The following is a 55,401-nucleotide window of genomic DNA, read 5'->3' on the forward strand; positions in this document are numbered from 1 at the left end:
ACAACCGGCCACGCAAAGTCCTCGGCTGGCGAACCCCCGCAGAGGTCTTCGACGAGCAACTACGATCACTCGAACAAGCCGGTGTTGCAACGACTGGTTGAACCTGCCCAGTACGTCAGCCTGGCCTACACCGACACACTGGCCGAGCACGGCGTCGCGCCTTCGGTGGGGACAGTGGGCGATTCGTACGACAACGCCTTGGCTGAGACGGTCAACGGGTTGTACAAGGCCGAACTGATCTACTCACGCACGACATGGCCGTCGACGTCGGCGGTCGAGTTGGCGACATCGGAATGGGTGACCTGGTGGAACCACCAGCGCCTGCACGAAGCACTCGGCTACCGCACGCCGGTCCAGGTCGAAGCGTCCTACGATCAATCCCAGACGAGAACCCTCGTCACCACATAAGCGCGGAACGAAACCCAGGGCGCTTCAGTGCTGGGTCATGCTCGTTCTCGTTCCTGGTGGTGGTGTGCCGGGACGTGCCCCTCGGCGACGGAGTGCTCGGCCTGGAAGATCGCGTCGGTCACGAGCTGTGAGGCGTGCTCGTTCTCCAGTCGGTAGAAGACCCGCTGGCCCTCCTGCCGGGTGGACACGATCCGAGCCATGCGCAGCCTCGCCAGGTGCTGGGAGACCGCGGCGGGCGACTTGTCGACGATGTCGGCGAGATGGTTGACCGACAGCTCGTCGCTGGCGCGCAGGGCCAGGATGATCCGTACCCGGGTCGCGTCGGCGAGCAGACCGAACACCTCGACCGCAAGCTCCACGTACTGGCTGTCCGGGTCCAATCCGCATCTCTGCTTATCTGCGTCCATACGCAGATTATTGCAGGTGCCGGATCGCTCCGTCTACTTCGGAACGCCGCGACGGCTCGGGGGCGCGGAGGCGCGGTCGCCGCGCCCCCGAACGTTCGTCGGATCAGGACGTCTGGTAGGCGATCGCCGTCATCATCCCGGCCTCGCCGTGGTAGACGTTGTGGCAGTGCGTGAGCCACCGTCCGGGGTTGTCGGCGTCGAACTCGACGCGCAGCGTCGTGCCGGGCAGGACGATCGCGGTGTCCTTGCGCGGCCCGCCGTCGGGGAGCTGGTAGGTGTGCCCGTGCAGGTGCATCGGGTGCCACATCGTGGTCGAGTTCTTGAACTCGAGGGCGATCCGCTCGTCCTCCTTGATGCTGAGGGCGTCGCGCATCGGCTGGTCCATGTCCATGCGCTTGCCGTTGATAGCCCAGTCGTACTTCTCCATGCCCCCGGTCAGTTCCAGGGCGACCGTGCGATCGACGGCGCGCTGCGGCAGCCTGACCGTGTCGGCGGCTTTGAGGTCGGCTGCGGTGGCGGGGGTCTTCGTCTGCGGGAGCTTCGTCTTCTTCGTCGGGGTGGAGCCGGAACCGGTGCGCAGGACGGCGAGGGCCTGGTCCTGCTTGCCGAGGGCCTCGGCGATGACGGCGAACGCGCCGTCGCCGGCGGTGATGACCGTGTCGTAGCGCTCCCCCATGCCGAGCACGACGCTCTCGGCCTTGTGGGGCTGGACCGGGAAGCCGTCCGCGTGGGTGATGGTGAGCGGGTGCTCGGCGACGCCGAAGCGGAAGGCGGTGTCGCCACCGGCGTTGATCACTCGCAGCCTGATCTTCTCGCCGGGCTTGGCGGTGAAGGTCTGGGGATCGTTGGCGGGCTTGCCGTTGATCAGGTAGAGGCGGTAGTAGACGTCGCCGGCGTCGCCGCCGAGCAGCGGCGAGGTCGCTCCCATCAGGGTGTTGCCCATCCGCATCGGCCCCATGTCCATGCCGCCGTGGTCCATCATGCCCTTGCTCAGTTCCTTGAGGACCTCGTCGGGGGTCGCGGTGACGCCGTCGAGCCAGTCGTCCAGGACGATGACCCACTCCTTGTCGTAGTCGGCCTTCTCGTTGGGGTCGTCGATGATCAGCGGCGCGTAGAGGCCGCGGTCGAGCTGCGTGCCGACGTGCGGGTGGAACCAGAACGTGCCCGGCTCGGGGAGCGTGAACTCGTAGGCGAAGGAGCCGCCGGGCTGGACGGGCTCCTGGGTGAGGTTCGGGACGCCGTCCATGTCGTTGCGCAGCGCGAGGCCGTGCCAGTGCACTGTGGTCGGGTCCGGGAGGCTGTTGGTGAGGGCGACCTTCAGGGTGTCGCCGACGTCGCCGCGCAGCGGCTCGGTCGCCGATGCTCCGCGGTAGGCCCACGTCTTGGCCGTCTTGCCGCCGAGGTCGAGGGTGACCGGCTCGGCGGTCAGGGCGCGCTGCACGACGGCCCCGGTGCTGCGGCGCTTCGCCTCGACCGCCGTGACCGCGGCACCGTCGGGCCGGACGAACGAGGGCGTCTTCTTGATGGTGGAGCTGCAGCCGGCCAGGCCTGCTGCGGTGAGGGTCAGTGCGCCGAGTGACAGGAACTGGCGGCGGTTCAGGCTGGAGTGCATGGGTGATGTCCTTATGTGTCGATGGTGAGCGGTGCCACGGCATCGAGCCCGGCGCGCTCGGCGATCAACGGGTGATCGGGCGCGCAGGGCCGCTGGGCCCAGGCGGGGCCCAGGCGAGGCCCCGGCGTCATGGGACGCGATGCCGTGGCAGGTGCGGCGGGTTCAAGTACCAGCCGCGTTGGGCGGTGAACGCCGTGTCGGTGCTCCCGGCTACTCACGTTCGATGGATCGACAGCTCCAGGTGGGTCAGCGCGAGCCGGCGAGGCGTCTGGGTCGGCGGCGTCGGCTCGGGTGCGGGGACGAGTCCGGGCAGGCTCGCGGCGACCGGGGCCGGCAGGGCCGGGACGCTCTTGCCGGTCGGTACGGAGACGCAGGTGCATCCGCCGCCGCCGCTCATGGCGTCCGCGCAGCCGCCGGAGCCGTGCACCGTGCCGTGCGCTCCGGACGCGGTCAGCACGGGAGCGGCGGTCGGCGCGCCGATCATGCCGTGCGACGACAGGGACGCGTGACCCGACGACGTCATCGAGGCAGCCGCAGCTGTGGGCCCGCCGACCAGCGCGTGCATGCCGAGGAGGCCCGCGATCAGCAGCGCGGCGACGACGAAAAGCTGCAGCCGGGGGCGACTGAGGCGGGGTTCGTCGCTCGCGGTCTCCACAACCCAACCATACCCCGGTGGCGTATCCCTTCGACGCGGCGAGTCCGGTCGGCGACAAGCTCGGACGGTCTTGCGGGAATACCCAGTGGGGGTATATGGTTGCCCTCGTACAGTACCCACTGGGGGTACCCCACGAATGAGGAGATCCGATGGCTGCGAACGAGTATCAGGTAACGGGCATGACCTGCGGGCACTGCGAGATGTCGGTGCGCGAGGAGGTCGGCGAGGTCGCCGGCGTCGAAGAGGTCGAGGTCAGCGCGCAGACCGGGAAGCTCGTCGTCTCCAGCTCCGGCGAGATCGACGACGCGAAGGTCCTGGCCGCCGTCGAGGAGGCCGGCTACACGGCCGTCCGCGCCTGACGACACCACCAGCGTGGCTCAGGCTCCCCGTCCACCGCGTCGGCGACGGGGCTGAGCGCGCACCACCGATCGCATGGGCGACATGACCGCCCCTGCGCACGAGCCGGACGCCGCAGGGCCCGGAGGAGAGAAGGAACAGAGGATGACTGCACCAGCGCCGCTCAGCGCGGACGCCGGCATCGAGCTCGACATCGGCGGGATGACCTGTGCCTCGTGCGCGAACCGGATCGAGCGCAAGCTCAACAAGCTCGACGGCGTCGTCGCGTCGGTGAACTATGCCACCGAGAAGGCCAAGGTCACCGTGCCCGCCGGCTACGACTCTGCGCTGCTGGTCGCCGAGGTTGAGAAGACCGGCTACACCGCCGCGCTGCCGAAGCCCAAGGACACCGAGGCTGACGGGGCCGCATCCGAGGACGGCGATGCCGCCGATCCCGAGCTGACCTCGCTCAAGCAGCGGCTGATCGGGTCGATCGTGCTCACCGTCCCGGTGATCGCGATGGCGATGATCCCGGCCCTGCAGTTCACCTACTGGCAGTGGGCCTCGCTGACCCTGGCCGCGCCGGTGATCGTGTGGGCGGGCTGGCCGTTCCACAAGGCATCGTGGACTAACCTCAAGCACGGCACCGCAACGATGGACACGCTCGTCTCGATGGGCACCGCGGCGGCGTTCCTGTGGTCGCTGTACGCGCTGTTCTTCGGCCACGCCGGTATGCCGGGGATGAAGCACCCGTTCGAGTTCGCGCTGGCCCGCTCCGACGGCGCGGGCAACATCTACCTCGAGGCCGCCGCCGGGGTAACGATGTTCATCCTCGCCGGTCGCTACTTCGAGAAGCGGTCCAAGCGCCAGGCAGGCGCGGCCCTGCGCACCTTGCTCGATCTCGGAGCGAAGGAGGTCTCGGTCTTGCGCGGCGGGGCCGAGGTCAAGATCCCGACCGCAGAGCTGGCCGTTGGCGACGAGTTCGTCGTCCGCCCCGGAGAGAAGATCGCCACCGACGGCACTGTCGTCTCCGGCACCTCCGCCGTGGACGCATCCATGCTCACCGGCGAATCGGTGCCGGTGGAGGTCGCACCGGGCGACCCGGTCACCGGAGCGACCGTCAACGCCGGTGGACGCCTCGTCGTCCAGGCGACACGGGTCGGCTCCGACACCCAGCTGGCGCAGATGGCCAAGCTGGTCGAGGACGCCCAGTCCGGCAAGGCCGCCGTCCAGCGGCTGGCCGACCGGATCTCCGGGGTGTTCGTGCCGATCGTCATCGCGATCGCGATTGTCGCCCTGGTCGCGTGGCTGGTCTCCGGATTCGGCGTCTCGGCCGCATTTACCGCCACCGTGGCGGTCCTCGTGATCGCCTGCCCCTGCGCGCTCGGCCTCGCCACCCCGACCGCGCTGCTGGTCGGCACCGGCCGCGGCGCGCAGATGGGCGTGCTCATCAAGGGCCCCGAGGTGCTCGAGTCCACCCGCAAGGTCGACACCGTCGTGCTGGACAAGACCGGCACCGTCACCACCGGGAAGATGACGTTGGTCCAGGCGATCACCGAGCCCGGCACCGACCGCGCCGAGCTGCTCCGCCTGGCCGGCGCGCTGGAGGACGCCTCCGAGCACCCCATCGCCCAGGCCATCGCCAAGGGCGCGGTCCAGGAGGTCAGCACCCTGCCCACCCCCGAGGATTTCGCCAACATCGAAGGCAAGGGCGTGCAGGGCGTCGTCGACGGGCACGCAGTGCTCGTCGGCCGGGAGTCCCTGCTGGCCGACTGGTCCCAGCGCCTCTCCCCCGACGTCGCCGCCGCCAAGGCCGCGGCCGAGAGCGAGGGCAAGACCGTCGTCGCCGTCGGCTGGGACGGGCAGGCTCGCGGGGTCCTCATTGTCGCCGACACAGTGAAGCCCACCAGCGCCGAGGCCATCGCGGGCCTGAAGGGTCTGGGCCTGACCCCGGTGCTGCTCACCGGAGACAACGAGGCCGTCGCGAAGCGGATCGCTGCCGAGGTCGGCATCGACCAGGTCATCGCCGAGGTCCTGCCCAAGGACAAGGTCGACCTCGTAACCCGCCTGCAGAGCGAGGGGAAGGTCGTCGCCATGGTCGGCGACGGCGTCAACGACGCCCCCGCGCTCGCGCAGGCCGACCTCGGCCTGGCGATGGGCACCGGCACCGACGTCGCGATCGAGGCCTCCGACATCACCCTGGTCCGCGGGGACTTGCGGGCCGCGGTCGACGCGATCCGCCTGTCCCGCAAGACCCTCGGCACGATCAAGACCAACCTGTTCTGGGCCTTCGCCTACAACGTCGCCGCCATCCCGGTCGCGGCGCTGGGCATGCTCAACCCCATGCTCGCAGGCGCGGCGATGGCGTTCTCGTCCGTCTTCGTCGTCGGCAACAGCCTCCGCCTGCGCGGGTTCAAGAGCGTCGCCAAACAGTGATGTAGCAGAACCCACCCCAACCCATACGGATACATGAAAGGCATCCACGGAGTATGACCAACGAATCCCAGGCACCCACCGGCTGCTGCTGCAGCACCAGCGTGGCCGAGACCAACGCGGTTGCCGCCGACGGGCGCGAGGACCTCCTCGCCGGAGGCGACGACGACATGACCACCTGCCCTGTCATGGTCGGCAGCGCGGTCAGCAAGACGGCGGCCGAGGCCCAGGGCCTCTTCCGCGACTATGACGGGAAGCGGTACTGGTTCTGCTGCGCGGGCTGCGGGCCGACCTTCGACTCGGACCCGGCCACATACGCCGCCAACGTGGCGTAACCCCGGCGGGCGTGGGGCCGCGGCGCTGAGTCGCTGCGGCCCCGCCAACCGGACGGAGCGCCCCCCCCCCGACGACTGCGGCGACCAGCCGATTGCCATATACCCTATAGGGGTATATGGTTAGATCAGATCGAATGGATAGGAGACCATATGCGCAAGCGCCTCATGACGACCATCGCCGCAGGAGTGCTCGGTGGAGCACTGGTGCTGACAGGCTGCAGCACCGGCGGAGACCAGGGCCACCAGGGTCACAAGGGCGGCAGTTCGGCCAGTGCCCCGGCCAGCAGCGACGGCGGGATGGACCACTCGTCGATGGAGCACCCGATGGACGGGGGCCCCGCTCCCGCGGGCATCGAGGAGGCCACGTCGCCCAAGTACCCGGTGGGAACCAAGGTCACGCTGACCGCCGACCACATGGAGGGCATGGACGGGGCGAAGGCCACGATCGTCGGCGCTTTCGACACCTACACCTACGCAGTGAACTTCACCCCCACCACCGGCGGCGCGCCGGTCAAGGACCACAAGTGGGTCGTCCAGCAGGAGATCAAGGACGCCGGCACCAAGCGGCTGCCCGACGGCACCGAGGTCACCCTGGAGGCCGAGCACATGGAGGGCATGAAGGGCGCGAAGGCCACCATCGCGTTCTCCACTGACCAGACCGTCTACATGGTCGACTACGAGGCCGGCGGCATGAAGATGACCAACCACAAGTGGGTCGTTGAGAGCGAGATCAAGCCGGCCTCCTGAGCCTTCCGCCGTCGGCCCGCAAAGGGCCCGCGGCGAGACAGACACCCGACCGAGGGGAACAACGAGGGGAAGAGAAGAGCAATGACGGACCCGACCGCGCACCACCATCACCACGGCGACGTCGCCGACGAGGTCGCTCACGGCCCGCATGGCGCGCACGCCGCCGTCGCGGCGACCGAGGACGCTCACGCGGCGCACGAGGGCCACGGCATGGACCATGACATGCACGACGGCCACGACGGCCACGGCGGACATGCCGGCCACGGGGACCACGTCGGCCAGTTCCGCCGGCTGTTCTGGATCAACCTCGTCATCGCGGTCCCCGTCGTCGCGCTCTCGCCCATGTTCGCCATGCTGCTGGGCTACTCGGTGCCCGGCTGGGCCGGCTGGGTCGCCGCGGTGCTCGGAACCGTCATGTACGCCTGGGGCGGCACGCCGTTCCTCACCGGGGCCTGGAGTGAGCTGAAGAGCCGCCAGCCGGGGATGATGCTGCTGATCGCCCTCGGGATCACCGTCGCGTTCTTCGCCTCCTGGGCCGCCACGCTTGGGCTCGTCCACCACGAGCTCGAGTTCTGGTGGGAGCTGGCGCTGCTGATCGTGATCATGCTGCTGGGCCACTGGATCGAGATGCGTTCCCTGGCCCAGACGACCTCCGCGCTGGACTCCCTGGCCGCGCTGCTGCCCGATGAGGCCGAGCGCGTCGAGGGCGACGACGTCGTCACGGTCGATCCGGCCGAGCTCCGGGTCGGCGACGTGGTCATCGTCCGGCCCGGTGGCAGCGTCCCCGCCGATGGCACCGTCGTCGACGGCCGTGCAGACATGGACGAGTCGATGATCACCGGCGAGTCGCGGCCGGTCTCCCGCGGCGAGGGCGACCCGGTCACCGCCGGCACGGTGGCCACCGACTCCGGCCTGCGCGTCGAGATCACCGCCACCGGCGACGACACCGCCCTGGCGGGCATCAACCGGCTCGTCGCCGAGGCGCAGGGCTCTTCCTCACGCGCACAGCGCATCGCCGACCGCGCAGCCGCCCTGCTGTTCTGGTTCGCCCTCGGAGCCGCGCTGGTCACCGCCGTGGCCTGGACGCTGATCGGCAGCCCCGACGACGCGGTCGTCCGGGTCATCACCGTCCTGGTGATCGCCTGCCCGCACGCCCTGGGTCTGGCGATCCCGCTGGTGGTCTCCATCGCCACCGAGCGCGCCGCCCGCGGCGGCGTCCTGGTCAAGGACCGCCTCGCGCTGGAGTCCATGCGCCAGGTCGACGCGGTTCTCTTCGACAAGACCGGCACGCTGACCCGGGGCGAGCCCACCGTCACCGGCGTCGAGCCGGTCGGCGACCTGGACGCCGACCAGGTCCTCGCCCTGGCCGCCTCCGCCGAGGCCGACAGCGAGCACCCCCTCGCGAAGGCCATTGTCGCCGCCGCCAAGGACCGCAGCCTCGCATTCGAGCCCGGGAGCGGCTTCTCTTCCTCGCCCGCCGTCGGTGTCACCGCGACTGTGGCCGGCCGGGAGATCCGCGTCGGCGGACCCCGCCTGCTCGAGGAGACCGCGCAGTCCGAGGTCGACACCGCCGACGCCTGGCGCGCCGAGGGCGCGATCATCCTCCACGTCCTCCGGGACGGGACGGTGATCGGCGGCCTGAAGCTCGCCGACGAGGTCCGGTCCGAGTCCCGCGACGCCGTCGACGCCCTCCATGAGCTCGGCGTCGAGGTCGTCATGATCACCGGCGACGCCGAGGCCGTCGCGAACGAGGTCGGAAAGGAGCTCGGCATCGACCGCGTCTTCGCCGGCGTCCGCCCCGAGGACAAGTCCGCTAAGGTCGCCCAGCTGCAGCACGAGGGCAAGAAGGTCGCCATGGTCGGCGACGGCGTCAACGACGCTCCCGCCCTCGCGCAGGCCGACGTCGGCATCGCCATCGGGGCCGGCACGGACGTCGCCATCGCCTCCGCCGGCGTCATCCTCGCCAGCTCCGACCCGCGCAGCGTCCTGTCGGTCATCCAGCTCTCCCGGGCCGCCTATCGGAAGATGAAGCAGAACCTGTGGTGGGCAGCCGGCTACAACCTCCTCTCCGTGCCGCTCGCGGCAGGCCTCCTCGCACCCCTCGGGTTCGTCCTGCCCATGTCGGTCGGCGCGATCCTGATGTCCCTGTCCACCGTCGTCGTCGCACTCAACGCCCAGCTGCTGCGGCGCATCGACCTCACACCCCAAGCCAGCACCCGCTCCGTCCTGGATCGCCAGAAGTGAAGGACACGCTCATGACCACCGACACCGCCACCGATGACACCGCCATCGACGCCGAGCACCACCAGCACGGCTACATCAGCGACAAGGACCGCTACCTCCAGCGCATGAAGCGCATCGAGGGCCAGGCCCGCGGCATCGCCAAGATGATCGACGACGAGAAGTACTGCATCGACATCCTCACCCAGGTCTCGGCGCTCACCCGGGCCCTGCATGGCGTCGCGACCGGGCTGCTCGACGACCACCTCAAGCACTGCGTCCTCGACGCCGCCAAGCAGGGCGACGACGACGCGGCCCTCGCCAAGATCCAGGAAGCCAGCGACGCCATCAACCGTCTCGTGCGGTCCTGAACCAGCACCGCGACCACAGCAACCGTCCCAAAGGGGAGGAGGAACCCATGGCCCGCTTCGAACCACTGACTCCGGAAACCGCCGCCGGCACGTCCCGCGAGCTGCTCGGCGACCTCGTCGAGCGCCACGGCACCGTGGGCGACATGGTCGCCACCATGGCCCACTCCCCCGCCGTGCTCGGCGGCTACCTCGGCCTGAGCAAGGCCATGCGCCGCGCCAAGCTCGACCGCGCGACCAGCGAGCTGATCTCCATCGCGGTCCAGGAACAACAGGGGTGCGGCCTCTGCCTGGCCTCGCACATCGAGGCGGCCAAGTCGCTCGGCGTCGCCGACTACGAGATCGAGCTCGCGCAGCTGAGCACCGCGAGCCGTCCGGAGTTGGCCGCGATCATCGCTCTGGGCCTGCAGGTCTACCGCGCGCCGGCGTCCATCACCGACGAGCAGGTCGAGGAGCTGCGCGCCCTCGGCTACAGCGACCGGGCGATCGCCGACGTCGTCGGAGTCGTCTCCCTCAACATCATCACCGGAGCGTTCAACCTCGTCGCCGGGCTCACTCCGGGCGAGGAAGGCTGACACCCACGGTGCCTTGGCCGAGAGGATAGGCAGCGGCCTGCAAAGCCGTCCACACGGGTTCGAATCCCGTAGGCACCTCCATCCGACGCCCGTGGAATGCATTCTCCGTGTTCAGTCTTCCCGCAGTCCTCATCGAATACGAATCGTCGAGCAGGCCGGCCGAATCTGAGCACCGGTTTGGCTGGGCTTGCTTCGACGACGACATACGACAGGGGAAGCCGACAGGCCGCCGCTCGCCGGCGGCACGAGGATGGGAGGTCCGGACGAGTGCATAGAACACTGCCCGCCCGGACCCGGCTCGTCCATTGGGGTGCTCTGCTCGCCATCCTGGTCGGCATCGTCGGGATGAACCTCATGTCGCAGGGGGACGCGTCCCCCGCCCCCGACGCGGCCGTGGGCCAGGCCGTCGTGCTCGGACAGCCGGTAGCAGCCTCAGATGCCGACGGCTCCGCACACCACGAGCCGATGAGCTGCCCCGGCTGCGCCGCTGCCTCGACAGGCGGATCTTCGACCGGCGAAGCCCCGATGGACCCGATGGGCTGCCTCGCGGCGGCGGGCTGCGTGATGGTCTTCGTGCTGTTCGCGATCGCCGCGCTGGACAAGAGGCGGACCGTCGGACGTTGGTGGTATTGCCGATCCAGCCGCCCGGCGTCGACGCGACGCCGCCAGCGATGGCTGCTGAGGACGCCGCCGAGCCTGATCGAGCTGTCGATCCTGCGGACCTGAGGTCCACTCGCCGCTGACCGACGGCCGGTCGATCCGATGACGCCCCTGCTCTGCGCCTTCCCCCGCAGAGGTTCCGTCGGAGACCTCCCTTGCGTCTGCGGCCCTGCTGAAGCGCCCCGGCGGCGGTGTCGTCATCACCCGCCCCGCGGCGAGAACCCTATTCCAGCAAGAATCCTGAGGACCCTCCGAGAGCCCTTCGCGGGGCCGGTCCGCTGCCGTGGTCCCACGACCAGCGCAGCGATGGCCCGAGCTCCTCGAGCGACCTCGAGCCTCAGGCACGATCGAGGGAATCAGACGTGAACCAGAATCGAACAGGCAAGAACTCGAAGGGCCGGAACCCTCGGCCCACGCCGCCACCGGGTCAACGCGGATCGGCCCGCGCACGCCTGGCGGAGATGAGACGCCAGGAGACCAGGGCCCGAATGCATCGACGGGTGGCCTACGGCATCACCGCCGCTGTCGTCGCCATCGGGCTGAGCATCGGCATCTGGGTGCTCGTGCGGCAGACCTCCTCCCCCGACGCGGCCGGCGGGGTCGTCGGCGCTAGAGGACAGCGCGGCATGCCGCCCTGGCAGCTGCCGTCCGACCCGGAGTCGGCGGCGAAGGCCGCCGGCCTCCAGGTCTCGAAGATGGAGGGCACCGCGACGCATTTCCACTCCCATCTGGACATCACCGTCAACGGTCAGCCGCTGGCGGTGCCCTCCTCCATCGGCGTCGATCCGAGGACCGGAGCGATGTCGGAGCTGCACACCCACGACGAGCGCGGCGTCCTGCACGTCGAGTCCCCGACCAAGGACGGCGTCTACACGCTCGGGCAGGTGTTCGCCGAATGGGACGTCCGGCTCGATGGCGACGGGGTCGGAGGGCTGAACAACACCAAGACCGACAGCCTGCGCGCCTATGTCGACGGCAAGTTGGTCGAAGGCAACCCGGCGAAGATCGAACTCGGTGAGCGGCGGCAGATCTCGCTGATCTACGGGCCGCGGAACGCAACCGACGCTCCGGCCTCCAGCTTCGCCTTCGATCCCGATGAGTGAGCGCATCCGGCGCGGCGGACGACTGGCGCGTCGGCGCACGTCGCGGCCCTCGACGTCCTCGGTAAGGCAGGGGATCCGATCATGAGATTCCCCGCGGCCCTGAATGCTCGCACCGACGACGACGTGCGCGACGACGGCCAGATCGGCAGCGCGAGGTCGGCGAACGCCGTCGCCGGCCACTCGGCCCCAGCGTCGATCGGCCTCCCCGGCGGGCTGCGGTTCCTGTGGACGCAGCTAGACACCATGCGCACGGCCCTGGTCCTGCTGTTCCTGCTGGCACTGGCAGCGGTGCCGGGATCATTGGTGCCGCAGCAGAACATCTCGCCGGTGATGGTCAGCATGTTCGTCCGGCAGCACCCGACGTTAGCGCCGATCTATCAGAGGGTCGGCCTGTTCGACGTGTACACCTCGCCGTGGTTGTCCGCGATCTACCTGCTGCTGTTCATCAGCCTGATCGGCTGCATCGTCCCTCGGACGGGCGTGTACCTGCGCGCCCTCCGTCGCCGTCCGCCGAGGACGCCGCGGCACCTGCGTCGGATGCCCGCCTACGCGTCGACGGAGCTGCCCGGCGACGCTCCGGGATCGGCCGAGATCCTGGAGCGCGCCGCCAGGCAACTGAGGGCGCGCCGCTACCGCGTCGCGCGCAACGACGACGGGTCGGTGTCGGCGGAGCGGGGCTACCTCCGCGAGGCCGGCAACCTCGTCTTCCACATCAGCCTGGTGCTCCTGCTGGTCGCGTGGCCGTGGTCTGGCTGACCAACTTCCGGGGCGACCGCGCACTGGTCGTCGGCGGCGACAGCTTCTCCAACGACCTGGTCCAGTACGACGACTTCAAGGCCGGGCCGCTGTTCCGCCAGTCGTCGCTGACCCCGTTCAGCCTCAAGCTCGACAGCTTCGACGTGAAGTTCGAGACCGGAGACGTGCAGCGAGGAGCGGCCCGGCAGTTCAAGGCCGTCGTCACCGTCACCGACCGCCCCGGTGCCAGGCCGCGCCGGGAGACGCTCCAGGTCAACCATCCTCTCGAGCTGGCCGGGGGCCAGAAGGTGCATCTGATCGCCTGGGGGTACGCGCCGGTGGTCACGGTGAAGGACGGCGACGGCAACGTCGCCTACTCCGGAGCGGTGATCTTCCTGCCGCAGGACGGCAACTTCACCTCCGCCGGCGCGATCAAGGCACCCGACGCCCGCCCGCGCCGACTCGGCTTCGAAGGGTTCTTCCTGCCCAGCGCCGCGGTGGACGCCAACGGGCCGCGGTCGGTGTTCCCCGACGCGCTGAACCCTCAGCTGTTCCTGAACGCCTGGTCCGGCGAGCCGGGAGTCGAGACCGGTCAGCCCGAGAGCGTCTACTCCCTCAACACCCGCGGCCTGCAGCAGATCAGGAATCCGCAGAAGCCCGGGCAGCCGCTGCGCTTCGTCCTGCGGCCCGGCTACATCCAGAAGTTGCCCGACGGCCAGGGCTCGATCCAGCTCGACGGCGTCCAGCGATGGGTCAAGCTGCAGGTGGGCGACACCCCCGGCGCTCCGATCGCGGTCGCTGCGATCACGTTCGCTGTGCTCGGCCTGTGCCTGTCCCTCTGCATCCGCCCACGACGCGTCTGGGTCCGGATCCGCTCCCAGCAGGGACGCTCGACGCTGGAGATCGCACGCCTGGACCGCGCCGAGGGCCGGGCCGGCCTGCCCGACGACCTGGTCGCCGTCGTCCGCGACCTCGACCTGGCCGCCCCCAACCCGGCGGTTCGGACCCATCACGACACCACTTCATCGCAGGAGACGAGATGACCACGACATACTTCTCCAGCCTCGCCTTCGTCACCGCGACCGTGCTGCACCTGCTGGCATTCTGCATGCACAGCATCGAGTGGGCGGCCGCGCGCAGGATCGAGGCTCGCAACGTCGACCCGGCCCCGGAGCGGGGGCTGGCGGCGTCCACCGCGACGGCTGCCGGGACGAGCGCACACGGCCCGGGTCGACGGGAGGGAACCGGGGATCCCGGCCGAATCTCGATACCGCGCACCTTCAGACATTGGCCGCGAAGTACGCCGATGAACCCGTCCCCGTTGCTGCGCCAGGGGAATGGGGAGCATGGGTCGAGGGAGGTGCGTGGCTGCGCGTTACCGGTACACCTGTCGACTGGATCCTTCGCAACGTAGACCACGTAGACAAACAGTGCACACGAGCACGGGGCGGTCTCTTCGCCTTCCACACCCAACCCGGGCACCCCCTGGGATTTCTCGACGTCAGCTACGCCGGCGAAGTAGCGACAGGCCGCCCTCTCGCAGACCCCCACCACCGACTCGACACGTGGAAGAGCCGGCTCGACCCGTACCCAGGCCTGTTGCGTGAAGCTCTCATCCAGAACACGTGGCAGGTCACTTTCGACCTCGATGGCGCACACAAAGGTGCGGACAAATGTGACACCACGCACGTCGGTCTTTGTTGCGCGCACGCCACGCTGATATGTGCCCACGGGCTGCACGCCTACGCCCGAAACTGGGTCACCACCGAGAAAGGCCTGGTCCCGAGCGTGGACCAGCTACAGATCACGACAGGAACCTTCCACGCAGACGTCGCAACAGTTCTGGGAACCCTCGGCAGCACAGCATCCGAACTGCACCGGGCGGTCGACCGACTCCACGAGGTGCTCCAACCAGCGCTCACCCACCTCGGGACCTAAGAACAGACGAAGTGGGCCCAAACCAGGCCGTCAGCGTGGGCCCAGATCACCTTGACATAGCCACATGATCTCGAGTTTGCGAGTAGCTCAAACGAACGGTTTCGCGGACCGTGGGAACCAGCGCCCCGCCCTAGGTAGAAGACGCAGTAGCGTGAGGGCGGCGCCACGAGGGCGTCGCCGGCGGAGAGGATGCTCGTGGTCGACCTGTCCGTACTGCCGGGCTTCCTCGGTGTCATTCTGGTGTTCCTCATCCCACCCGGCCCAGACATGGCGTACATGCTCGCGGTCGGACTCGAGGGAGGGCGCAGAGCCGCGCTCAAAGCGATCCTTGGCATCGCTACCGGAATGAGCGTCTACGCCGCCGCAGTCGTTGTTGGCCTGGGTGAGGTCGCCAAAAGTCACCCTGATTTGCTGACCGGCCTGAAGCTGCTTGGGGCTGCTTATCTGCTCTGGCTGTCGGTGACTACCGTGCGCCATGCTCGCGAGGCATCTGCGATCGGCGACGTCGCCGCCGGGCGGTGGTACCTGCGGGGTCTGTCGGTCAGCCTGACGAACCCCAAGATCATCCTGTTCTTCCTCGCCGTCCTCCCGCGCTTCACCGGCCACGCCACCAACACGACAGCGCAGATGGCCCTACTCGGCGCAGTCAATGTGTGCACCGAGTTCGTGCTCTACGGCACCGTCGGTGCTCTCGCGGGCACTTTTCATGAGCGATTCACTAGCAGTCCGCGAGCTAGCGCGGCGTTGAACTACCTTGCGGCCACGGTCTACGCCGTTCTTGGCTGCGTCATCATCATCGAAGCCGTCCGACAGGTGTAGCTCAAACGAAAGGCTCTGCACCATCGCAGCGGTCCGGTAGCTCAACCCGCCGTTCATGCGCCCGCGAGAGGCAGCTGCGCCGACAGTCGCAAGTCATCCACCCCCGGGCGATCTTCAAATGCGTCGGCGAACCGAGCCACCTCGGCGAACCCGAGCGCCGAATAGAGCGCAACAGCTCCCACGTTGGATGAGAGCACCCTGAGCCATACGCTGTCACCACCCCGGGCCTCAACTGCTGTCAGTGCAGCGTGTATGAGCTTCCGCGCTAGGCCTTGACGGCGGGCGACAGGTGCCACACCGAGCCCAGCCACGTACCACTGGCCGAAGTCACTAGGTTCTCGTCGAATCTTGATGAACCCCAGCACTTCATCACCTTCAGCAGCGACCAGAACTTCGTCGACGAGCGTTCCTGTCGGCACTCCGAAGAAGGGGCGACCCGGGCTCCAGTGACTCCTCGGATCGGTCATCGGCGACCAGCAAGCGTGGTCGATCTCGGCCAGACGCGGCCCGTCATCCACGCGAGCAGGGCGAACGTTGGCCATGACTCGACGTTACGCCCATCACTGTGACGTCGCAGGGGCGCATTCAGCGATGCCTTGGCCTCGCTGTAGCCGACCGGGCCGGTGGAGGGGATGGCGGCGTTGATTGACGAAACGTTGACCATCGCACCGCGGCTGTTGATGAGGTGGGGCAACGTGGACCGGGCCATGCGGATTGCGGTTTAGAGGTTTCGTTCGAGCAGGTCGGTCCACTGCTCGTCCGGGATCTCAAGGAACCCGGCGAGGGTCTGGGGCCCAAAGTCTCCGGCGCCGACACAGTTCACGACGCCGTCGATTCCTGCGCCGAGGTCGAGTGCAGCCTCGGTGACCACTGAAGCAGCGTCGGGGTCGGTGAGGTCAACGGGCACCACGACCCGGGCCACCTCGGCGAGCTCCGGGGTGGGCGTGCGGGTTGCGCCGATAAGTCGGGCGCCTTCCGCGGCCATGGCCCGAGCCGTTGCGAGGCCGATACCGTGTCCCGCCCCAGTGACGATCACGACCTTGTTCTGCAGCTGGAGGTCCATCGATCGTGCCTTCCCTCATCTTTTGGAATCGCAATTACACAACTTTGGAGTGCATCCTCTGACCGGTCAGCGGTGCCGACTAGGTGTACTGACCGGACACGTTGATCAAGGATCGGCCGGTGACGCGAGATACTCGCTGCATGGGCGAGCCGCAGGTTGAAGAGATCAGTGCGGACTTCGCGCGCCGATGGTGGAAGTCCCTGATGGCGAACGCGGTGGCGCTTGTGGAGGATGCCCACGCCCTGGCGGACCGGGGCAGTGCCGGCCGGGCTCAGGCGCTCCTGGTGCTCGCGATGGAGGAAGTGGCGAAGGCGCGCTGGCTTTACGAGGCTGCCGAGTGGGAGTGGGTGCACCTTTGGGCCTCTACGGGGCGGAACCTCGCGAACCTGGCCTGGTTCGGGTTCCGGACGGCCTACGCACCACCCGCGCACCACATGCAGAAAAGCTGCAGGTGGCGGAGCAGTTTGCGTCAGGTCTGGGTGGATTTTGGGACCCAGAGCGTAGGATCGAGTACTACCAGTTGCCGGACTTGGAGACGTTCCGTGGGTTGGCGCGGCAGCGGAACCTCGACAAGCAGGCTGGCTTCTATGTCGACCGTGCAGCCGACCGGATCTCCTCGCCGCTGGACATACCCGCCGGGGGATCGTGGAGCAGATTCGTCGAGCGGCCAAGGTAGTTCAGATGCATCTGATCCAGGACCATACTCGCCAACAAGACGCCTCCGTTCATGGTCGGATCGACTCAGCGGAGGCTCTCCACTGGACGATCTTTCCCTACTCGGACCCCGAGTTCTTCAGCGCGCGAGGCCCTCGTTCGTGCGCTTTACGAGCCGGCGCCGCTCGAACGCGAGCATGAGGTTGATCTGCGCTTCACCCGAGGCGGTGTGCGGGTCGAGGACGCCGGCGTCGCCGGTCTCGACGCTCACGCCGTGCTGCGCCAACTCGAGGATCGTTCCCATCGCCAGGTCTCAGATCGGCAGAGATGCCAGAAGGTTGCCAGCCTGCTCGGCCATCGCGTGCCCAAGGTCCTCCCCGAACGCTGTGGTCACAAGGAACGGCAGCGTCTGAAGTGCTGTTCGCAGCTTCTTGGAGTCATTCGTCTCGACTGCGTCGTCGGCGAGTTCCAATTGAGAGTTCAGTGCGGCGTCGGCCGAGTGGTCGATCCGCTCGGCGCCCCGAATCTGTTCGAGGAAGGCTGCAACGGCCTCGAGGCCGGCGCCGCCCGCGTTGTTGATCGTGGCAGTGTTGCCGTTGCCGTTTTGTTGGAGATTTCCGTTGCCTTGCTGGGTGTACTGCCGCGCGTCCACGCTTACGTGCCCCCCTCCGTGATGAGCGAAGGCCTCAGGACCCAACTCTGAGTCAAGGGCCTGTCGGCCCAGCGGCGTGATGCTGGCAAACAGCAAATGTCCATCACTTTGCCAACCACCCTTCCCCTCGATGCACTTCCGATCCTGCAACGCGCGCACGGCATCCTGAAGCTCCTCGTCGCTGAACGGTTCGCCGTACAGGGGTTCCGCCTGGAGCGAGTCCGTGGAGCGACTACCCGCCGCCAAGCCCTGCAGGATCGCGCACTGTGCGCTTTCGCGGCGAACGCGCTGGCTCTGTCGGCGCGCTGTACTTCGTCCACGAGCCGTGAGGTTAAAGCCGCCTCGCCCCGCAAGGGTTCGATCGTCGATGATGAGTTTCAGACCGACGAGTTCCTCCCACGCCACTTCCTGTTCGTCCGGATCAAGAACATCCTCAGGAATGATCGGGGCGTGCATTTCGTGGGCGTAGACAAGCGCACGGCTTGCGGCCATCGAGAGCGGAGACATGCGGGACTCCAATCGCGGATCGGCTTGGTTGTGTCAGTAGCCCAGCACAAACTACTGACAACTCGGGTTTCCGGCAGGCTAGCCGCCAAAGACTAGAGCCGTCCATGAGTCCTACTGTCACCTGAGGGCGTTCGCCCATGCTTACTACCACCGCCCGGCACCTCCACCGTGACCCCACCTTCGCCGTGACAGCCTGCCGTCGGACGTGGCCCGACGGAGCAGGGCGCGCCAACGTTCCAAGCGCCCGGGCCGGTGACCAACTTGTCCCACTCGGATCGCCTTGAACCGTAGAGCGCTCCAGGTGGCCCGGATTGCGCTTGGCGCAGGGACAGGGCATGGGTAAGCCCCATCACCATGAAGATGCGCCGTCATTCGAAGCGGATCTGCGCCTCCACGTGGCCTCCGCCGCTAGGATCCTTCCACGTCATTTCGACTTCGGCCACACTGCCTCTCAGGTTCGGACTGCCGATGGACTCAAGGTGCCACCCACATCCCGGCTCGAGCGTCGTGCGCGTCCGTGCGTGCGCATCTGGGGCGATTCCCGGCCCATCGGCTCGAACCAAGACCTCCCTCGCGACCCCTCCTCCGTTATTCGTAACAATGAGGCTGGGATTGCTATTTTGCTCAGGCGCAGCCGCCTCGACGCTCAGATCAGCACGCATCGCCGCTGCCGCTGCGCGATCACGATCGGCAACTTCCTCGGCGCGCCGCTCCCCCTCGATTCGCGCCATCGACGTGTCGGCTTTGGCCGATTGGCGGGCATAGACGACGGCGTAGACCGAGGCCAAGAAGGCCAGAACTGAGATCACCAGCGCAGCGATTTCCATATCGCCCAGCTTTGCATGCGTGCCCAGCCAGTACCTCGTAGATGGAGCGACGTACCGCCGTGATCAGACTGATTCCCCCATGGTCTGCACGCCGCGCCTCGCACGCACCCACTCAAGCACGAACGACGACCAATCGGCATTCGCTCCGACCGGCGCCTCCTCGGTTGCCGGCCGCCGACGTGTAGCCCACATTGAGCACGAAAACGAAGACCGCTGGCCGGCGACCCGCTGTTCCGACTCCACAGACCTGGGCGATGGTCGCCCCGGTCCACAGCCCCCTTAGTTACGCAACGTAACCATGAGATGACGCGACAGTGGCCACATCTGAGCGGGTATGGAAGCCGATACTGCGGCACCTTTGCCGGGGTCAGGTTTGGCGCCGAACAAGTTTCGGACCGCGACTAGACGGGTGCCAAGCCCCTCACCCCGGATGACTTCCGTGCCATCTTTGACCACATCCAGATTCCGCCTGGACCGGACCGCGCACCGCCTGCTTGTGAGCGGGGCGCGAGAATGCCAGAGGACCTCGACCGCTCGATTTTTGAGTTTAACCGGGTCGACAACGTGAGTTTGGAGCCGACTCGACAGACCCTCCCTCGGACCTCTTCGCCGACGTTTCGTGATCCGACCTCGTGACTGAGGCGCCCATCACCAGATGGGTGGACGTGAGAACATCACCTGTTTACGCGAGAAAGGGTCAGCGTCCTAGCCGTTTGTCGAGGTGGGCGAGGTAAACCAGCTCGTGGCTCTTGTACTCGGAGCGTGCTCGGAAAGCTTCGACAACGGCGGTAGCCGCAACCCCACCAGCAGCCGCGCCGAGTGCCGCAGTATCCGGGAGTTTGCCGACAAAGTTTCCGACCGCACTCAAAGTGACGCTGATACTGGCCGGGTTGAGGTGAGTGGTTGCTAGTGTTTTCCCGGTGTCGTAGGCGACGCGGGTCGCGGACAGTGACTTCTTCAGGTCGTTGAGCGCTGGACGAACCTCGTCGTGCCACATGGTATCGACCTCGTGGGGCAGGGACTCATCGAGCGGGGCGGACGCGAGACGTTGCGAGAAGGCTGCGACCACGTTACGGTACTTCGTACGTTCGTCAGTGAGGTCGCTTCGTGCTTCGAGAATGCTGGTCATCGGCGCGTCCGGGAAGGCTGGCAGGTGCTCGATGAGCTGAGTGCCGAGCGTGGCCTTCTTCGCGCTGACGGATATCGCTGCTTCGGCGAAATTCAGGGCGCCATCTTCGCGGAGGCGTGAGGCGGTGACGGCGTCCAGCAGGAGCGCTGAGGCGGGGTCGGATAAGCCAGCAGCGAGGCGGTCGATGAACCATTCGATCTGCTCGTCGGTGTCGCCCTCCAGCGTGAAGTTGTCCCCGATGATGTTGAGAGCACCGGCCTGTTTTGCGGCGTGGAGGGCCTCGGCGTCCTCGGGCGGAAGCGCTCGGTGGGCGTTGCCGCGAATGTCGTCTAGGACGGGCAACCAGTCGGCTTCGAAGGCGTCGCGCAATGAGGCGCCGGGCCTCTGCTTCGAGGCGCGACGCATGATCCGTTTAAAGTTCCCGAGATGCTCTTGGGGTACGCCGAGTCGGTGCAAGGCTGGTGGGTTGAGCTGGGCCATGCGTCGAAGCATGTTGTTCTCGTCGACGTCGCGTAATGCGACGAAGTCCCACAGGATGCTGACCGAAGGGGCGAGGAGGTCCACCTGGTCCGAGTAAAGCAGTGCGCTACGCGCGAGCCGCAGTTCGGTCGATAGGACAACCCTGCTGCTGTCGTCTGGGTCCATCTGGGGTGCAACCGCGATGGTTGTCCGCAGTCCGGCGGGTTTCGGAGTGTGACGTCCCCTGCGGGATGCTCGGCGAGATTGCTTTCCCATGCGTTCTCCTCGGTTGTCGACGTGCGCTGATCGTCCCACTCGAGGACCTTGGCGCGCGGTGTTCCGCCCCGGTTGCGTAGCTGTCCGCGACCTAACCGGCTGTCCGAGCTCAGGCCTGGCCGAGACCAATCAACATCGACATCGTGAGGTTTACGGAATGGCAGTCATTCGCGACAATCGCCTCTCATCTTCTCTCTCACGAATCATCGCCACCCAGCATGGTTGTTCCGCCCTACATGGCAAGGTTTCCTGAGAACCAACACCACACGGCCTGTCGCTTTGCTTCCAGGGTGAACCAAGAGCAGATAGCCAGGACCACGCCGCCCATTTGTTGCATCCAATTTGAACCGCGCCGCCCGGTTACAGGCCGACCGGGTGAAATGACCGCTTCTTGTCCCTGATGAGGGAAACGGCCGGTGCTTCCCGACCGGACGTGGGTCGTCGAGCGGTAGCGGCACCCGGTGCACCGCCGCCCGTACGCGGACTAAAAGAGATGGGGACACAGTACGGGCTACGCTGGGCCGTCACGCGCAGAGCGCGCGAGACGCGCCCAGTGCGGCTGTCGCGAACCCACGATCGGGAATACGGATGAACCCCCTACCACCGCCGCCCTTTTCCAACATGTTCAGCGGACCCGGGGCGGAGCGGCCATGAACGACGCCTTGTCCCTCTTGACCGGTGTCGTCGTCGTTCTTGCGATCACCGCAGTGACGGCGTACTTCGTGGCGCAAGAGTTCGCCTACATGTCCGTGGACCGCTCCAAGCTGACGGCTCGTGCGCAGGCAGGCGATGACACGGCACGCCGCACCCTCGCTATCACCCGCCGCACCTCGTTCCTCCTGTCCGGCGCGCAGCTCGGTATCACCGTGACAGGCCTGCTTGTCGGCTACGTGGCCGAACCACTCATCGGAATGGCGCTGTCGTCCATGCTCGGCGGAGTCGGCATCCCCACCGGCATCGGCCTGACCGTGGGCGGCATTCTCGCAATCACCTTCTCCACGTTCGTGCAGATGCTGTTCGGTGAGCTTTACCCGAAGAACTACGCTATAGCTCGCCCCGAGCAGGTCAGCGGCGCTCTCGCACGGTCGAGCGCCCTGTACTTGAAGGTGTTCGGCCCGGCCATCTGGGTGTTCGACAAGTCCGCTGAGCTGCTGTTGAAGCGTGTCGGCATCGAACCGGTGCACGACGTCGAGCAGGCCGCCACAGCGGATGACCTGCACCACGTTGTCGAGGCGTCGAAGCAGACGGGCGACCTCGCGCCGGAACTGTCAGACATGCTGGATCGCATCATCGACTTTCCCACCCAGAACGTCGATCACGCGATGATCCCCCGCGCTCAGGTCGACTCAGTGCGAACTGAAACAAACATCGCTGAGATGCGCGCTCTCATGGCGAGCGGGCACACGCGCTACCCCGTGATCGACGGCACCGACGACGTCGCCGGTGTCGTGCACCTCGTCGATGTGCTCGCCGCGCAGGATGGCGCTCGGCCGGTCTCGTCGGTGATGCGTCCGGCACTGATCGTTCCTGAGCTGATGGGGTTGTCCACCGCGTTGAGCGAACTCGACCGCGCCAAGCAGCAACTCGCATGTGTCATCGACGAGTTCGGCGGGTTCACCGGCATCATCACCGTCGAAGACCTGGCAGAGGAAGTTGTCGGGGAAATCACCGACGAGCACGACCCGGTCCTACCCGAGTATGCGCCGCTGCCCGATGACGGCCAGTGGGTGATGCAAGGGTCCGTGCACATCGACGAGGTCGAACGTGCTCTTGACGTAGACCTGCCCGAGGGTGAATACGAAACGGTCGCGGGCCTCGTGGTGGGTCGCCTCGGTACGCTCCCGCGCGTCGGTGAGCGTGTCGTCATCGACGTACCCCAGGGCCCGCGTGTACTGGCCGTGGATGAGGACGCCCCGCCATCCCGCCTCGACATCGAAGTTCTTGCTGTGGAACGGCACGTGCCGTCCCTGCTCAGGTTGACCCTGCTCGAACCAGAATCAGCCCCGCACGACACCGAGGAAGAAGGGAGCGACCGATGAATCCCTTCGCCACGACTATCGCGACAATCGTCATCATCGCCCTGTCAGCGTTCTTCGTCGCCGCCGAGTTCTCCCTCATCAACGCGCGCACCCACCGCCTTGAAGACAACCCGTCAGCGTCCGCGCGTGCCGCGCTTCGCAGCTCGGGCGAAATCACGATGCTCCTCGCAGCGTCACAGCTTGGGATCACCGTGTGCACCCTCGCATTGGGTGCCATCACCAAGCCTGCCGTGCACCACGCCCTGATGAGACCCCTGGAGATGGTCGGCCTGGGTGAGACGGCTGCCGACGTCGCCGCGTTCGTCCTCGCGCTCATCATCGTCACGTTCCTGCACCTCGTCATCGGGGAAATGGCGCCCAAGTCATGGGCGATCGCACACCCCGAAAAGTCCGCGATCATGCTGGCGCTGCCGATGCGCGCTTTCATGCGTGTCACACGTCCGATCCTTGCGGCGTTGAACCGTGCCGCGAACTGGCTCGTGCGCCGCTCCGGTGTCGAACCGGTCGATGAAGTCAGCGAATCGCAAGACTCGACGTCATTGCGCCAGCTCGTCGAGCACTCAGCGAGCGTCGGAGCGCTCGACCTCGCCTACCGCACCTCACTGACAAGCGCAATCGACCTTGAACGCCTGACGATCGCAGACCTGCTTGACGGGCGTGGCGCCCCTACGGCGGCTCCCGCCACGGCAACCGTCGGTGATGTTCAGGCTGCCGTGATGCGCAAGGGGCACACGCGCGTGTTGCTGATGGAGCCCGCCGGCGCTGGTTCCGGCGTACGGGGCGTCGTGCACGTGCGAGACACGCTGATGCTCCCCGAGGCGACACCTGCGGACACCGTGGCCCGTCCCGTCCTCGAACTGCCACGCGACACGGCCCTGCATGAAGCGCTTCGGCTGATGCGTGAAGGCAGCCACCAGCTCGCCGTCGTCACCGACAACGGCGCTTTCAGTGGCGTCGTCACCCTGGGCGACATCCTGCCCAAACTGCTGCCCCGCGCAGACGCGGTGACAGACGGCGCCGCGTGACGCTCGCCTCCCCGAGCTATTTGCCTGCTTGGTTCGCTTCGGATGCAAACCTGGAGTCGTCATCGACGCTCCGCGAAGGGCCTGATCCTCACACCGCGCGCGGAGAGGTCAACATTCCTCGGGCCGACGTCGTCATCGAGCCCGGTGGCGACGGTTCGCTCGAGCGTCTGCGAGACGAGAGCCACCGCGGCTGGCTGCAGGAGGCTGCGCAGCGAGGTGCCATCGTCGCGAGTGTTTGCACGGTCGCTCGCCTCCTTGCCGCCGCGGGGTTGCTGCACCAGCGCCCGTTCACGACCTACCACGACACGTTCGCCAGCGTCGCGGCCCTCGACCCCAAGGCCCAACCATGCCCGGGTCAGCGATGGATCGACGACGGGCAGGTCATCACGGACGCAGGCGTCTTCGCCGGCATCGACATGGCCCTGCATCTCGTCGGACGCCCCGCCACCCCTGAGCGCGCACGCGAGGTCCAAGATGGGATCGAGTACCGCCCGGCGCCCCCGACGTGGGCGTCCCGATCATGACCGCGCTGTGCCCCGCCGACACGGGGACGAGCACGTCGCACACCTCGTTGGCGTGGCGCGGACGTGTGATCGAACGCGTAGCATCCATCTGAACGCCAACCATTCCAGGAGACCGCCATGAACGCACCCCGTCCCCCTGTCCCACCCTTCACAGCCGAGACAGCGGCCGCAAAGGTGCAAGCTGCCGAGGACGCGTGGAACACGCGAGACCCCGAACGCGTCGCCGGCGCCTATACGCCGCACACCGTGTGGCGAAACCGCGGCGAGAGCATCGTCGGGCGTGACGCCGTCATCGAGTTCCTCACTCGCAAGTGGGCGCGCGAACACGAATACCGGTTGCGCAAGAACCTGTGGGCGTTCACCGACGACCGCATCGCCGTGCGTTTCCAGTACGAGTGGCATGACGATGACGGTCAGTGGTGGCGTTCCTACGGCAACGAGCTGTGGCACTTCGATGCCGACGGTTACATGAGCCGTCGCGAGGCGAGCATCAACGATGTTGCCATCACCGAGGCCGAACGACGCGTACGGCCCGGACGAGGCGAACTTCCACCCTCCTGAACCCGCGCGCTGGCAGCGGTGCCGGCGTTCGAGTCACACCCGGCGCTGCAAGCGTCGATCAGAGGGGCGCACGCGCGATGGAGGTGACGCCTCCAGCGTTGTCGCTACGACCTCGCGAGCGTCGTCCGGGCCGCCACTCGGGACGACTCGACCCCCAGAAGCTCCCGAACCGGATCCAGCGACCCGGGCACACTGCGGTAGTAGACCCACGTGCCGCGACGTTCTGAGGTGACGAGCCCAGCGTCGCGCAGCTTGCGCAGGTGATGCGAGATCGTCGCCTGCGACAATTCCAGGTCCGGCAGGTCGCAGACACAGATCTCCCCTGGCGCCGCCGCGACGATCGCGTCGAACAGGCGTAGACGCGCCGAATCGCCGAGCGCCTTGAACACGGCAGCAGCGCGCGCAACATCTTCGTCGTTCGCCACGACTTGAGGCGCACCATCCCGCGACGTCGCCTCACCCCGCCGCTCACACCCGTCGATCGTCACTCAACTATTTTGACACATGTCGAATCACGCCTCACGATGGCACCGTATTCACCGATGACGAAAAAAGGCGGCCGACCGTGAACTCCCCTGCATCGCCCCGCGCGAGACTGTCGACGCTCGACCGCTTCCTGCCCGTGTGGATCATCGCCGCCATGGTGGCAGGCCTCCTGTTGGGACGCCTCGTGCCCGGCCTCGACGACGCCTTGTCAGCCGTCGAGATCCAGGGGGTCTCGCTGCCCATCGCCATCGGGTTGCTCATCATGATGTACCCGGTGCTCGCCAAGGTGCGTTACGACAAGCTCGACGCCGTCACGTCCGACCGGCGGCTACTCGGCGCCTCGCTCGCACTCAACTGGATGGTCGGGCCGTTGCTCATGTTCGCCCTCGCGTGGATCTTCCTGCCGGATCTGCCGACCTACCGCACCGGCCTCATCATCGTCGGCCTCGCGCGCTGCATCGCCATGGTCATCATCTGGAATGACCTCGCCTGCGGCGACCGCGACGCGGCTGCTGTGCTCGTCGCGCTCAACGCGCTGTTCCAGATCGTCGCGTTCGCCGCGCTCGGCTGGTTCTACCTCAGCGTCCTGCCCGGCTGGCTCGGCCTCGACCAATCACATCTCGACGTCTCCCCCTGGCACATCGCCGCGTCGGTTCTCGTCTTCCTCGGCCTCCCGCTGCTCGCGGGTTACCTCAGTCGGCGCATCGGCGAGAGGCGTTGGGGCCGTAAGGCGTACGAGTCGCGTTTTCTGCCCCGCATCGGGCCGTGGGCGCTCTACGGCCTGCTGTTCACCATCGTCGTCCTGTTTGCGTTGCAGGGCGCACAGATCACGTCGCACCCCCTCGACGTCGCCCGCATCGCGCTGCCCCTGCTCGCCTACTTCGCGCTCATGTGGGGCGGCGGCTACCTGCTCGGCCGGGCCCTGGGCATGGGCTACGAACGGACGACGACTCTCGCCTTCACCGCTGCTGGCAACAACTTCGAGCTCGCCATCGCCGTCGCCATCGCGACGTTCGGCGTCACCTCCGGCCAGGCACTCGCCGGGGTCGTCGGCCCGCTCATCGAGGTCCCCGTTCTCGTCGCTCTGGTCTACGTCAGCCTGGCCCTGCGCGATCGCTCCCCCCAACCCATGCTCGAGGCCGGTCACGATGCCCAGCACTGACCGTCCCACCTCCTCGCCCGACGGCGCAGCTGACGCGGGTCGTCGACCGCGCGTCCTCTTCGTCTGCGTCAAGAACGCTGGCAAGTCGCAGATGGCGGCCGCGCTCACGCGCCATTTCGCTCGCGAGCGCCTCGATGTCCACTCCGCCGGCACTCAGCCCGGCAGTGCCGTGAACGCGGAGTCAGCGGCCGCTGTCGCCACCCTCGGCGCAACCTTTGACGGCGAACATCCCAAGGCCATCGACCCCGCCGTGCTGCGCACTGCCGACCGCGTCATCATCGTCGGCTCTGCTGCACGGCTCGAACCGATCGACGGCATGCTCGCAACGATCGAGACGTGGCACACCGATGAGCCGTCGACGCGCGGCATCGAGGGCACCGAGCGCATGCAGCTCATCCGCGACGACATCGCCGAGCGCTGTCGCACGCTCGTCGGCGAGATGCTCCACCGAACTCAGGGGTGAACAGAGCTACCTCCCTTGGGCGCAAGATGGCCTTTGTCGATGCCCCGCCCGTTGATGCGTCGCACCTCGCGCCCTCAGGCCCGCCATGACGCTGGGCGACGACGCACAGGACGGACGCCTCTTCATCTGTGTTGTCGTCGTCTGGAGTGGTTACTGCCGACAGCACGCGTACCGCGCTCGCCACGAGCTGGGTGCGTCAGCGACGCGGGTCGATCATCGTCACGCCGGAGAGCGGCGAAGCGTCGAACGTCGGCAGCATCGCCGCGCCGTCGTCGAGGCTGACGGTGCGGGCGATGAGTCGCCCGGGATCTAGTCGGCCGTCGTCCACGAGCGCCAGCATCGCCGGATAGTCGGCGGCGGCCATGCCATGGCTGCCGAACACGTCGAGCTCCCAACCGATGACGCGCGCCATCGGCACGCGCGGATGCCCGCCCACCGGCGGCAACAACCCCACCTGCACGTGCCGCCCACGACGCCGCAGCGCATGAATCGCGTCAGAACACGTCGATTCGCTGCCCACCGCGTCGACGGCGACGTGCGCTCCGCCACCCGTGATCTCGTGGACGCGGGCCGCCACGTCGACAGGCTCGTTGGTCTCAGCGACCCCGGCGCCCCTGGCCAGGACGACGGCGTCCGCGCCCTCGCGCGTCGCGAGCGCCAGCGCGTCGACGTTGCGGTCCACGGCGACGACACGCGCCCCGAGCGACTTCGCGATCATGACGGCGCTGAGTCCGACTCCCCCGGCGCCGACGACGCACACCCATTCACCCGGCTGCACATCAGCACGAGCCGTCAGAGCTCGAAAGGCCGTCGCGAACCGGCACCCGAGGCTCGCGGCGGCCGCGAAGCTCACAGCGTCGGGGATGGCGACGAGGTTCGTGTCCGCGCGTCGCGCGACGACGTATTGCGCGAACGATCCCCAGTGCGTGAACCCCGGCTGATCCTGGGTCGGACAGACCTGCGCGTCACCGGTGCGACACCACTCGCAGGCGCCGCAGCCCTCGACGAACGGCATCGTCACCCGCTGCCCGACCCGCCAGTTCACGACGTCCGAACCGACCTCAGTGATCACCCCGGCGAACTCGTGACCGGGCACGTGCGGCAGCTCGACGTCATCATGACCGGCCCACGCGTGCCAGTCGCTGCGGCACAACCCCGTCGCGCGCACCTCGACGAGGACGGCGTCGTCAGGCAGGGCGGGCACCTCGACCTCCTCGACGCCGACGGCCCCCGCGATCTCTTGCATTACCATTGCGCGCATCGTCATCCCGCCACTGTGGCAGATCGCGAGAACACGTGCTCTACGGAAGCCACCCGATCTCGAGGGGTGTTCAGCGGCCGCCGGTCGTATCGACGTCACCGAACCCCGGCGGCAACCCGGCGATCCCGACCAGCAACTTCGGGTCGATGCTCTCGCCGCGCCGGACGACCGTCAGCGTGCCGCGCGGTTCGAGGACGGCGAGGGCGACGTCGTCGAGGTGCCGCACTCCCCCGGCTCGCAACCGTTCGTGCAACCGCTCGGCGGTGAGGCCGACGTGGCGCAGGGCGTCCGGGCGTGCCCGCCCGTCGATCATGACGGCCCACGCCCGGGCGCGACCCGCGGCGCGGTGGCTGCGCATCGACATCACCGCGTGCAGCCGTCCGAAACCGAACTCCAGGACGAACAGGGTGGCCATCGCGACGAGCGCACCGCACAACGTCGGCGAGTTGCCCAGCATCGCGCGGGCGCACAGCGCCCCGAGGACGGTGAACACGGCGACGGACATCGTCGAACCGGCCGCCAGATACCGTATGCCCCAGAAATGCAGGATCGCGACGAAGACGGCGTACAGCACCACTGTCGCGACCACGACGCCGACGACGCCACTGGCGCTGATGCCGATGTGCGGCCAGATGTTCACACCGCCCCCTTTCGCACCTGTCCCCCGGCGACCAGTGTCTCCTACCCCCTCACACCGTTCCGAGCCGGCCCCGGCGCGCGCAGCTGCACGAGTTCTGCGCATCTGCACGAGGAATCGCGCGCACATTCCTCGTGCAGATGCTCAAGAGTCATGCAACGTCGCGGCCGTGCGATGCGCGCCCTCCACCACCTGCCGCGCGGGCGTCAGCCGACACAGCGACTCCACAGGTCGGCGACAGCGGACCCCACGGTGCGTCACCTTCACTGGGTCTCAACACGTCGACGCACCGCCGTCGCCGTCGCCCTCGCGCCAACACATCGCGACGCCAGGGACGCACACCATCGCAAGCCCGAGCACTCGCCCCAAGGAGCATCCCATGCGCAGCCCCGCCCTCGTCGCCCTCACCGCAGCATGCTCGGCCGCCATCGCCGCCCCCTTGGCAATCGGCGTGCACGACGGTTCCCTCAGCGCGTTCGACGCCGGCTCCGTCACCCGTCAGCTGCGCAGTCAGCTCGACGCCGCCAGCGCTCGCAGCACCACCGATTCGGGCAGCTCATCCACTGACACGGATCAGGGCGGCGCCTCGACGCCGCAAACAGCACCGGACGGCTCGAGCACGTCGCCGTCGAACGGCGGCGCGCAAGCCAGTGGCGCATCATCCAGCGGAACGACGACGCGCGCCACCGCCGCTCAGAGCAAGGGCGTCGTCATGATCGACGTGGCCACCCCGAGCGGTGAGGCTGCGGGCTCGGGCATGGTGCTCACGGCCGATGGCACCGTCCTGACGAACTACCACGTCGTCTCAGGCTCGACGCAGATCCGCGTCACCGTCCCGAACGGCGGGGCACACACGGCGAGCGTCGTCGGGCACGACGAATCCCACGACGTCGCCGTGCTCAAGCTCAGCGGTGCGAAGAACCTCGATACCGTCACTCTGGACACCGACGGGGTCAGGACGGCCGAAGAGGTTCTCGCCGTCGGCCAAGGCGGCGGCGAGGGCGTGCTCTAAGCCGCCTCCGGCATCGTGACGGCGACGGGGCGCTCGATCACCGCCTCCGAGCAGGGGTCGTTGTCGTCCGGTGAGAACCTGACGAACCTCGTGCAGACGAACGCGCCCATCGTCGGCGGCTACTCCGGCGGGCCTTTGTTCGACGCCGCGGGCAAGGTCGTCGGAATCGACACCGCCGCATCCGCGACGAACTCGCTCACCGGCTATCAGCGCAGCAACGCCGAGGGGTACGCCATCCCGATCACGCAGGCCAAGTCGATCGCCGACGACATCCTCGCCGGCCGCAAGACGACGACGAATCACATCGGCGCGAAGGCCGCCCTCGGCGTGGCCGTCGTCCCGAGCTCGTCGTTGCGGGGCGCCAGCGACACCGGCGTCGTCGTGCAGCAGGTGCTGAACGGCTCGGCTGTCGCAAGCACGGGGATGACGGCGGGTGACACGATCACCGCCCTCGACGGCAAGGCCGTCACCTCGACCGACTCCCTCAGCTCGCTCATGGGCACCCGCTACCCGGGCTCGACGATAAAGGTGACGTGGAGCGACACCTCCGGCGCGTCGCACACGGCGTCCGTCACGCTGCAGAAGTCGACCGCGAACTGACGCGTCGCGGGTCTCGAGGTGGCCTTGCGCCATCTCGAGACCCGCGTGCCCGGCAACGGGACGCACGAGAGCAACTCGCCCCCTTGCATCCCGATCCAGCCGGGCCGGGCGCCACCGTCAGCAGCTCGTCAGGACGCAAGATCCTCGGCGTATGCCTGACCGGCGGCGATCATGTCCTCACGGGACACGACCTTGACGCGCTCGCGGCCGGCGCTCTCGCCGAGGGCGATCTCGTGGGCGTCGAGACGCTCCCAGTGATCCCAGAGCGTGATCTCGACACCCGAATCAAGCAGGTGACGTAGCAGCGCGTCCGGGTCGCCGCCACTGGGCGTGGGCAGCGAGTCGAGGTCCTCGAGCAGGCACGCAATGGTCTCCGATGCATCCGACTTCGTGTGCCCGATGAGCCCGACGGGGCCGCGCTTGATCCACCCCGTCACGTACGTCGCCGGCATCACCTCGCCGCTGACGTCCGTCACGCGGCCCGCCTCGTTGGGCACGACGCCCGCGGCGTCGTCGAAGGGCAGGTCGCGCAGCGGCGAACTGTAGTACCCGACGGCGCGGTAGACGGCCTGTACGTCCCAGTCGCGGAACTCGCCCGTGCCGTGCGTCGTCGCGTCGCCGTTGAACTCCTGGTGCTCGGTGCGCAGGCCGACGACGCGGCCGTCCTCGCCGAGGATCTCGACGGGCGCCTCGCACAGGTGCAGGTGGATCTGGTGCGGCGCGCCGCTCGGCTCGTTCTCGAGGTACTTGAGCAGCGTGTTGACGACGAGCTTCGTCGACTTGCTCGCGTTGATCGCGGCCTGGCCGGCCTCGTCGATCTCGAAGCCCTCCTCGTGCACGATGACGTCGATGCTCGGGCTGTGCGACAGCTCGCGGAACTCCATCGGTGAGAACTTCAACTGCGCCGGGCCGCGGCGCGCGAAGACGTGCACCTCCGTCGCCTGGTTCGCCTTCAACCCGTCGTAGACGTTCTGCGGGATCTCGGTCGTCAGCTGCTCGTCGGCGGGCTTGGCGAGCATGCGCGCGACGTCGAGGGCGACGTTGCCGGCGCCGAGGACGGCGACCTTGCGCGCCGTCAGCGGCCATTCGCGCGGCACGTCGGGGTGGCCGTCGTACCAAGAGACGAAGTCTGCGGCGCCGAAGCTACCGTCGAGGTCGATGCCGGGGATGTCCAGCGGTCGGTCGCTCGAGGCGCCCGTGGAGAAGATGACGGCGTCGTAGTGCTCCTGCAGCTGTTCGAGGTCGAGGTCGGTGCCGTAGTCGACGTTGCCGATGAAGCGGATGCGATCTCCCGACAGCACGCGACGCAGCGCCTTGATGATCTCCTTGATGCGCGGGTGGTCGGGCGCCACGCCATAGCGCACGAGGCCGTACGGTGCGGGCAGCCGGTCGAACAGGTCGACGCGCGCGCCCTCGTGCTGCTTCGTCAGGATGTCCGAGGCGTAGATGCCGGCCGGGCCGGCTCCGATTACGGCGACGCGAAGGTCTCGCATGCAATCCCCTTCTGCAGGTGGCACGGCGTCGGCCGTGCGGTGGTGGCGTCGTCGGGCAGGGTGATGTCCGGCAGGCGTCATGAACGAGTTGTTAGCGTAAACATAACCAGACATTACTTGTCGAACGGTTCGTCGACGCTTCTCATGCCATGTTAGGTCTGCCTAACGTCCAGCACCAATCCCCCACGACGCGAACGGCGCTCGCCTCTCGCGAGACGAACGCCGGTCTGCGGCGGGATGCCGTCAGGCGTCGGCGGGCGAGCGCTTGCGCCCACGATGTGGCAGGAACGTGCCGTCCTGCAGGCTCGACTCGATCTCTTCGAGGCTGCGACCCTTCGTCTCAGGAACGAAGAAGTACACCGTCACCCAGGCGATGACGTTGATGACGGCGTAGAAGATCATCGCGCCCGGCAGCGACAGCCAGTCGATGAGCGTGAGGGCGGTCAGCGTGATGAGCAGGTTCGAACCCCACAGCGCGGCCGCGTGCAGCGCCGTCGCCGCCGAACGCACCTTGAGCGGGTACAGCTCCGAACCCATGAGCCACCCGACGACCTGGATGCCGCCGGCCTGGAAGAACATGAAGGACAGGATGAGCGCGAGCGCGACGCCCGCAGGCGGGTCGTCGTTCGTCACCCAGAACGCGATGCCGAACGCGGCGATAGACACTGCGGCTCCGGGCAGCATGACGAGCATGAGACGGCGACGCCCGATGCGGTCGACGACGAACTTACCGAGCGTCGTCATGACGAGATAGACGACGCCGACGCCGACGTTGCCCGCCTGCGCCATGTCGTCGGAGAAGCCGACGTTGTTCTTCAGGATCGTCGGCGTGTAGTAGATCATCATCTCCAAGCCGGTGATCTGCGTGAAGATCGCGACCATGATGCCGGCGAACAGTGCCGGGCGAATCCACTTCTCGCTGAACAGGGTTCGCCACTCCCCCTCACCGGAGGCCTGCTGCTCCTCGCGGTAGGTGCGCTTGATCTCGGCGATCTCCGCGTCGACCGCGCGCGTGCTCGGACGCACCCAGCGCAGCACCCGACGAGCAGGGTTGACGAACCCCTGCTGCACCAGCCAGCGTGGACTCTCCGGCAGCGGCTTCATCCCGATGAGCAGCACGAGCGCCGGAACGACAGCGGCGGCGATCCGGACCCGCCAGCTGATCGCGGAGTCGCGGAAGTAGTTGACGAGGCTCGCGGTGAGGATGCCGACGCCGATCGCGACGTTGAAGAACGTCACGTAGCTGCCGCGCTTCGCGGGCGGTGCGAGCTCGGAGATGTACGTCGGGATCGCCATCGTCGAGCCACCGACGGCGAGGCCGAGGAAGACGCGCGCGAGCGACAGCGTCCACCAGTCGTTCGCGGCGCCGCTGAGCAGCACGCCGATCGCGAACACGGCCGCGATGCCGATGATCGCCTTGCGCCGCCCGACCTTCTTGACGATGACGCTCGTGCCCAGCGCACCGAGCACCGCGCCGAGCAGGATCGATGAGGTGATGATCTCCGTGATGTTGTGCGCCGCCGAGCCGAAGCGCTCCTCGTTGATGTGGAACTCTTCGGTGACGTGCAGCATCGCACCCGAGATCACGCCGGTGTCGTAGCCGTAGAGCAGCCCGCCGAACGCGGCGAGGAACGACACGTGCAGCACATGTCGACGCGCCAGACGCTCCGCTTCAACGGGGCTGACGTCGTCGTCGCGGGCTGCGTCGGGGATGCCGCCGAGGCGACGCTCGGCGTCGGTCAACTCGTTCGGGGCGATCTCGGCACCCGGTGCGTCGAACATCCGCCATCCATTCTCGAGGCCTGCCCAGCGACGCGGCAGGAGGAACCAGGGGTCGAGAGTGAACCTATCCAACGCGCGTTCGGGCTGCGAAACCGGCGGGCGCGGCACCCGCGACCCGGCCACGGCCCCCACCTGCAGCGCTGATGCAGGCCAGCGGGCCGCTGACGTACCGTAGGCGCATGTCAGTCTCGAACCAGTCCCGCGCGGTCGATCTGCGCGTCACCGGCACCGTTCAGGGCGTCAGCTACCGTGCCGCGTGCGCCGAGCAGGCGCGCACGCTGGGGCTCGTCGGCTACGTCGAGAACCTCGATGACGCCGCGGTGCACGTCGTCGCCGAGGGTACGCCGGACGCCGTCGAATCGCTCGTGGACTGGTGTCACGACGGCCCCGACGCGGCGTCCGTCGACGACGTCGAGGTGCGAGACGTCGCCCCCGAGGGTTACGACGACTTCACCGTCCGCCGCTGAGCGCGTGCACTGCCACTATTTCGACGTCGGTGCGTGCCGCTCGTGCACGAACCTGGCCGTGCCGTACGACGAGCAACTCATGCGCAAGCAGACGTCCGTCGAGCACACCCTCGCCGCACGAGTGGCGCCCGAGGCGTGGCTCTCCCCCGCCGCATCGCGCCCGGCCGCGTTTCGCAACAAGGTGAAGCTCGCCGTCGGCGGCCACGTCGACGCTCCGACGCTCGGGCTCGCACTGCCCGGGCGCCCTGCCGTCGACCTGCGCGAGTGCCCCATCCAGGAACGGCCGATCTGGGACGTCGTGCCCGACCTCGCCGGGTTCATCACCTACGCACGTCTCATGCCCTATGACGTCGACGCGCGCACGGGCGAGCTCAAGTTCGTCATCGTCACCACCAACACTGACGGCGAGTTGCTCGTCCGCTTCGTCGTGCGCACCAATGACGGAGTTGACCGACTCAGCGCCGCCCTGCCCGCCCTGACGGACCGCCTGCCGCAGATCGTCGCCGTCTCTGCGAACATCCATCCGGAGCACAAGGCCGTCGTCGAGGGGGATGTCGAGATCGCCCTGACGCCCACGCAGACGCTGCGTGCGGCCGTCGGCGACGTGACGCTGTACCTGCAGCACCGCAGCTTCTTCCAGACGAACACCGATGTCGCCGCGGCGTTGTACCGCCAGGCGCGCGCGTGGGCCGACGACGTCGACGCTCGTCAGGTGCTCGACCTGTACTGCGGCGTCGGCGGCTTCGCCCTCCATCTTGCGGACGGCACCCGCCGCGTCCACGGCGTCGAGATCGAACCGAGCGCCATCGACAGCGCCCGTCGCAGCGCCACCGAAGCCGGGTCGGACGCGACGGTGACGTTCGACGTCGGCGACGCGAGCACCCTCGTCATGCCCGAGCACGACGTTCCGGATCTCGTCGTCGTCAACCCGCCGCGACGCGGCATCGAAGCGCTCGCCGACGCGCTCGAGCGCAGCTGCGTCGCGCACGTCATCTACTCGAGCTGCAACCCGACGAGCCTCGCCGCCGATCTCGCCGCGATGCCGAGCTTCGACGTGTGGGCCGCGCGACTGTTCGACATGTTTCCGCACACCAACCACGCCGAGGTCGCGGCGCTCCTGTCACGCCGGCCCGCGTGAGTTGAGTCACGGCCCGAACTCGTAGTCGACCGGAGCCCGAGAGCGCCCCCGCCCGCAGACGGCATCGATTTCGTCACAAAATCCGGTGTGGGGCACCCCACCTCATAGGTTGTCTGATCTTCACCCTAGGGTGAACGGCGTCACAGTTCAGCCGCAAGATCGGAAGCCATCCGTGTCGGATCAGTACGACCACGACGTATCGTCGTCGCCCACGCCACCACCGCGCAGTTCCGCCGAGGGCGCGCCGCCGGAGGTCTCCACGGCCGCGACATCCCCCAAGAAGGATCGCAGCCACTACCTCTACATCGGCGTCATCGTCGCCGTCATCGCCGGCATCGTCTTCGGTCTCGTCGCGCCGGATGCGGCGAAGGCCTGGAAGCCGCTCGGTGAGATGTTCGTCAGCCTCATCAAGATGATGATCACGCCGGTCATCTTCTGCACGATCGTGCTGGGCATCGGCTCCGTCCGCAAGGCCGCGACGGTCGGGCGCGCAGGAGGCATGGCGCTCGCCTACTTCCTCACCATGTCGACGTTCGCGCTTGCGATCGGTCTCGTCGTCGGCAACATCATCCAGCCGGGCCACGGGCTGACGGTCAAGCACGGATCGGCCGACAAGTACGTCAAGACGGCCGAGAAGTCGGGCGGGTTCATCGACTTCCTCAAGAGCATCATCCCCGACACGTTCTTCTCCGCGTTCACCTCCGGCAGCGTCCTGCAGGTGCTGTTCATCGCACTGCTCGTCGGCTTCGCCATCCAGCGCATCGGCGACTCCGCCGAACCCGCGCTGCGTGCGATCGCCACGATGCAGAAGATCGTGTTCCGCGTGCTGTCGATGGTGCTGTGGCTCGCCCCGATCGGCGCGTTCGGTGCGATGGCGGCCGTCGTCGGTGAATCCGGCGCCAAGGCCGTCGGTGAGATGGCGAAACTGATGGCGGGCTTCTACGTCACGTGCGCGCTGTTCATCTTCGTCATTCTCGGCGCGCTGCTGTGGGTCGTCGCGCGCGTCAACATCTGGAAGCTGTTCAAGTACCTCGGCCGCGAGTTCCTCCTCATCCTCGCGACATCGTCGTCGGAGTCGGCGCTGCCGAACCTCATGGCAAAGATGGAGCACGCCGGCATCAACCGCTCCACCGTCGGCATCGTCGTGCCGACGGGGTACTCGTTCAACCTCGACGGCACCGCGATCTACCTGACGATGAGTTCGCTCTTCATCGCCGACGCGATGAACATGCCCATGTCGATCGGGGAACAGATCGGCCTGCTCGTCTTCATGATCGTCGCCTCCAAGGGTGCGGCCGGCGTCACCGGCGCCGGTCTCGCCACCCTCGCCGGCGGCCTCAGCAGCCACAAGCCCGAGCTCGTCGACGGCGTCGGCCTCATCGTCGGCATCGACCGCTTCATGTCAGAGGCCCGCGCACTGACGAACTTCGCGGGCAACTCGGTCGCGACCGTCCTGATCGGCACGTGGACGAAGACCATCGACCGCGAGCGCCTCGGTGACGTGCTCGGCGGGCGCGACCCGTTCGACTACTCCTCGATGGAGGACGATCCGCACTCCTCCGGCGTGCGCGGCGCGTCGCCCGTCGCGCAGCACTGACGGTTTCGAGCGTCACGACGCATGACGAGCGGGTCCCCACCTCGAGGTGGGGACCCGCTCGTCATGTCAGTCACGCTGCCGCGGCGACGCGCCGTCGCGCAGCCGGTTTCAGTCAGCGCGGCACCCGCGCGAACCGCTCTCGGTCGCGACGCCTCAGTCCTCGCTGACGGTGACGGTGACGTCGATGTTGCCGCGCGTCGCGTTGGAGTAGGGGCACACCTGGTGCGCCTTGTCGGCGAGCGCCTGCGCCTCGTCATGCGGCAGGTCGGGGATGACGACCTCGAGTTCGACGGCGAGGCCGAAGCCCTCACCGGCCTTGCCGATGGAGACGCGCGCGCCGACGCTCGACTCCCCCAGGTCGGCGCCCGCGCCGCGGGCCACCATCTGCAGTGCCGAGTGGAAGCACGCGGCGTATCCGGCGGCGAAGAGCTGCTCGGGGTTCGCGCCGTCACCCGAACCGCCCATGGCCTGCGGGACGGCGAGGTCGAGGTCGACGCGGCCGTCGCTGGAGTGGACGTGGCCGTTGCGGCCGGCGCCGGTGGCGAGTGCTTCTGCGGTGTAGATCGGTTCCATGCTCGGTGCAACCACGCGAGCCCGCCGGCCATTCCATGACGGCGCCGCCGTCGGTGCTGCCATCAGCGCCACCGTCATGGATCGACGACGGCATCCACCCCAACGCAGCGTTATGCAACCTTGATGCGAAAGGCGTGTGTCACGTCATACCGATGAAACATCTTGCTCATAGGCTCCCCTCGACGCGTGACCACGATCAGGAAGGCAGCGCATGTCGACACCCGCAGCGCCGGTTCATGACGAACCGGCCGGCGAGCACCTCTCCCGGGGGCTCTCCAACCGCCACCTCCAGCTCATCGCCATCGGCGGAACGATCGGCACGGGCCTGTTCATGGGTTCGGGCAAGACGATCAGCGTCGCCGGCCCGTCCGTCATCCTCGTGTACGCGATCATCGGGTTCTTCCTGTACTTCGTGCTGCGCGCCATGGGTGAGTTGCTGCTGAGCAACCTCAACTACAAGTCGTTCGCCGACTTCGCGGGCGACATCCTCGGCCCGTGGGCCTCGTACTTCGTCGGCTGGACGTACTGGTTCTGTTGGATCGCGACGGCGATCGCCGACACGACCGCCATCGCCAAGTACATCCAGTACTGGTGGCCCGACACCCCGTCGTGGATCCCCGCCGTCGGCCTCGTCGCGCTGCTGTTCCTGCTCAACCTGCCGAGCGTCAAGGCGTTCGGCGAGCTCGAGTTCTGGTTCGCGCTCATCAAGGTCATCGCGATCATCACGCTCATCGTCGTCGGCCTCTACATGATCTTCACGGGCAGCTCGCACGGCGGGCAGAAGTCGTCGTTCTCGAACCTGTGGTCGCACGGCGGCATCTTCCCCATGGGGTTCATGGGCTTCGCCGCGGGCTTCCAGATCGCCGTGTTCGCGTTCGTCGGCGTCGAGCTCGTCGGCACCGCCGCTGCTGAGACGAAGGACCCGGAGAAGAACCTGCCGCGCGCCGTCAACTCGGTGCCGATCCGCATGCTGCTGTTCTACGTCGGCGCGCTCGTCATCCTCATGTCGGTGCGTCCGTGGACGGAGTTCAAGGCCGGCGAGTCGCCGTTCGTCAAGATGTTCGCCCTCGCCGGTCTCGCCGCGGCCGCGGGTGTCGTCAACTTCGTGGTCATGACGTCGGCCGCCTCCTCCGCGAACTCGGGCATCTACTCGACCTCACGCATGGTCTACGGCCTCGCCGAGGAGAACGACGCGCCGCGTGTGTTCTCGCGCCTGTCACGCAACCGCGTGCCGGTGGCTTCCCTCGCCTTGTCGTGCGGGTTGCTGCTGCTCATCGGCCTGCCGCTGCTCGGCGCGAGCGGCAGCGTCGCCGACGCGTTCGACAAGATCACGACGGTCTCCGCGATCTGCTTCATGTTCGTGTGGACGATCATCCTCATCAGCTACGTCGTCTACCGCCGTCGCCGCCCGCACCTGCACGAGGCGAGCACCTTCAAGATGCCCGGTGGCGTCGTCATGTGCTACGCGACGATGGCGTTCTTCGTCTTCGTGCTGTGGACGCTGTGGATCAAGGACGACACCCGTCAGGCGTTGCTGTGGACGCCGCTGTGGTTCGTCATCCTGCTCGCCGCGTACTTCCTCATCGTGCGTCGTCGCCCGGCGCACGAGCAGCTGCGTGCCGAGCACGCCGCGAAGGTGGAGCGGGAGAACGCCGAGGTCACGCGTCGTAGCTGACCCGGCTCGCCCACGACGACGGGGTGTCGTCCGCTCAGGCGGACGTCACCCCGTCGTCATGTCGACACGCGGCTGTGAGTCTCGTGCAGTCGCAGTCGGCTCATCCCCAGGTGTGACGGCTGTGGATGACGAACGCGGCGCCGCGAAGCCAGGCGTCAGGGTGGAGCCATGACTGCTGCGCACGAACCCATCACCGACCTCACCGAGCTCGTCGCGACGTGGACGACGCTGCTCGAGACCGCCCCTCTGCGCAGGCGCAACCTGTGGCTGATGTTCCTCGACCCGAGCGCCCGCCCGCTGCCGGCCCTCACGCAGATCGAGGGCCTCAGCCTCACCCCGGATGCCCGCTCGATCGACAGCCTCGGCGAGCTCGTGCGTCACCTCGTCGACGATGATCGCGTCCCCAGCGGCGCGGCACTGTGCCTCGAACGATCGGGCACGACCGGCGCGTCACCGTTCGAGGAGGGCTGGGCCGACGCCCTGACCCGTGAGCTCGGCGAGCACCTCGCGTGGCCCGTGCTCGTGCGCACACCCGGCGGCATCACACCCGTGCGGTTGTGGTCGAGCGCGGCCTGAGACGTGCGTCGTTCGTCGGCACCGGATCGGCGCGGGCGCCGCCCGGGCCCGATTCGCGGACGCCTACGCTGGAGACATGACGTCCAATCCTGCCGCCGTGACCACACGCATCGTCCCGCCCGCCGTGGCGCACGACCTCGTCCGCACCGTCTGTGACGCGCTCGGCAGCGACGAACGCGAGGCGCGCCTCGTCGCCGACCACCTCGTCGCCGCCAACCTCGCGGGGCACGACTCGCACGGTGTCGGCATGATCCCGACGTACGTCGGCTCGGCCGCCGCGGGTGGGCTCGTCGTCAACGCCGAACTGGAGACGGTGACGGACGCGGGCGCCGTCCTCGTCGTCGACGGCGTGCACGGCTTCGGTCAGGCGATGGCGTTCGACGCGATGGCGGTCGGCATCGAACGGGCCCGCGAGTACGGTCTCGCGCTCGTGGGCCTGCGCAACTCCCACCACGTCGGCCGCATCGGTCACTGGGCCGAGCAGTGCGCGGCGGCGGGGCTCATCAGCATCCACTTCGTCAACGTCGGCGGCAGCCTCATGGTCGCGCCGTTCGGCGGCAGCGACGCCCGTTTCAGCACGAACCCGTTCTGCGTCGCCTTCCCGCGTGTCGGTGAACCGACCATCCTGCTCGACTTCGCGACGAGCGCCATCGCGTACGGCAAGGCGCGTGTCGCGCACAACAAGGGCGTCGAGGCACCCGAGGGCAGCCTCATCGACCACGAGGGGCGCCCGACGGACGACCCGTCGGTGCTGTTCGACGAACCGCACGGCGCGCTGCGTGCCATGGGTCTGCACAAGGGCGGGGGCCTGGCCATCATGTGCGAACTGCTCGGCGGCGCCCTCACAGGCGGGCTGACGACGCGTGAGGAGACGGCGCACGATGCGACGTCGATCTACAACTCGATGACGAGCATCCTCATCGACCCGAACGCACTCGGCTCACTCGACTCCGGCGCGGCCGACGCTTTCCTCGAATGGGTCAAGGCCTCCCCCGCGCCCGCCGGCGCCGAGCATGGGCCGCTGCTGCCCGGCGAGGTCGAACGCGCCACGCGCGCCACCCGCACCCGCGACGGTCTGCCTGTCGACGAGACGACGTGGCGCGGCATCGCCGACGCGGCGCGCGCCGCAGGCGTCCCCGACGACGACACCACCCTCGCCGCCTGGAACGCCTGCGCCGCCGCCTGAATGCGTCAGAGCTCCTGAGCGCGTCAGCCCGCCGTCACGCTGACGTCGTCGACGAGGAAGCTCGTCGCGAGGTCGGCGTCCTCGCTCTCACTGAAACGCAGCGTGACGCTGCGGCCCTTGTACGCCGACAGATCGACGGTGTGACCCACGTAGTCGCTGCTCGCATCGAGGTTCGAGGCTGACGCCACACGCTTCGTCGAGGTGCCGTCGACGACGTCAAGACTGAACGTGTCGTAGGCGCGCGAGCCGGTCTCGGCCGTCACGACACGGCTCCAGTACGTCAGCGTCGGGGTCTTCGCGTTCGCGGGGATCGTGACGCTCTGGCTGAGCGATTCGCTGACGCGTCGGCCGTTGCCGCCCAGCCACGCCTTCGCCGCGCCGCCGTGCGCGGCGTACGTCACATCGGTCGTGATGGCGCCCGTCGTACCGCCCCAGCCGCGGGTGCCGGATTCGAAGTCACCGTTGACGAGAAGATTCGTGTCCGGTGTAGGAGTCGGCGTCGGGTCGGTCGGCGGCTGCGCGGGCGTCGCGCCGAACAGGGTGCAGCCCTTGAGCCCGAGGTCGATGCGCCCGGCGGTGAAGCACGCGGTGAGCGGGTACGTCTGCTGACCGTAGCTCTGGCCCTGGTGGACGCTGACGTTGCCCGCCGCGTCGACCTCGCACGGATTGTCGAGTGTGCAGCGCTCGCCGTCGTCGTTGCCGGTGTTGTTGATGCCGATGACGGTGCCGCTCGTCGCATCGACGATCGGCGAGCCGGAGCTGCCGTGCGGCGTCTGGCACGTCGAGTAGCGGATCGAGTCGTTCATCGTGTAGCCGCCCTCCTTCAACTGGTACACGAAACCGTTGATCGCGCAGCCGTAGTGCTGCTTCCAGTAGCCCGACGGAATGTCGATGCTCGCCTCGTCGCTCGGGTGCGTGGCCGCAAGCGGGCGAGCGGTGACGTTCTTCGCCGCGAGCTGCGCGTACGTCGACGTGCTGCGGTACACGGCGACATCGGTGCCCGTCATCGTCGCGTACTGGAGGCGATCGAGTGTCAGCTTCGTCACGGTGTGCGCGTCGCTGCCGCCGAGCACCGTCGCCGAACGTGTCACGGCCTTGTCGTAGATGAACGTCGACGGCTCCGGCATCGTGCCGATGCAGTGCCCGTTCGTCAGGACGAGGGCCTTGTCGGTGTCGGCAGCGCCGGGGAAGCGCACGAGCGAACCCGAGCAGTTGTCGAGCGCGACGATCGCGTCGTACGTGGCGAACCGCGTCGCGGCGCTCGATGCGGGAGCCGAGGCGAGGGTGGCTGCGCCGAGGACGGCGCTGAGCGCGACCAACGGGATGCGGGTGCGAACGGCCATGGGGATCTCCTGGTGATGAGGCGGGCGCACCCGCGTCGACACGGCGTTGTCACACCGCAAGTCACACAGTAGAACGACAGGTCATGTCCAGGTGGCGTTGAGCTTCGGAGAATTCTCGCCACGCCCCTACCGGCACGGCATGAAATGATCCAGCCATGAACTATGCGGAGAGCGTCGTCGATCTGGTCGGAAACACCCCTCTGGTCAAGCTGGGCACCGTCGCGCGTGAGGCGGGCGTGCGCGCGACCGTCCTCGCGAAGGTCGAGTACTTCAACCCCGGCGGCTCGGTCAAGGACCGCATCGCCCTCAAGATGATCGAGGCGGCCGAGGCCTCCGGCGAGCTGAAGCCCGGCGGCACCATCGTCGAGCCGACCTCGGGCAACACCGGCGTCGGTCTCGCGCTCGTCGCGCAGCGCAAGGGTTACCGCTGCATCTTCGTCTGCCCCGACAAGGTCGCCAAGGACAAGATGGACGTACTGCGCGCCTACGGCGCCCAGGTCGTCGTCACGCCGACGTCCGTCGCGCCCGACCACCCCGATTCGTACTACTCGGTCTCCGACCGCATCACGCAGGAGACACCCGGGGCGTGGAAGCCGAACCAGTTCTTCAACCAGCACGGCCCGCAGTCGCACTACGAGACGACCGGCCCGGAGATCTGGCGCGACACCGACGGGCGCGTCACGCACTTCGTCGCGGGCGCCGGCACGGGCGGCACCATCTCGGGCACCGGCCGCTACCTCAAGGAGGTCAGCGCCGAGCGCCCCGAGGCCGACGGTGGGCCCGTGCGCATCATCGGCGCCGACCCGGAGGGCTCGATCTACTCGGGCGGCACCGGGCGTCCCTACCTCGTCGAGGGCGTCGGTGAGGACATGTGGCCCGGCGCCTACGACCCGTCGGTGCCGGACGACGTCATCACCGTCAACGACGCCGAGGCGTTCGCCATGACGCGTCAGCTCGCCGAGAAGGAGGGCCTGCTCGTCGGTGGTTCGAGCGGCATGGCCGTCGTCGCCGCGCTACGCGTGGCGAAGGACCTGCCCGAGGACGCCGTCGTCGTCGTGCTGCTGCCCGACTCCGGGCGCGGCTACATGTCGAAGATCTTCGACGACGCGTGGATGAACTCCTACGGCTTCATCACCGGCGAGGGCAAGCGCACCGTCGGCGACGTGCTGCAGGCCAAGTCCGGCGACCTGCCCGACCTCGTCCACACCCACCCGCAGGAGACGATCCGCGACGCGATCGACATCATGCGCGAGTACGGCGTCAGCCAGCTCCCCGTCGTCGCCGCCGAGCCGCCCGTCATGCTCGGCGAGGTGCGCGGCGCCGTCAGCGAGCGCACGCTCATGGACCTGTTGTTCGCCGGGGACGCGCAGCTCAGCGACGCCATCGCCGACCACCTCGGCGAGGGCCTGCCGCTCATCGGCCGCGGCGAACCGGTGTCGGCGGCGCGCGAGGCGCTGCATGACGAGGGCGCCGTCCTCGTCGTCGACGGCGGCCGCCCCATCGGCGTCCTCACCCGCTTCGACCTGCTCGAAGCGCTCGCGAACTGACGCCGGACCCTGGCGTCAGGACGCAGGAGTCCCGCCGTGAATCGCATGCCGGTCGGGGCGCAGTTCGTGTTGCTGGCGCTCATGTGGGTTCGAGCTTCCTGGTCACGAAGGTCGGCCTCGAGGTGGCTGTCCGTTGTGCAGGTCGTGCTCGCCCGCATGGCGAGCGGCGCGCTCGCGCTGCTCGCGATCTGTGCGGTGCGGCGCCAACCGCTCCCGCGGGATCGTGCGGTACGAGGCCACCTGCTCGTCGTCACGATGCTGTTATGAGTCGTGCCGTCTCTACTCTTCGCGTGGGCCGAGCAGCACGCCTCCTCCAGCCTGGCGAGCATCTAAGACGTGACGACGCCGCTCATGACGATGATCGTCGCCGTCGCGGCGCTGCCGGAGGAACGGCTGACCGCGTGATCGCGCCATCGGCCTCGTCCTCGGCTTCGTCGGCGTGCTCACCATCCTGTCGCCGTGGCACTCACTCGGCGGTTCGAGCGCGACGGGTCAGCTCGCGTGCCTCGCCGCTACCGCGTGCTACGGCCTCGGCTTCACCTACCTGCGCAAGCAGATCGCTCCGCGTGGGCTGCCGGCGCTCGCCGTCGCGTGCTTCCAGGTCTCGCTCGGCGCGCTCGTGCTCACGCCGTTCGTGGGCCGCGGCGAGGTGCACCTCAGCTGGCGCGTCGTGCTGAGCATGCTCGCGTTGGGCGCACCTGGCACGGGCATGGCGTACGTGTGGAACACGATCGCGAGAGGACGCGGCGCCGTCGAGGGCTCGTCCGTCAGGCGCTGACGCGGTCGGCGCCGGCGTAGACGTTGAAGTGGTCGCGGCGCATCATGCCGACGAGCACGAGTCCGTATTCCTCGCACAGATCGACGGCCATCGAGCTCGGCGCCGATACCGCGACGATGCCGCTGACGCCCGCCGCGACGGCCTTCTGGACGATCTCGAAAGACACCCGGCCGGACACGACGAGCAGCCGATCCGTCGCGGGCAGCTCACCCTCCATGAGGGCGCGACCAAGCACCTTGTCGACGGCGTTGTGACGCCCGACATCCTCACGCACCGGCCCCAGCACCCCGTCGTACGTCGCGAGGGCTGCCGCGTGCAGCCCCCCGGTGCGTTCGAAGGCACGCTGGCCGCGGCGCAGAGCGTCGGGCAGTTCGCGAGCGACGTCGGCGCTCAACACCTTTTCGCACGTCGCGATGGCGGGTCCGAGCGTCAGCTGGTCGGCGCTGCACACGCCGCATGCCGCGCCGGTGACGAACGAGCGCGGACGCGGTGGTTCGACGCCGGCGGCGAGGGTGATCTCGATGGCGTCGGTCTCGTTCTTCCAGCATCCGCGCAGCTGACGGATGTGCTCCGGCGCGCTCGTTCCCGACTCGACGAGCAGCCACCCGGCGGCGAGTTCGGTGTCGTGCCCGGGCGTGCGCATGAGGACAGCCAGGGTCGTGTCGTCGAGGTGCAGTTCGAGGGGCGCCTCGACGACGAGGTCGTCGGGGCGACGGCTCATGCCCCCGGCGTTGATGCGGTGGACGGGGCGGCGCGTGGTCATCTGCGGCACCTCGCGAGCGTACTCTCATCGCATGAACGGACGCGAGAACACGTACGTGAAGCAGCGAGCCGGCGCGCCGTCCGGCTTCTTCGCCACGGAGGCTGCGGGGTTGCGGTGGCTCGCCGCAGCGAGCGCCGATGGGGGCGTCGACGTCGTCGAGGTGCTCGACCAGGACGCCACGTCGGTGACGTTGGAGCGCCTAGACGAGGCTCGCCCGAGCGACGGCGTCGACGCGGCCGCGGCCCGGTTCGGTGCTGCTCTGGCGGCGACGCATGCGGCGGGTGCCCCCACGTTCGGTGCGCTGCCGCCCGGCGCGTCGACGTACTTCTTCGGTCCGCTCGATCAGCCGCTCACGCTCCCCCATGTCGAATCGGCGACGTTCGGGGCGTTCTACACGCAGGCCCGGCTGCGACCGGTGCTGGAACGCACGCGGCTGGCGGGACGCGACGCTGACCTCGCGCAGCGCGTCTGCGGCGCCGTCGAATCGGGGGCCGTCGACACCTGGGGCGCCTCGGGTGAGTTCGTGCGGCCCGCCCGCGTACACGGCGACCTGTGGAGCGGCAACGTCCTGTGGACGCGCGGCGGCGCCGTCGTCATCGACCCCGCGGCGTGCGGGCACCACCCGCTCGCGGACCTCGCGATGCTGACGATGTTCGGCGCCCCCGGGCTCGAGGCGATTCTCGATTCCTACGCCGAGGCCGCCCACCTGCCCGACGACTGGCGCGAGCAGCTGCCGCTGCATCAACTGTTCGGCTGGCTCGTCCACCTGCACCTGTTCGGCGCAGGCTACGCCGAGCCCGTCTCGCGGGCCCTCGGCGCGTCGGCCCGGTTGTTGGGCGTGTGAAGCCTTGGCGGCGCGCGCTCAGTCGCGGACCTCACGGTCCATGGCACAGCGTCTGACCGTGGCGTTGCCCCGCTCCTGACGGCTTGCGACGCGACGGCCGACCGTATGCTGATGCCGCTCGCGAGCCGCGGAGCCAGCGCTGCCACATCCCGCGGCGCGTGCGTTCGCCCAGCGGCGCGTCAGGTGGACGAGACGTTGGCGGTGAACCAGGCCGCGAGGTCGCGCGCCGAGGTGTCGACGAGCGTCGCCCAGTCGAACGCGGAGGCGTCGGCGTCGTCCGAGACGTGCTTGACGACGCGCACGGGCACGTCGAACGCCTGGCAGGCCGCGACGACGGCGTAGCCCTCCATGTCGACGAGCGACGCGCGCTCGGCAAGAGCATCCCGCACCTGTGCGTCGCTGACGAACAGGTCACCCGTGGCCAGGACGAGCTCTGGGTCTCCTGCCCCGACGTCGAGGCGCTCGCGCACGTCGTGGCCGAGGGCGCGGATCGCGTCGGCACTGATGTCGTGGTTGAGCACGACGCCCGGCTCGAAGACGCCGCGCATGCCGGGGCGCAGGGCTCCACATGAGCCGAGGTTGACGACCTGCAGCCCCGCCCGTTCCTGCGGCGTGCGCTCCGCGAGTGCCCGCGTCGTTGCGATTGCCGCCGCGGTCTTGCCCAGGCCGGTCAGGACCACGTCGACGTCAGCGGGAAGATAGCGCGTCTCGCTGGCCGCCGCGGCGACGACGAGCGTCGTCACCGCTGTGCGTCAGCGTTGCCCTGCCACTGCTGCGAGGGCTCGCCCGAGCCGCCCGCGAACTGCTGGCCCATGCTCTGCGACGCCGGCGCATTCCACTGCTGCGCCCCGCCCTGCTGACCCTGGTGCGCCTGCTGCCCGCCCTGCTGGCCGTCAGGTGCGATATAGACGGCCGTGCCGTAGGCGCACACCTCGATGCCGGTCTGTGCGAACTCGTTCGTCTCGAAGCGGAATGCCACGACGGCGTTCGCGCCGCGCGCCTGCGCCTCGGCGGCCAGGCGGGACAACGCTTCACGGCGGCACTCGACGAGCAGTTCGGTGATGCCCTTGAGCTCACCACCGGCCATGGCCTTGAGCCCGGCGCCGATGTTGGAGCCGATGTGGCGCGAGCGCACCGTCAGGCCGAAGCACTCACCCATCGTCGCCTCGATGCGGTGACCGGTCACGTCGTTCGTCGTCACGATGATCATGACGTCGAGTCTAGGCGGCACGCACCGTCCGCGGGGGTGGATCGCCGCGCCTTCTCCGGCCCTTGTTCCAGGCCCCGTTCGCGCGGCGACGCGGCGTCAGCCCTCGAAGCGCGCGACGTCGCCGGCACCGACGCGCAACACGGTCGGCGCCGCGTCCGTGTAGTCGATGACGCTCGTCGGGCGCGGCTCGACCTCGTCGGCATCGATGACGATGTCGACCTCATGGTCGAGCGCGTCCTTGACGGCCCAGCCGTAGGTGAACGGTTCGTCCTGGTCGGGCAGAATGAGCGACGTCGACAGCAGCGGCTCGCCCAACTCCGCGACGATGGCGCGCGCGATCGGATGGTCGTCGAGACGCACCCCGACCGTCTTCTTCTTCGGGTGCACGAGCTTGCGCGGCACCTCCGCCGTCGCGGGCAGGATGAACGTGTACGGCCCCGGCGTCGAGGCCTTGATCGCCCGAAACGCGGCGTTGTTGAGCTGTACGAGCTGACCGAGTTGTGCGAAGTCCTCGCACACGAGCGTGAAGTCGTGCTTGGCGTCGAGGTGCCGGATGCGCACCATGCGCTCCTTGCCCTCGGCGTTGCCGAGCGCGCAACCGAGAGCGAAACCTGACGACGTCGGGTAGGCGATGAGCGCGCCGTCACGCAGAGCGTCGACGACCTGACGAACGGTGCGCGGCTGCGGGTTCTGGGGGTGGATGTCGAGGAAGAGCGCCATGCCTCAGGCTACGCCGCGCGGATCACGCGCCGCCACCCTGATCCCCCGCGCGTGACGGCGGGTGTGGGCGACGAACTCGGCGAGGATGAGCGGCCAGTCGCCGTACCGGGCGCGCGCGCCTGCGTTGTCGTCGTCCCAACCGTCGTGCTCGAAGGTGACGCGGGTGCCCCATTCGCTGTCGCTGAACCGGACGCTGACGCGGCTCGGATGACGATGCTCGCCGCGGCGCCAGCAGTCGAAGACGATCGACGAGCGCAGGTCGACGCTGACGACCTCGCCCCACGCGCGATCCTCGCCGCCGATTCGGAAGCTGACGGTCCCGCCCGGACGGGCCTCGATGACGACGCCCGCATGACGCGCGGGGTCAGGAGTCTGCAGCGGCGGCCACCACTTGCTGATCTCGCCGACGAACAGGTAGAACGCGGCCGCCGGCGGCACCGGGACGTCATGGGTGAGCGTGATCTTGTCCACCGACGCATCTCCCTGGCTCTCGACAGCAGCCCGCACACTATGGCACGGGCGACGAGGTCGGATGGGGATTCGCACCCACCCGATCCGCAGGGTCCGATTCGTGGGACGACGCGCGGCAAGAACGCGTCCGGGCAGCGGGTCCGGGGACAGCGTCAGGGCGCCGCCGCCACCGCGGCCGTCATTCGGCGACGTGCATCCTCACCTCGGTGGGCAGCACGACCGTGCGGCTGACGGTGCACAGCTTCTCGTGGGACAACTCGACCGTCTCCGGGTAGACCTTGCGCGCGGCGTCGCCGGCGTCGCCCTCGGGAAAACGGACGGTGAACGTCACGTCGATCGGGCCCATGTGGTTGCCCTGCTCGTCGCGCACCTTGTCGCCCTCGGCGACGACGTCGAACTGCGTCGGCTCGCTGCGGCGCGTGGTGAAGATGTCGACGTCGATGGCACTGCACCCGGCGATCGCGGTGAGCAACAGCTCGACGGGCGTGAAGTCGGTGTCGTCACCCGAGCCGAACTCGAGGGTGCCGCCGCGCGCGTTCGTCGCGACGAAGCGTCCAGCGCTCGTGCGGGAGATGCTGACGCTGCGGTGGGGGTCGTTGGCGCTCATACGCCCATCGTGCCACTAGGCTGCCAGGCGTGCCCGACGCAGCCAGCCCCAACGCCCCCCGCCCCGACTCCGGACGCCTCGTGCTCGTGCGCCACGGCGAGACGCAGTGGTCACGTGACGGGCGCCACACCGGCACCACGGATCTGCCGTTGCTGCCCGCCGGGGAGGCCGTCGCGCGGGCGGCCGGGCAGGCGCTCGCCGGACACCACTTCGTCGCGGAGTTCGTCTCCCCGCTGCTGCGCGCGCGGCGCACGGCCGAACTCATCGGGCTGCAGAACCTCGAGATCGACGACGACCTGCGCGAGTGGGACTACGGCGGCTACGAGGGCAAGTCGACGCCGCAGATCCGTGAGGAGGTCGGGTACGACTGGGAGATCTTCGCCGACGGCGTCATCCCTGGCGAGACCCCGGGTGAGACGGTCGAGGACGTCGCCGCGCGCGCCTCGCACGTGCTCGCACGGGTGCATCCGCTGCTGGAGCAGGGCGACGTCATCCTCGTCGCCCACGGGCACCTGCTGCGCATCCTCGCCGCCGCGTACCTGCGTCAGCAGCCGCGCTTCGCGGCGTCGCTGCAGCTCGACGCCGGCGCCGTGTGCGCCCTCGACACGCACCACGGAATCCCGACGATCGCCTCGTGGAACACGACGCACCTGCCGTCGGTCTGAGGTCGTACCTGCGTTCTGTGCCCTGGTCGCACGAGCTGTGTGACGTCGATTCAGGCTGCTTCTTCCGCGGGATTCCGCGATTGTCGGCGCTCACCTCTAGCGTGTGAGACATGCGCATCCTGCACACGTCCGACTGGCACCTGGGCCGCTCGTTCCACGGCGAGGGCCTCGGTGAGGCTCACTCCGCCTACTTCGACCATCTCGTCGACCTCGCGCGCGACGAGCAGGTCGACGCCGTCCTCGTCGCCGGAGACGTGTACGACCGGGCGCTGCCCAACCCGCGCACCGTCGAACTGCTCGACGACGCCCTGTGGCGGTTGCTCGACACCGGCGCTCGCGTCGTCGTCACCTCCGGCAACCACGACTCGGCGTCCCGGCTCAACTTCGGCTCGCGCATCATGGAGCATGCGGGTCTGCACATCCGCGCCGCCTATGAGGGCATCACCCGGCCGGTGGCGGTGCCGCGGCGCGGCAGCGACGAGATCGCCGGTCACGTCGTCGCGCTGCCCTACCTCGAACCGTCGGTAGCTGCGGGCGTGTTCGGCCTCGATGAGGGAACGCATCGGGCGGTGCTGAGCGAGGCGGTCGCGCGCTCGCGAGCCCAGGTGCCTGACAACGGCGCGCCCGTCGTCGCGATGGCGCACGCGTACTTCGCCGGGGCGACGACGAGCGACTCAGAGCGCGACATCAGCGTCGGTGGCCTCGGCCAGGTACCCACGTCCGTCGTGTCAGGCTTCGACTACGCCGCGCTCGGGCACCTGCACGGCCCGCAGACGCTCGAAGAGCACGTGCGCTACAGCGGCAGCCCCGTCGCGATGTCGTTCAGCGAGGCAGGCCACACGAAGGGCACGTGGCTCATCGACGTCACACGTGGTGCCGCGCATGGGGAATTCATCGAGGCGCCCGTGCACCGCCCGCTCGCGACGCTCGTCGGCGAACTCGACGACCTGCTCGCCGAGCCCGCACTCGCCCATGCCGAGGCGGCTTGGTGCCAGGTGACGCTGACCGACGAGATTCGGCCGGCCGCGGCGATGGATCGGCTACGAGCCCGCTTCCCGCACACCCTGCGGCTCTCCTTCGAATCGGCCCGCAAGGATGATGCGCCGCTCACGTACGCCGAGCGCCTCGCCGGGCGCGACGACGTCGAGCTGTGCTGCGACTTCCTCGCCCACGTGCGCGGGGGACGCGGTCCCAACGCGACCGAACGCACCGCCATCGGCCACGCCGTCGCCGCGGCGAACCGCCACGACGCCGAGACCATGCGCGACGACGGCTCGATGTTCGACCTGGAGGCCCTGCGATGAGATTGCACTCGCTCACCCTCGAGGCGTTCGGGCCCTTCCCCGGGCGCGAGCACATCGACTTCGACGCCCTCGATCAGGGCATCCTGCTCATCAACGGTCCCACCGGCTCCGGCAAGAGCTCGCTGCTCGACGCCATCGCGTTCGCGCTGTTCGGCGACGTGCCCGGCGCCCGCAAGTCGCTGCGTCAGAGCCTTCGCAGCCACCACGCCGAACCGTTCGCCGAGCCGCGCGTCGAGCTCGAGTTCAGCGTCGGACGCACCCGCTGGCGCGTGCAGCGCACCCCCCAGTGGGAGGCGCCCAAACGCCGCGGCACGGGCACGACGACGCGTCAGGCGTCGGTGCTTCTCAGCCAATGGCGCGACAACGCATGGCATCTCGTCTCGCAGCGCATCGACGAGGCCGCGGACATGATGAGCGACACCCTGGGCATGCGACTCGAGCAGTTCGCGCAGGTGGTGCTGCTGCCACAGGGCGAGTTCGCTCAATTCCTGCGCGCCAAGCCGGAAGATCGTCGCATCCTGCTCGAACGCCTCTTCGACGTCAGCCGGTTCGACGCCGTCGAGACGTGGTTCACGGAGGCGAAGAATCAGCGTGCCCGCGAGCGCGACACGTCACTCGAACGCATCCGCAGCCACCTGACGATCATCGACGACGCGCTCGCCCGCCTCGACGAGCCCCTCGAGGCGCCGTTCGACGTCAGCGTCGATGCGCCGAGCGCCGACGCCGTCAGCGCGGGCGTACCCGAGCTACCCGAGCGTCTGCGCGCCGTCGTCCGTGAGGTCACCGAACGCCGCGACGCTCTCGAGCACGCGGCGCGCACCAATGAGGTGCGCGCGCGACGTGCGAGCCGTGCCGCCGACGACGAAGCCGCCCGCACCCTGCTGCGCGCACGCGCCCAGGAGGCGGCGGATGTCATCGCCGAATGGCCCGCCGACCGGCTGGCTTCGGTGCGCCGCACCCTCGACGACGCGGCGTCTGTGGCCGGGGCGCTGAGGCTGCACGCGCGCGCCGGCGCCGCGGCTGCGGATGCCGAACGCGCGGTGGAGGCCGTCACGCGGGCCGAGACGGCGCTGCGCGAACGGGGCGTGCACGTGCCCGAGAGTGGCTGGCCCTCCCCCGAGCTCACCGACGGCTGGTTCGAGGCGGTGAGTGACGCGCTGCGTCACGCCGAGTCGAGCGCACGCGATGTGGCATCGGCGCAGACGCGCGAGGTTCGTGCAGTGGCGCAGCTGCAGGACGCCGAGGCGCGGCTCGCCGAGGCCCAGGCGGCGACCACGCGGGCCGAAGGGGCCGTGACGCGCGCCGGCGAGCAGCATGACCAGGTCGCGACGCTCGTGGCGACGCTGCCTGACCCGTCAGATGCGCGGGCTGCCCTGGCGCGACTGAGCCGTGAGGCGGCGCGTCGCCCTGAGCTGGCCCACGCCCTCGCGAAGGCTGAGGCACGCGAGACCGAAGCCGTACGCGCCCACGCGGCGGCGGAGCGCGAAGTGCTGCGGCTGCGCGAGGCGCGCCTGGCCGGCATCGCGGGGGAACTGGGTGCAGCTCTCGCACCTGACGAACCGTGCCCCGTGTGCGGTTCAGCCACGCATCCGAGCCCGGCGAGCCCCGCCGATGACGCTCCCGGCGCGGAGCAGATCGAGCAGGCCGAGCAGCGGGCCGGCGAGGCCGACGCGGCCCGGCTGCGCGCCGGCGCCTCCGCGAGCGCGGCCCGTGAACGCCTGAGGCACCTCGACGAGGCCGTGACCGCGCATCACGACGAACTGCGCGTCGCGGTCGAGGCGCTCGCCGACGATCTGTCGACGGCACGCGCGCACGATGACCCGGCGCAGCTGCGTCACCTCGACCACGTCGAGACCACCGCGCGCCGTCTGGGCCATGCCGACGCGCTGAGGACGTGGCTCAGCACCGATGATGATGACGACGCACGAAAGGACGTCGTCCTGGCGGCCGACGTTCCGGGCGACAACGGCACGCCGGCCGGCGACGTACAGAACCACGATGCTTCGCTTGACGGTGGCGCCCAAGCCGACGATGAGCGGAACGACGATGCACCGGCCGAAGACGCGCGGGCCGGCGAGGCTTTGGCCGACGCCGTCACGCGCGCGCTCACCGACCTCACGACGACGGCCGCTGCACTGTCTGCCGAAGCAACCCAAGCACGCGCGGCGCTCTCGAGCGCAGAAGCCGCCCACACGAAGGCACTTTCCGCGCTGAGCGCGGCCGAGGAGCGTTGCGTGGGAGCGCAGAGCGCCGTTGGTGAGGCTCGAACTGCCACGGAGCACGCGCTCGGCGTCCTCACCACTGCGCTGCAGGCGGTCCCGTCGGCCACCCTGGCCGCTCTCGGCGTCGATTGGCCGCCGCGCAGCGCGGCCTCCGGGACGGGTTCGTACCAGTCGCAGCAGCCGTCGAGCCCGGCGGCGGGCTCGACGCCGCCGGGGTCGCTGATGCCGGCGCAACGCATGGAGGCAGTCGCCGACGGGCTCGGCGCGCGCGCCGAGGTGGCGAAAGACCAGCCCGGCTCCCCCGCACCGCTCGAGCCGTCGCTCGTCGCGGCGGCGCTGGCGGCCGTCACCGAGCGTCGACGCCTCATCGATGACGTCGAGCGCGCCCAGCGCGACGCTCAGCACGCGGAGCAGGCCGCCAGCAGTGCCGCCCAGGCCGTGGCGGACGAACTCGCCGTCGCCGGACACGACACGATCGAACAGGCGCGCGCACTGGCCCTGCCCGAGGACGAGCGCGCCCGCCTCGACGCCACCTGGAACGACGCCGTCCGCCGGGTCGCCGCGGCACAGACGAGCCTCGAGGACGAGCAGGTGCGCATCGCAGCCTTCACCCCGGCCGCCGATCCGGCGCGGCTCACCCAGCGTGCCGAGGTGCTGACCCGCCGGGCCCAAGAGGCCACGACGGTCGCCGTCAAGTGGCAGCAGACTCAGGCCGTGCTCGACTCGGTGCGCCACCAGGTGGCCGACGCCGTCCGCACCTATCTGCCGATGGCCGAGCGCGCCGCGGAGACGGCCGAACTCGCTGCGAGCTTCACCGGCACCGGCGAGAACACCCGCCGCATGCGGCTGACGAGCTACGTGCTCGCGGCGCACCTCGAGACGGTCACGCAGATGGCCAACGAACGTCTGGCGACGATGACGGACGGGCGCTACCAGCTGCGCTACACCGACGAACGAGCCAAGGGCAACCAGCGCAGCGGCCTCGGGCTGCTCGTCGTCGACGCGTGGACGGGGCGCTCACGCGACACCGCCACGCTCTCAGGCGGCGAGGCGTTCATGGCCTCCCTCGCCCTCGCACTCGGCCTCGGCGATGCCGTGCGCGCCGGCTCAGGCGGCCTGGAACTGCACACGCTGTTCGTCGACGAGGGGTTCGGCAGCCTCGATCAGGACACGCTCGAGCAGGTCATGGAAGTGCTTGACTCGCTGCGAGAGGGCGGACGGCTCGTCGGCGTCGTCAGCCACGTCACCGAACTGCGCGCCCGCATCCCCACGCACGTCGAGGTCGTCAAGACCTCCGAGGGCTCGAGCGTGCGGACGACGTCCGCGCCGGGGCACGCCGCCGTCCCGAATGCCGTGTCTACCACGCCCTGAGCGACGCGGTGTGAAAACCTGTGCTCATGCGTGCGATCCGACAGTCGAACAAGCTCCAGAACGTCCGCTACGACGTGCGTGGCCCGATCCTGGAGGAGGCGCAGCGGCTCGAGGCCGAGGGTCACAAGATCCTGAAGCTCAACATCGGCAACACGGCGCCGTTCGGATTCGAGGCGCCGGAGGCGATCCTCGCGGACATGAAGCACCACCTGCACCACGCGCAGGGCTACAGCGACAGCCGCGGCATCTATTCGGCGCGCACGGCCGTCGCGCAGTACTACCAGAGCCGCGGCCTCAAGGACACGCAGGTCGAGGACGTCTACATCGGCAACGGCGTCTCCGAGCTCATCACGATGGTGCTGCAGGCGTTCGTCGACGACG

General features: G+C 68.6%; 56 protein-coding genes, 1 tRNA gene and 3 pseudogenes (1 of these 60 only partly in view). 38 read left to right on the plus strand and 22 right to left on the minus strand.

The window, feature by feature from the left end:
- Window positions 1-105: 105 nt before the first annotated feature.
- Window positions 106-408, plus strand: a pseudogene (locus AC1RS9_RS02480) (transposase); the annotation flags it as partial.
- Between the two features lie 35 nt (window positions 409-443).
- Here AC1RS9_RS02480 and AC1RS9_RS02485 read toward each other — a convergent pair.
- The 3 genes from AC1RS9_RS02485 to AC1RS9_RS02495 all read right to left on the minus strand — a co-directional run bounded on the left by AC1RS9_RS02485 (window position 444) and on the right by AC1RS9_RS02495 (window position 3,082).
- Window positions 444-815, minus strand: a complete 372-nt coding sequence (locus AC1RS9_RS02485) for an ArsR/SmtB family transcription factor (protein WP_006944961.1) — start codon at window positions 813-815, stop codon at window positions 444-446.
- 103 nt (window positions 816-918) lie between these two features.
- On the minus strand, window positions 919-2,427 hold the full coding sequence (locus AC1RS9_RS02490) for a multicopper oxidase family protein (protein WP_492920409.1): 1,509 nt from the start codon (window positions 2,425-2,427) through the stop codon (window positions 919-921).
- 214 nt (window positions 2,428-2,641) lie between these two features.
- Window positions 2,642-3,082 (minus strand): hypothetical protein, encoded by a 441-nt coding sequence (locus AC1RS9_RS02495; RefSeq protein WP_136788260.1) that lies wholly within the window; start codon window positions 3,080-3,082, stop codon window positions 2,642-2,644.
- Window positions 3,083-3,231: 149 nt separating this feature from the next.
- Here AC1RS9_RS02495 and AC1RS9_RS02500 point away from each other — a divergent pair, with 149 nt between their 5' ends.
- The 13 genes from AC1RS9_RS02500 (at window position 3,232) to AC1RS9_RS02560 (ending at window position 15,351) form a co-directional block, all read left to right on the plus strand.
- A complete protein-coding gene (locus tag AC1RS9_RS02500) occupies window positions 3,232-3,441 on the plus strand; it encodes a heavy-metal-associated domain-containing protein (protein WP_136788261.1) in 210 nt (69 codons plus the stop codon).
- A gap of 142 nt (window positions 3,442-3,583) precedes the next feature.
- Complete coding sequence (locus AC1RS9_RS02505; RefSeq protein WP_136788262.1) at window positions 3,584-5,854, plus strand: heavy metal translocating P-type ATPase; 2,271 nt, start codon at window positions 3,584-3,586, stop codon at window positions 5,852-5,854.
- Between the two features lie 53 nt (window positions 5,855-5,907).
- A complete protein-coding gene (locus tag AC1RS9_RS02510; RefSeq protein ID WP_259922120.1) occupies window positions 5,908-6,186 on the plus strand; it encodes a YHS domain-containing protein in 279 nt (92 codons plus the stop codon).
- 150 nt (window positions 6,187-6,336) lie between these two features.
- A complete protein-coding gene (locus AC1RS9_RS02515) occupies window positions 6,337-6,933 on the plus strand; it encodes a YdhK family protein (protein ID WP_136788264.1) in 597 nt (198 codons plus the stop codon).
- Between the two features lie 81 nt (window positions 6,934-7,014).
- The gene (locus tag AC1RS9_RS02520) at window positions 7,015-9,177 is read left to right on the plus strand and encodes a heavy metal translocating P-type ATPase (RefSeq protein WP_136788265.1); all 2,163 of its coding nucleotides are present in this window, start codon (window positions 7,015-7,017) and stop codon (window positions 9,175-9,177) included.
- Window positions 9,178-9,188: 11 nt separating this feature from the next.
- Complete coding sequence (locus tag AC1RS9_RS02525) at window positions 9,189-9,524, plus strand: metal-sensitive transcriptional regulator (RefSeq protein ID WP_170957177.1); 336 nt, start codon at window positions 9,189-9,191, stop codon at window positions 9,522-9,524.
- 47 nt (window positions 9,525-9,571) lie between these two features.
- Window positions 9,572-10,096, plus strand: a complete 525-nt coding sequence (locus tag AC1RS9_RS02530; protein WP_006944983.1) for a carboxymuconolactone decarboxylase family protein — start codon at window positions 9,572-9,574, stop codon at window positions 10,094-10,096.
- Window positions 10,097-10,103: 7 nt separating this feature from the next.
- Window positions 10,104-10,177: transfer RNA gene (locus AC1RS9_RS02535), tRNA-Cys, on the plus strand.
- A 264-nt stretch (window positions 10,178-10,441) separates the two neighbouring features.
- The gene (locus tag AC1RS9_RS02540; protein WP_006944944.1) at window positions 10,442-10,822 is read left to right on the plus strand and encodes a hypothetical protein; all 381 of its coding nucleotides are present in this window, start codon (window positions 10,442-10,444) and stop codon (window positions 10,820-10,822) included.
- Between the two features lie 434 nt (window positions 10,823-11,256).
- Window positions 11,257-11,859, plus strand: coding sequence for a hypothetical protein (locus AC1RS9_RS02545; RefSeq protein ID WP_050786494.1), 603 nt, complete (start codon window positions 11,257-11,259; stop codon window positions 11,857-11,859).
- A gap of 81 nt (window positions 11,860-11,940) precedes the next feature.
- Window positions 11,941-12,615 (plus strand): cytochrome c biogenesis ResB family protein, encoded by a 675-nt coding sequence (locus tag AC1RS9_RS02550; protein ID WP_006944953.1) that lies wholly within the window; start codon window positions 11,941-11,943, stop codon window positions 12,613-12,615.
- On the plus strand, window positions 12,597-13,637 hold the full coding sequence (locus tag AC1RS9_RS02555) for a cytochrome c biogenesis ResB family protein (RefSeq protein ID WP_205747109.1): 1,041 nt from the start codon (window positions 12,597-12,599) through the stop codon (window positions 13,635-13,637). Before AC1RS9_RS02550 ends, AC1RS9_RS02555 begins: the two co-directional genes overlap by 19 nt.
- Window positions 13,638-14,721: 1,084 nt before the next feature.
- A complete protein-coding gene (locus AC1RS9_RS02560; protein ID WP_371168040.1) occupies window positions 14,722-15,351 on the plus strand; it encodes a LysE family translocator in 630 nt (209 codons plus the stop codon).
- 53 nt (window positions 15,352-15,404) lie between these two features.
- Here the strand turns inward: AC1RS9_RS02560 and AC1RS9_RS02565 are convergent, their stop codons facing one another.
- Together AC1RS9_RS02565 and AC1RS9_RS02570 are read right to left on the minus strand one after the other, a co-directional pair.
- Window positions 15,405-15,893, minus strand: coding sequence for a GNAT family N-acetyltransferase (locus AC1RS9_RS02565; protein WP_136788267.1), 489 nt, complete (start codon window positions 15,891-15,893; stop codon window positions 15,405-15,407).
- Window positions 15,894-16,072: 179 nt separating this feature from the next.
- On the minus strand, window positions 16,073-16,414 hold the full coding sequence (locus AC1RS9_RS02570; RefSeq protein ID WP_006943254.1) for an SDR family NAD(P)-dependent oxidoreductase: 342 nt from the start codon (window positions 16,412-16,414) through the stop codon (window positions 16,073-16,075).
- 203 nt (window positions 16,415-16,617) lie between these two features.
- Here AC1RS9_RS02570 and AC1RS9_RS02575 point away from each other — a divergent pair.
- A pseudogene (locus AC1RS9_RS02575) lies at window positions 16,618-16,704 on the plus strand (AbiV family abortive infection protein); the annotation flags it as partial.
- A 161-nt stretch (window positions 16,705-16,865) separates the two neighbouring features.
- On the plus strand, window positions 16,866-17,090 hold the full coding sequence (locus AC1RS9_RS02580; protein WP_254653945.1) for a hypothetical protein: 225 nt from the start codon (window positions 16,866-16,868) through the stop codon (window positions 17,088-17,090).
- Window positions 17,091-17,207: 117 nt separating this feature from the next.
- On the opposite strand, the gene AC1RS9_RS02585 is transcribed toward AC1RS9_RS02580, so the two are convergent.
- The 4 genes from AC1RS9_RS02585 to AC1RS9_RS02600 form a co-directional block, all read right to left on the minus strand.
- A complete protein-coding gene (locus AC1RS9_RS02585) occupies window positions 17,208-17,372 on the minus strand; it encodes a recombinase family protein (protein ID WP_006943256.1) in 165 nt (54 codons plus the stop codon).
- A gap of 9 nt (window positions 17,373-17,381) precedes the next feature.
- On the minus strand, window positions 17,382-18,227 hold the full coding sequence (locus tag AC1RS9_RS02590; RefSeq protein WP_139023494.1) for a hypothetical protein: 846 nt from the start codon (window positions 18,225-18,227) through the stop codon (window positions 17,382-17,384).
- 368 nt (window positions 18,228-18,595) lie between these two features.
- On the minus strand, window positions 18,596-19,054 hold the full coding sequence (locus AC1RS9_RS02595; RefSeq protein WP_040014152.1) for a DUF8453 domain-containing protein: 459 nt from the start codon (window positions 19,052-19,054) through the stop codon (window positions 18,596-18,598).
- 697 nt (window positions 19,055-19,751) lie between these two features.
- Window positions 19,752-20,747, minus strand: coding sequence for a hypothetical protein (locus AC1RS9_RS02600; protein ID WP_006944346.1), 996 nt, complete (start codon window positions 20,745-20,747; stop codon window positions 19,752-19,754).
- 821 nt (window positions 20,748-21,568) lie between these two features.
- Here AC1RS9_RS02600 and AC1RS9_RS02605 point away from each other — a divergent pair.
- The 4 genes from AC1RS9_RS02605 (at window position 21,569) to AC1RS9_RS02620 (ending at window position 25,067) form a co-directional block, all read left to right on the plus strand.
- On the plus strand, window positions 21,569-22,957 hold the full coding sequence (locus AC1RS9_RS02605) for a hemolysin family protein (protein ID WP_006944354.1): 1,389 nt from the start codon (window positions 21,569-21,571) through the stop codon (window positions 22,955-22,957).
- The gene (locus tag AC1RS9_RS02610) at window positions 22,954-23,982 is read left to right on the plus strand and encodes a CNNM domain-containing protein (protein WP_492920419.1); all 1,029 of its coding nucleotides are present in this window, start codon (window positions 22,954-22,956) and stop codon (window positions 23,980-23,982) included. The genes AC1RS9_RS02605 and AC1RS9_RS02610 overlap by 4 nt, the downstream gene beginning before the upstream one ends.
- Window positions 23,979-24,506, plus strand: a complete 528-nt coding sequence (locus AC1RS9_RS02615) for a DJ-1/PfpI family protein (RefSeq protein WP_074045340.1) — start codon at window positions 23,979-23,981, stop codon at window positions 24,504-24,506. The genes AC1RS9_RS02610 and AC1RS9_RS02615 overlap by 4 nt, the downstream gene beginning before the upstream one ends.
- Window positions 24,507-24,623: 117 nt before the next feature.
- Entirely contained in the window at window positions 24,624-25,067 is a 444-nt protein-coding gene (locus AC1RS9_RS02620) for a nuclear transport factor 2 family protein (RefSeq protein ID WP_074045341.1), read from the plus strand.
- Between the two features lie 104 nt (window positions 25,068-25,171).
- Here AC1RS9_RS02620 and AC1RS9_RS02625 read toward each other — a convergent pair whose 3' ends face one another.
- A complete protein-coding gene (locus AC1RS9_RS02625) occupies window positions 25,172-25,492 on the minus strand; it encodes an ArsR/SmtB family transcription factor (protein ID WP_074045342.1) in 321 nt (106 codons plus the stop codon).
- A gap of 140 nt (window positions 25,493-25,632) precedes the next feature.
- Here AC1RS9_RS02625 and arsB point away from each other — a divergent pair, with 140 nt between their 5' ends.
- Both arsB and AC1RS9_RS02635 read left to right on the plus strand, forming a co-directional pair.
- Window positions 25,633-26,715: an ACR3 family arsenite efflux transporter gene (gene arsB, locus AC1RS9_RS02630; protein WP_144707719.1), complete on the plus strand. Its 1,083-nt coding sequence runs from the start codon at window positions 25,633-25,635 to the stop codon at window positions 26,713-26,715.
- Window positions 26,702-27,178 carry an arsenate-mycothiol transferase ArsC gene (locus AC1RS9_RS02635; RefSeq protein ID WP_474915949.1) on the plus strand — a complete coding sequence of 159 codons (477 nt, stop codon included), beginning with the start codon at window positions 26,702-26,704 and terminating at the stop codon, window positions 27,176-27,178. Before arsB ends, AC1RS9_RS02635 begins: the two co-directional genes overlap by 14 nt.
- Before the next feature lie 196 nt (window positions 27,179-27,374).
- On the opposite strand, the gene AC1RS9_RS02640 is transcribed toward AC1RS9_RS02635, so the two are convergent.
- Together AC1RS9_RS02640 and AC1RS9_RS02645 are read right to left on the minus strand one after the other, a co-directional pair.
- On the minus strand, window positions 27,375-28,439 hold the full coding sequence (locus tag AC1RS9_RS02640) for an alcohol dehydrogenase catalytic domain-containing protein (protein ID WP_449758767.1): 1,065 nt from the start codon (window positions 28,437-28,439) through the stop codon (window positions 27,375-27,377).
- Between the two features lie 70 nt (window positions 28,440-28,509).
- Window positions 28,510-29,079, minus strand: coding sequence for a YetF domain-containing protein (locus AC1RS9_RS02645; protein WP_354946053.1), 570 nt, complete (start codon window positions 29,077-29,079; stop codon window positions 28,510-28,512).
- A 376-nt stretch (window positions 29,080-29,455) separates the two neighbouring features.
- Here AC1RS9_RS02645 and AC1RS9_RS02650 point away from each other — a divergent pair.
- A pseudogene (locus AC1RS9_RS02650) lies at window positions 29,456-30,244 on the plus strand (S1C family serine protease); the annotation flags it as partial.
- 171 nt (window positions 30,245-30,415) lie between these two features.
- Entirely contained in the window at window positions 30,416-30,688 is a 273-nt protein-coding gene (locus AC1RS9_RS02655; RefSeq protein ID WP_354946057.1) for a PDZ domain-containing protein, read from the plus strand.
- Window positions 30,689-30,816: 128 nt separating this feature from the next.
- Here AC1RS9_RS02655 and AC1RS9_RS02660 read toward each other — a convergent pair whose 3' ends face one another.
- Together AC1RS9_RS02660 and AC1RS9_RS02665 are read right to left on the minus strand one after the other, a co-directional pair.
- Window positions 30,817-32,181, minus strand: coding sequence for an FAD-dependent oxidoreductase (locus AC1RS9_RS02660; protein ID WP_115296247.1), 1,365 nt, complete (start codon window positions 32,179-32,181; stop codon window positions 30,817-30,819).
- A gap of 243 nt (window positions 32,182-32,424) precedes the next feature.
- On the minus strand, window positions 32,425-33,963 hold the full coding sequence (locus tag AC1RS9_RS02665) for a sugar porter family MFS transporter (protein WP_115296248.1): 1,539 nt from the start codon (window positions 33,961-33,963) through the stop codon (window positions 32,425-32,427).
- Between the two features lie 179 nt (window positions 33,964-34,142).
- On the opposite strand from AC1RS9_RS02665, the gene AC1RS9_RS02670 reads away from it, so the two are divergent.
- The 3 genes from AC1RS9_RS02670 (at window position 34,143) to AC1RS9_RS02680 (ending at window position 37,165) form a co-directional block, all read left to right on the plus strand.
- Window positions 34,143-34,430: an acylphosphatase gene (locus AC1RS9_RS02670; protein WP_006944351.1), complete on the plus strand. Its 288-nt coding sequence runs from the start codon at window positions 34,143-34,145 to the stop codon at window positions 34,428-34,430.
- Window positions 34,431-34,434: 4 nt separating this feature from the next.
- Window positions 34,435-35,568, plus strand: a complete 1,134-nt coding sequence (locus tag AC1RS9_RS02675; protein ID WP_492920423.1) for a methyltransferase domain-containing protein — start codon at window positions 34,435-34,437, stop codon at window positions 35,566-35,568.
- A 172-nt stretch (window positions 35,569-35,740) separates the two neighbouring features.
- On the plus strand, window positions 35,741-37,165 hold the full coding sequence (locus AC1RS9_RS02680; RefSeq protein WP_006944345.1) for a C4-dicarboxylate transporter DctA: 1,425 nt from the start codon (window positions 35,741-35,743) through the stop codon (window positions 37,163-37,165).
- Between the two features lie 153 nt (window positions 37,166-37,318).
- On the opposite strand, the gene AC1RS9_RS02685 is transcribed toward AC1RS9_RS02680, so the two are convergent.
- A complete protein-coding gene (locus AC1RS9_RS02685; RefSeq protein WP_040014430.1) occupies window positions 37,319-37,738 on the minus strand; it encodes an organic hydroperoxide resistance protein in 420 nt (139 codons plus the stop codon).
- A 211-nt stretch (window positions 37,739-37,949) separates the two neighbouring features.
- On the opposite strand from AC1RS9_RS02685, the gene AC1RS9_RS02690 reads away from it, so the two are divergent.
- From AC1RS9_RS02690 to AC1RS9_RS02700, 3 genes are all read left to right on the plus strand, one after another.
- A complete protein-coding gene (locus tag AC1RS9_RS02690) occupies window positions 37,950-39,413 on the plus strand; it encodes an amino acid permease (RefSeq protein ID WP_338813308.1) in 1,464 nt (487 codons plus the stop codon).
- Window positions 39,414-39,581: 168 nt separating this feature from the next.
- Window positions 39,582-39,989: a hypothetical protein gene (locus tag AC1RS9_RS02695; protein ID WP_338813306.1), complete on the plus strand. Its 408-nt coding sequence runs from the start codon at window positions 39,582-39,584 to the stop codon at window positions 39,987-39,989.
- 76 nt (window positions 39,990-40,065) lie between these two features.
- Window positions 40,066-41,175 carry a malate/lactate/ureidoglycolate dehydrogenase gene (locus AC1RS9_RS02700; protein WP_038568042.1) on the plus strand — a complete coding sequence of 370 codons (1,110 nt, stop codon included), beginning with the start codon at window positions 40,066-40,068 and terminating at the stop codon, window positions 41,173-41,175.
- A gap of 23 nt (window positions 41,176-41,198) precedes the next feature.
- On the opposite strand, the gene AC1RS9_RS02705 is transcribed toward AC1RS9_RS02700, so the two are convergent.
- Window positions 41,199-42,518: a S1 family peptidase gene (locus AC1RS9_RS02705; RefSeq protein ID WP_492920427.1), complete on the minus strand. Its 1,320-nt coding sequence runs from the start codon at window positions 42,516-42,518 to the stop codon at window positions 41,199-41,201.
- A gap of 155 nt (window positions 42,519-42,673) precedes the next feature.
- Between AC1RS9_RS02705 and AC1RS9_RS02710 the strand changes: the two genes are divergently transcribed.
- The 3 genes from AC1RS9_RS02710 (at window position 42,674) to AC1RS9_RS02720 (ending at window position 44,843) form a co-directional block, all read left to right on the plus strand.
- Window positions 42,674-44,065 (plus strand): cystathionine beta-synthase, encoded by a 1,392-nt coding sequence (locus tag AC1RS9_RS02710; protein WP_473956353.1) that lies wholly within the window; start codon window positions 42,674-42,676, stop codon window positions 44,063-44,065.
- A 36-nt stretch (window positions 44,066-44,101) separates the two neighbouring features.
- Window positions 44,102-44,332 (plus strand): hypothetical protein, encoded by a 231-nt coding sequence (locus AC1RS9_RS02715; protein ID WP_165583626.1) that lies wholly within the window; start codon window positions 44,102-44,104, stop codon window positions 44,330-44,332.
- Between the two features lie 172 nt (window positions 44,333-44,504).
- Window positions 44,505-44,843 carry a DMT family transporter gene (locus AC1RS9_RS02720; RefSeq protein ID WP_165583627.1) on the plus strand — a complete coding sequence of 113 codons (339 nt, stop codon included), beginning with the start codon at window positions 44,505-44,507 and terminating at the stop codon, window positions 44,841-44,843.
- On the opposite strand, the gene fdhD is transcribed toward AC1RS9_RS02720, so the two are convergent.
- Window positions 44,833-45,606 carry a formate dehydrogenase accessory sulfurtransferase FdhD gene (gene fdhD / locus AC1RS9_RS02725; RefSeq protein ID WP_115296252.1) on the minus strand — a complete coding sequence of 258 codons (774 nt, stop codon included), beginning with the start codon at window positions 45,604-45,606 and terminating at the stop codon, window positions 44,833-44,835. The genes AC1RS9_RS02720 and fdhD overlap by 11 nt on opposite strands.
- Window positions 45,607-45,637: 31 nt before the next feature.
- Between fdhD and AC1RS9_RS02730 the strand changes: the two genes are divergently transcribed.
- On the plus strand, window positions 45,638-46,450 hold the full coding sequence (locus AC1RS9_RS02730) for a fructosamine kinase family protein (RefSeq protein WP_131940970.1): 813 nt from the start codon (window positions 45,638-45,640) through the stop codon (window positions 46,448-46,450).
- A gap of 179 nt (window positions 46,451-46,629) precedes the next feature.
- Here AC1RS9_RS02730 and AC1RS9_RS02735 read toward each other — a convergent pair whose 3' ends face one another.
- From AC1RS9_RS02735 to AC1RS9_RS02755, 5 genes are all read right to left on the minus strand, one after another.
- A complete protein-coding gene (locus tag AC1RS9_RS02735; RefSeq protein WP_239302941.1) occupies window positions 46,630-47,193 on the minus strand; it encodes a nucleosidase in 564 nt (187 codons plus the stop codon).
- A complete protein-coding gene (locus AC1RS9_RS02740; protein ID WP_006944389.1) occupies window positions 47,190-47,660 on the minus strand; it encodes a YbjQ family protein in 471 nt (156 codons plus the stop codon). The genes AC1RS9_RS02735 and AC1RS9_RS02740 overlap by 4 nt, the downstream gene beginning before the upstream one ends.
- Before the next feature lie 96 nt (window positions 47,661-47,756).
- A complete protein-coding gene (locus tag AC1RS9_RS02745) occupies window positions 47,757-48,380 on the minus strand; it encodes an L-threonylcarbamoyladenylate synthase (RefSeq protein WP_006944340.1) in 624 nt (207 codons plus the stop codon).
- A 3-nt stretch (window positions 48,381-48,383) separates the two neighbouring features.
- Window positions 48,384-48,851, minus strand: a complete 468-nt coding sequence (locus tag AC1RS9_RS02750; RefSeq protein WP_074039236.1) for an SRPBCC domain-containing protein — start codon at window positions 48,849-48,851, stop codon at window positions 48,384-48,386.
- A gap of 178 nt (window positions 48,852-49,029) precedes the next feature.
- The gene (locus AC1RS9_RS02755) at window positions 49,030-49,458 is read right to left on the minus strand and encodes an OsmC family protein (RefSeq protein WP_006944390.1); all 429 of its coding nucleotides are present in this window, start codon (window positions 49,456-49,458) and stop codon (window positions 49,030-49,032) included.
- 29 nt (window positions 49,459-49,487) lie between these two features.
- Here AC1RS9_RS02755 and AC1RS9_RS02760 point away from each other — a divergent pair, with 29 nt between their 5' ends.
- The 4 genes from AC1RS9_RS02760 to AC1RS9_RS02775 all read left to right on the plus strand — a co-directional run.
- A complete protein-coding gene (locus AC1RS9_RS02760) occupies window positions 49,488-50,123 on the plus strand; it encodes a histidine phosphatase family protein (RefSeq protein ID WP_115296254.1) in 636 nt (211 codons plus the stop codon).
- Between the two features lie 110 nt (window positions 50,124-50,233).
- Window positions 50,234-51,427, plus strand: coding sequence for an exonuclease SbcCD subunit D (locus AC1RS9_RS02765; RefSeq protein WP_474915944.1), 1,194 nt, complete (start codon window positions 50,234-50,236; stop codon window positions 51,425-51,427).
- Window positions 51,424-55,020 carry an AAA family ATPase gene (locus AC1RS9_RS02770; RefSeq protein ID WP_474915942.1) on the plus strand — a complete coding sequence of 1,199 codons (3,597 nt, stop codon included), beginning with the start codon at window positions 51,424-51,426 and terminating at the stop codon, window positions 55,018-55,020. The genes AC1RS9_RS02765 and AC1RS9_RS02770 overlap by 4 nt, the downstream gene beginning before the upstream one ends.
- Window positions 55,021-55,046: 26 nt before the next feature.
- On the plus strand, window positions 55,047-55,401 hold the 5' portion of the coding sequence (locus AC1RS9_RS02775; protein WP_074045488.1) for a pyridoxal phosphate-dependent aminotransferase. It continues 899 nt past the right edge of the window; the window shows 355 of its 1,254 coding nt (coding positions 1-355); it begins with the start codon at window positions 55,047-55,049; its stop codon lies off the right edge, out of view.

Source organism: Dermacoccus sp. MPR-E5, assembly GCF_058809565.1.

What these genes read in the sequence shown, in the direction of transcription:
- AC1RS9_RS02510 (WP_259922120.1), top strand. Translation starts at nt 5,908, where the DNA reads ATGACCAACGAATCCCAGGCACCCACCGGCTGCTGCTGCAGCACCAGC.
- AC1RS9_RS02670 (WP_006944351.1), top strand. Translation starts at nt 34,143, where the DNA reads ATGTCAGTCTCGAACCAGTCCCGCGCGGTCGATCTGCGCGTCACCGGC.
- AC1RS9_RS02710 (WP_473956353.1), top strand. Translation starts at nt 42,674, where the DNA reads ATGAACTATGCGGAGAGCGTCGTCGATCTGGTCGGAAACACCCCTCTG.
- AC1RS9_RS02660 (WP_115296247.1), bottom strand. Translation starts at nt 32,181, where the DNA reads ATGCGAGACCTTCGCGTCGCCGTAATCGGAGCCGGCCCGGCCGGCATC.
- AC1RS9_RS02730 (WP_131940970.1), top strand. Translation starts at nt 45,638, where the DNA reads ATGAACGGACGCGAGAACACGTACGTGAAGCAGCGAGCCGGCGCGCCG.
- AC1RS9_RS02570 (WP_006943254.1), bottom strand. Translation starts at nt 16,414, where the DNA reads ATGGACCTCCAGCTGCAGAACAAGGTCGTGATCGTCACTGGGGCGGGA.
- AC1RS9_RS02500 (WP_136788261.1), top strand. Translation starts at nt 3,232, where the DNA reads ATGGCTGCGAACGAGTATCAGGTAACGGGCATGACCTGCGGGCACTGC.
- AC1RS9_RS02505 (WP_136788262.1), top strand. Translation starts at nt 3,584, where the DNA reads ATGACTGCACCAGCGCCGCTCAGCGCGGACGCCGGCATCGAGCTCGAC.
- AC1RS9_RS02520 (WP_136788265.1), top strand. Translation starts at nt 7,015, where the DNA reads ATGACGGACCCGACCGCGCACCACCATCACCACGGCGACGTCGCCGAC.
- AC1RS9_RS02595 (WP_040014152.1), bottom strand. Translation starts at nt 19,054, where the DNA reads ATGGAAATCGCTGCGCTGGTGATCTCAGTTCTGGCCTTCTTGGCCTCG.
- fdhD (WP_115296252.1), bottom strand. Translation starts at nt 45,606, where the DNA reads ATGACCACGCGCCGCCCCGTCCACCGCATCAACGCCGGGGGCATGAGC.
- AC1RS9_RS02605 (WP_006944354.1), top strand. Translation starts at nt 21,569, where the DNA reads ATGAACGACGCCTTGTCCCTCTTGACCGGTGTCGTCGTCGTTCTTGCG.
- AC1RS9_RS02525 (WP_170957177.1), top strand. Translation starts at nt 9,189, where the DNA reads ATGACCACCGACACCGCCACCGATGACACCGCCATCGACGCCGAGCAC.
- AC1RS9_RS02765 (WP_474915944.1), top strand. Translation starts at nt 50,234, where the DNA reads ATGCGCATCCTGCACACGTCCGACTGGCACCTGGGCCGCTCGTTCCAC.
- AC1RS9_RS02620 (WP_074045341.1), top strand. Translation starts at nt 24,624, where the DNA reads ATGAACGCACCCCGTCCCCCTGTCCCACCCTTCACAGCCGAGACAGCG.
- AC1RS9_RS02610 (WP_492920419.1), top strand. Translation starts at nt 22,954, where the DNA reads ATGAATCCCTTCGCCACGACTATCGCGACAATCGTCATCATCGCCCTG.
- AC1RS9_RS02635 (WP_474915949.1), top strand. Translation starts at nt 26,702, where the DNA reads ATGCCCAGCACTGACCGTCCCACCTCCTCGCCCGACGGCGCAGCTGAC.
- AC1RS9_RS02590 (WP_139023494.1), bottom strand. Translation starts at nt 18,227, where the DNA reads ATGTCTCCGCTCTCGATGGCCGCAAGCCGTGCGCTTGTCTACGCCCAC.
- AC1RS9_RS02690 (WP_338813308.1), top strand. Translation starts at nt 37,950, where the DNA reads ATGTCGACACCCGCAGCGCCGGTTCATGACGAACCGGCCGGCGAGCAC.
- AC1RS9_RS02490 (WP_492920409.1), bottom strand. Translation starts at nt 2,427, where the DNA reads ATGCACTCCAGCCTGAACCGCCGCCAGTTCCTGTCACTCGGCGCACTG.
- AC1RS9_RS02770 (WP_474915942.1), top strand. Translation starts at nt 51,424, where the DNA reads ATGAGATTGCACTCGCTCACCCTCGAGGCGTTCGGGCCCTTCCCCGGG.
- AC1RS9_RS02695 (WP_338813306.1), top strand. Translation starts at nt 39,582, where the DNA reads ATGACTGCTGCGCACGAACCCATCACCGACCTCACCGAGCTCGTCGCG.
- AC1RS9_RS02700 (WP_038568042.1), top strand. Translation starts at nt 40,066, where the DNA reads ATGACGTCCAATCCTGCCGCCGTGACCACACGCATCGTCCCGCCCGCC.
- AC1RS9_RS02755 (WP_006944390.1), bottom strand. Translation starts at nt 49,458, where the DNA reads ATGAGCGCCAACGACCCCCACCGCAGCGTCAGCATCTCCCGCACGAGC.
- AC1RS9_RS02745 (WP_006944340.1), bottom strand. Translation starts at nt 48,380, where the DNA reads ATGGCGCTCTTCCTCGACATCCACCCCCAGAACCCGCAGCCGCGCACC.
- AC1RS9_RS02740 (WP_006944389.1), bottom strand. Translation starts at nt 47,660, where the DNA reads ATGATCATCGTGACGACGAACGACGTGACCGGTCACCGCATCGAGGCG.
- AC1RS9_RS02585 (WP_006943256.1), bottom strand. Translation starts at nt 17,372, where the DNA reads ATGGGAACGATCCTCGAGTTGGCGCAGCACGGCGTGAGCGTCGAGACC.
- AC1RS9_RS02515 (WP_136788264.1), top strand. Translation starts at nt 6,337, where the DNA reads ATGCGCAAGCGCCTCATGACGACCATCGCCGCAGGAGTGCTCGGTGGA.
- AC1RS9_RS02640 (WP_449758767.1), bottom strand. Translation starts at nt 28,439, where the DNA reads ATGCGCGCAATGGTAATGCAAGAGATCGCGGGGGCCGTCGGCGTCGAG.
- AC1RS9_RS02565 (WP_136788267.1), bottom strand. Translation starts at nt 15,893, where the DNA reads ATGGCCAACGTTCGCCCTGCTCGCGTGGATGACGGGCCGCGTCTGGCC.
- AC1RS9_RS02530 (WP_006944983.1), top strand. Translation starts at nt 9,572, where the DNA reads ATGGCCCGCTTCGAACCACTGACTCCGGAAACCGCCGCCGGCACGTCC.
- AC1RS9_RS02485 (WP_006944961.1), bottom strand. Translation starts at nt 815, where the DNA reads ATGGACGCAGATAAGCAGAGATGCGGATTGGACCCGGACAGCCAGTAC.
- AC1RS9_RS02550 (WP_006944953.1), top strand. Translation starts at nt 11,941, where the DNA reads ATGAGATTCCCCGCGGCCCTGAATGCTCGCACCGACGACGACGTGCGC.
- AC1RS9_RS02665 (WP_115296248.1), bottom strand. Translation starts at nt 33,963, where the DNA reads ATGTTCGACGCACCGGGTGCCGAGATCGCCCCGAACGAGTTGACCGAC.
- AC1RS9_RS02705 (WP_492920427.1), bottom strand. Translation starts at nt 42,518, where the DNA reads ATGGCCGTTCGCACCCGCATCCCGTTGGTCGCGCTCAGCGCCGTCCTC.
- AC1RS9_RS02540 (WP_006944944.1), top strand. Translation starts at nt 10,442, where the DNA reads ATGAACCTCATGTCGCAGGGGGACGCGTCCCCCGCCCCCGACGCGGCC.
- AC1RS9_RS02685 (WP_040014430.1), bottom strand. Translation starts at nt 37,738, where the DNA reads ATGGAACCGATCTACACCGCAGAAGCACTCGCCACCGGCGCCGGCCGC.
- AC1RS9_RS02560 (WP_371168040.1), top strand. Translation starts at nt 14,722, where the DNA reads ATGCTCGTGGTCGACCTGTCCGTACTGCCGGGCTTCCTCGGTGTCATT.